This window comes from Jiangella muralis, assembly GCF_001270745.1.
Taxonomy (GTDB): Bacteria; Actinomycetota; Actinomycetes; order Jiangellales; family Jiangellaceae; genus Jiangella; species Jiangella muralis.
Genome location: NZ_LFXL01000042.1, coordinates 1 through 54,221, shown reverse-complemented (window position 1 = coordinate 54,221; position 54,221 = coordinate 1). Strand labels below are relative to the sequence as shown.

At 73.7% G+C, this 54,221-nt stretch carries 58 protein-coding genes and 2 pseudogenes; 33 read left to right on the top strand and 27 right to left on the bottom strand.

Annotation, left to right across the window (positions count from 1 at the left end; genetic code table 11):
* Nucleotides 1-254: 254 nt before the first annotated feature.
* Nucleotides 255-434 (top strand): annotated as a pseudogene (locus tag ACW62_RS36650) (CGNR zinc finger domain-containing protein); the annotation flags it as partial.
* On the opposite strand, the gene ACW62_RS28710 reads toward ACW62_RS36650, so the two are convergent.
* The 4 genes from ACW62_RS28710 to ACW62_RS28695 form a co-directional block, all read right to left on the bottom strand.
* Entirely contained in the window at nucleotides 404-1,135 is a 732-nt protein-coding gene (locus tag ACW62_RS28710) for an SRPBCC family protein (RefSeq protein ID WP_053207552.1), read from the bottom strand. The pseudogene ACW62_RS36650 and the gene ACW62_RS28710 overlap by 31 nt on opposite strands.
* Nucleotides 1,132-1,710, bottom strand: coding sequence for a helix-turn-helix domain-containing protein (locus ACW62_RS28705; RefSeq protein ID WP_053207551.1), 579 nt, complete (start codon nucleotides 1,708-1,710; stop codon nucleotides 1,132-1,134). The genes ACW62_RS28710 and ACW62_RS28705 overlap by 4 nt, the downstream gene beginning before the upstream one ends.
* 138 nt (nucleotides 1,711-1,848) lie before the next feature.
* The gene (locus ACW62_RS28700) at nucleotides 1,849-2,388 is read right to left on the bottom strand and encodes a hypothetical protein (protein ID WP_053207550.1); all 540 of its coding nucleotides are present in this window, start codon (nucleotides 2,386-2,388) and stop codon (nucleotides 1,849-1,851) included.
* Nucleotides 2,389-2,622: 234 nt separating this feature from the next.
* The gene (locus ACW62_RS28695; protein ID WP_053207549.1) at nucleotides 2,623-2,976 is read right to left on the bottom strand and encodes a VOC family protein; all 354 of its coding nucleotides are present in this window, start codon (nucleotides 2,974-2,976) and stop codon (nucleotides 2,623-2,625) included.
* Nucleotides 2,977-3,160: 184 nt separating this feature from the next.
* Between ACW62_RS28695 and ACW62_RS28690 the strand changes: the two genes are divergently transcribed.
* Nucleotides 3,161-3,520: a YciI family protein gene (locus ACW62_RS28690; protein WP_053207548.1), complete on the top strand. Its 360-nt coding sequence runs from the start codon at nucleotides 3,161-3,163 to the stop codon at nucleotides 3,518-3,520.
* 3 nt (nucleotides 3,521-3,523) lie between these two features.
* Here the strand turns inward: ACW62_RS28690 and ACW62_RS28685 are convergent, their stop codons facing one another.
* Nucleotides 3,524-4,300 carry an SDR family NAD(P)-dependent oxidoreductase gene (locus ACW62_RS28685; protein ID WP_053207547.1) on the bottom strand — a complete coding sequence of 259 codons (777 nt, stop codon included), beginning with the start codon at nucleotides 4,298-4,300 and terminating at the stop codon, nucleotides 3,524-3,526.
* Between the two features lie 69 nt (nucleotides 4,301-4,369).
* Entirely contained in the window at nucleotides 4,370-4,948 is a 579-nt protein-coding gene (locus ACW62_RS28680; RefSeq protein WP_053207546.1) for a TetR/AcrR family transcriptional regulator, read from the bottom strand.
* Between the two features lie 43 nt (nucleotides 4,949-4,991).
* On the opposite strand from ACW62_RS28680, the gene ACW62_RS28675 reads away from it, so the two are divergent.
* Entirely contained in the window at nucleotides 4,992-6,425 is a 1,434-nt protein-coding gene (locus ACW62_RS28675; protein ID WP_053207545.1) for an MFS transporter, read from the top strand.
* On the opposite strand, the gene ACW62_RS28670 is transcribed toward ACW62_RS28675, so the two are convergent.
* The gene (locus ACW62_RS28670) at nucleotides 6,365-6,790 is read right to left on the bottom strand and encodes a nitroreductase family deazaflavin-dependent oxidoreductase (protein WP_053207544.1); all 426 of its coding nucleotides are present in this window, start codon (nucleotides 6,788-6,790) and stop codon (nucleotides 6,365-6,367) included. The genes ACW62_RS28675 and ACW62_RS28670 overlap by 61 nt on opposite strands.
* 8 nt (nucleotides 6,791-6,798) lie before the next feature.
* Nucleotides 6,799-8,031 carry an NAD(P)/FAD-dependent oxidoreductase gene (locus ACW62_RS28665; protein WP_053207543.1) on the bottom strand — a complete coding sequence of 411 codons (1,233 nt, stop codon included), beginning with the start codon at nucleotides 8,029-8,031 and terminating at the stop codon, nucleotides 6,799-6,801.
* Between the two features lie 172 nt (nucleotides 8,032-8,203).
* Between ACW62_RS28665 and ACW62_RS28660 the strand changes: the two genes are divergently transcribed.
* The gene (locus ACW62_RS28660; RefSeq protein ID WP_053207542.1) at nucleotides 8,204-9,031 is read left to right on the top strand and encodes an isocitrate lyase/PEP mutase family protein; all 828 of its coding nucleotides are present in this window, start codon (nucleotides 8,204-8,206) and stop codon (nucleotides 9,029-9,031) included.
* A 418-nt stretch (nucleotides 9,032-9,449) separates the two neighbouring features.
* Here the strand turns inward: ACW62_RS28660 and ACW62_RS28655 are convergent, their stop codons facing one another.
* Nucleotides 9,450-10,262: a phytanoyl-CoA dioxygenase family protein gene (locus ACW62_RS28655; RefSeq protein ID WP_053207541.1), complete on the bottom strand. Its 813-nt coding sequence runs from the start codon at nucleotides 10,260-10,262 to the stop codon at nucleotides 9,450-9,452.
* A 161-nt stretch (nucleotides 10,263-10,423) separates the two neighbouring features.
* On the opposite strand from ACW62_RS28655, the gene ACW62_RS28650 reads away from it, so the two are divergent.
* Nucleotides 10,424-11,260 (top strand): AraC family transcriptional regulator, encoded by an 837-nt coding sequence (locus ACW62_RS28650; RefSeq protein ID WP_053207540.1) that lies wholly within the window; start codon nucleotides 10,424-10,426, stop codon nucleotides 11,258-11,260.
* 81 nt (nucleotides 11,261-11,341) lie between these two features.
* Entirely contained in the window at nucleotides 11,342-12,091 is a 750-nt protein-coding gene (locus tag ACW62_RS28645; protein ID WP_053207539.1) for a helix-turn-helix domain-containing protein, read from the top strand.
* On the opposite strand, the gene ACW62_RS28640 is transcribed toward ACW62_RS28645, so the two are convergent.
* Nucleotides 12,072-12,485, bottom strand: a complete 414-nt coding sequence (locus ACW62_RS28640) for a VOC family protein (RefSeq protein WP_083460273.1) — start codon at nucleotides 12,483-12,485, stop codon at nucleotides 12,072-12,074. The two genes, ACW62_RS28645 and ACW62_RS28640, sit on opposite strands and share 20 nt — an antisense overlap.
* A gap of 66 nt (nucleotides 12,486-12,551) precedes the next feature.
* Between ACW62_RS28640 and ACW62_RS28635 the strand changes: the two genes are divergently transcribed.
* From ACW62_RS28635 to ACW62_RS28625, 3 genes are read left to right on the top strand one after another with little or no spacing between them, the layout of a single operon-like run.
* Complete coding sequence (locus ACW62_RS28635) at nucleotides 12,552-12,929, top strand: MmcQ/YjbR family DNA-binding protein (protein WP_205629669.1); 378 nt, start codon at nucleotides 12,552-12,554, stop codon at nucleotides 12,927-12,929.
* Between the two features lie 32 nt (nucleotides 12,930-12,961).
* Nucleotides 12,962-13,456 (top strand): cation:proton antiporter regulatory subunit, encoded by a 495-nt coding sequence (locus ACW62_RS28630; RefSeq protein ID WP_053207537.1) that lies wholly within the window; start codon nucleotides 12,962-12,964, stop codon nucleotides 13,454-13,456.
* A gap of 12 nt (nucleotides 13,457-13,468) precedes the next feature.
* Nucleotides 13,469-14,671, top strand: a complete 1,203-nt coding sequence (locus ACW62_RS28625) for a cation:proton antiporter (RefSeq protein WP_053207536.1) — start codon at nucleotides 13,469-13,471, stop codon at nucleotides 14,669-14,671.
* On the opposite strand, the gene ACW62_RS28620 is transcribed toward ACW62_RS28625, so the two are convergent.
* The 4 genes from ACW62_RS28620 to ACW62_RS28605 all read right to left on the bottom strand — a co-directional run bounded on the left by ACW62_RS28620 (nucleotide 14,634) and on the right by ACW62_RS28605 (nucleotide 21,216).
* Nucleotides 14,634-15,638 (bottom strand): zinc-binding alcohol dehydrogenase family protein, encoded by a 1,005-nt coding sequence (locus tag ACW62_RS28620; protein WP_053207535.1) that lies wholly within the window; start codon nucleotides 15,636-15,638, stop codon nucleotides 14,634-14,636. The genes ACW62_RS28625 and ACW62_RS28620 overlap by 38 nt on opposite strands.
* A gap of 3 nt (nucleotides 15,639-15,641) precedes the next feature.
* Nucleotides 15,642-16,214 carry a Uma2 family endonuclease gene (locus tag ACW62_RS28615; RefSeq protein ID WP_053207534.1) on the bottom strand — a complete coding sequence of 191 codons (573 nt, stop codon included), beginning with the start codon at nucleotides 16,212-16,214 and terminating at the stop codon, nucleotides 15,642-15,644.
* A 112-nt stretch (nucleotides 16,215-16,326) separates the two neighbouring features.
* Nucleotides 16,327-17,127: an endonuclease/exonuclease/phosphatase family protein gene (locus ACW62_RS28610; protein WP_205629668.1), complete on the bottom strand. Its 801-nt coding sequence runs from the start codon at nucleotides 17,125-17,127 to the stop codon at nucleotides 16,327-16,329.
* 135 nt (nucleotides 17,128-17,262) lie between these two features.
* A complete protein-coding gene (locus tag ACW62_RS28605) occupies nucleotides 17,263-21,216 on the bottom strand; it encodes an AAA domain-containing protein (RefSeq protein ID WP_157575048.1) in 3,954 nt (1,317 codons plus the stop codon).
* Between the two features lie 373 nt (nucleotides 21,217-21,589).
* On the opposite strand from ACW62_RS28605, the gene ACW62_RS28600 reads away from it, so the two are divergent.
* Nucleotides 21,590-25,447 carry a S8 family peptidase gene (locus ACW62_RS28600; protein ID WP_157575047.1) on the top strand — a complete coding sequence of 1,286 codons (3,858 nt, stop codon included), beginning with the start codon at nucleotides 21,590-21,592 and terminating at the stop codon, nucleotides 25,445-25,447.
* Between the two features lie 11 nt (nucleotides 25,448-25,458).
* On the opposite strand, the gene ggh is transcribed toward ACW62_RS28600, so the two are convergent.
* Nucleotides 25,459-26,778 (bottom strand): glucosylglycerate hydrolase, encoded by a 1,320-nt coding sequence (ggh, locus tag ACW62_RS28595; RefSeq protein ID WP_053207530.1) that lies wholly within the window; start codon nucleotides 26,776-26,778, stop codon nucleotides 25,459-25,461.
* Between the two features lie 92 nt (nucleotides 26,779-26,870).
* Here ggh and ACW62_RS28590 point away from each other — a divergent pair, with 92 nt between their 5' ends.
* Complete coding sequence (locus tag ACW62_RS28590; protein WP_053207529.1) at nucleotides 26,871-27,992, top strand: ROK family transcriptional regulator; 1,122 nt, start codon at nucleotides 26,871-26,873, stop codon at nucleotides 27,990-27,992.
* On the opposite strand, the gene ACW62_RS28585 is transcribed toward ACW62_RS28590, so the two are convergent.
* Entirely contained in the window at nucleotides 27,993-28,568 is a 576-nt protein-coding gene (locus ACW62_RS28585) for a helix-turn-helix transcriptional regulator (protein WP_053207528.1), read from the bottom strand.
* A 202-nt stretch (nucleotides 28,569-28,770) separates the two neighbouring features.
* Here ACW62_RS28585 and ACW62_RS28580 point away from each other — a divergent pair, with 202 nt between their 5' ends.
* Nucleotides 28,771-29,829, top strand: coding sequence for a M23 family metallopeptidase (locus ACW62_RS28580; RefSeq protein WP_053207527.1), 1,059 nt, complete (start codon nucleotides 28,771-28,773; stop codon nucleotides 29,827-29,829).
* 4 nt (nucleotides 29,830-29,833) lie between these two features.
* Here ACW62_RS28580 and ACW62_RS28575 read toward each other — a convergent pair whose 3' ends face one another.
* The gene (locus ACW62_RS28575) at nucleotides 29,834-31,198 is read right to left on the bottom strand and encodes a dihydrolipoyl dehydrogenase family protein (protein WP_053207526.1); all 1,365 of its coding nucleotides are present in this window, start codon (nucleotides 31,196-31,198) and stop codon (nucleotides 29,834-29,836) included.
* A gap of 96 nt (nucleotides 31,199-31,294) precedes the next feature.
* Here ACW62_RS28575 and ACW62_RS36645 point away from each other — a divergent pair.
* Both ACW62_RS36645 and ACW62_RS28570 read left to right on the top strand, forming a co-directional pair.
* Nucleotides 31,295-31,528 (top strand): annotated as a pseudogene (locus ACW62_RS36645) (YciI family protein); the annotation flags it as partial.
* A gap of 100 nt (nucleotides 31,529-31,628) precedes the next feature.
* Nucleotides 31,629-32,888 carry an RNA polymerase sigma factor gene (locus ACW62_RS28570; RefSeq protein WP_083460270.1) on the top strand — a complete coding sequence of 420 codons (1,260 nt, stop codon included), beginning with the start codon at nucleotides 31,629-31,631 and terminating at the stop codon, nucleotides 32,886-32,888.
* Nucleotides 32,889-33,334: 446 nt separating this feature from the next.
* Here ACW62_RS28570 and ACW62_RS28565 read toward each other — a convergent pair whose 3' ends face one another.
* Nucleotides 33,335-33,580, bottom strand: coding sequence for a type B 50S ribosomal protein L31 (locus ACW62_RS28565; protein ID WP_053207525.1), 246 nt, complete (start codon nucleotides 33,578-33,580; stop codon nucleotides 33,335-33,337).
* An 88-nt stretch (nucleotides 33,581-33,668) separates the two neighbouring features.
* Between ACW62_RS28565 and ACW62_RS28560 the strand changes: the two genes are divergently transcribed.
* The 3 genes from ACW62_RS28560 (at nucleotide 33,669) to ACW62_RS28550 (ending at nucleotide 35,583) form a co-directional block, all read left to right on the top strand.
* A complete protein-coding gene (locus tag ACW62_RS28560) occupies nucleotides 33,669-33,881 on the top strand; it encodes an FmdB family zinc ribbon protein (RefSeq protein WP_053207524.1) in 213 nt (70 codons plus the stop codon).
* A 50-nt stretch (nucleotides 33,882-33,931) separates the two neighbouring features.
* Nucleotides 33,932-34,819, top strand: coding sequence for a methyltransferase (locus tag ACW62_RS28555; RefSeq protein WP_053207523.1), 888 nt, complete (start codon nucleotides 33,932-33,934; stop codon nucleotides 34,817-34,819).
* 338 nt (nucleotides 34,820-35,157) lie between these two features.
* A complete protein-coding gene (locus tag ACW62_RS28550; protein ID WP_053207522.1) occupies nucleotides 35,158-35,583 on the top strand; it encodes an Hsp20/alpha crystallin family protein in 426 nt (141 codons plus the stop codon).
* Nucleotides 35,584-35,676: 93 nt separating this feature from the next.
* Here ACW62_RS28550 and ACW62_RS28545 read toward each other — a convergent pair whose 3' ends face one another.
* Nucleotides 35,677-36,156, bottom strand: a complete 480-nt coding sequence (locus ACW62_RS28545; protein ID WP_053207521.1) for a hypothetical protein — start codon at nucleotides 36,154-36,156, stop codon at nucleotides 35,677-35,679.
* 72 nt (nucleotides 36,157-36,228) lie between these two features.
* On the opposite strand from ACW62_RS28545, the gene ACW62_RS28540 reads away from it, so the two are divergent.
* The 4 genes from ACW62_RS28540 (at nucleotide 36,229) to ACW62_RS28525 (ending at nucleotide 38,185) form a co-directional block, all read left to right on the top strand.
* Nucleotides 36,229-36,768 carry a GNAT family N-acetyltransferase gene (locus ACW62_RS28540; protein WP_157575046.1) on the top strand — a complete coding sequence of 180 codons (540 nt, stop codon included), beginning with the start codon at nucleotides 36,229-36,231 and terminating at the stop codon, nucleotides 36,766-36,768.
* Nucleotides 36,769-36,848: 80 nt separating this feature from the next.
* A complete protein-coding gene (locus ACW62_RS28535) occupies nucleotides 36,849-37,313 on the top strand; it encodes an SRPBCC family protein (protein WP_053207520.1) in 465 nt (154 codons plus the stop codon).
* A complete protein-coding gene (locus ACW62_RS28530) occupies nucleotides 37,310-37,648 on the top strand; it encodes an ArsR/SmtB family transcription factor (protein ID WP_053207519.1) in 339 nt (112 codons plus the stop codon). The genes ACW62_RS28535 and ACW62_RS28530 overlap by 4 nt, the downstream gene beginning before the upstream one ends.
* Nucleotides 37,649-37,738: 90 nt before the next feature.
* Nucleotides 37,739-38,185: an SRPBCC family protein gene (locus ACW62_RS28525; protein ID WP_053207518.1), complete on the top strand. Its 447-nt coding sequence runs from the start codon at nucleotides 37,739-37,741 to the stop codon at nucleotides 38,183-38,185.
* A gap of 4 nt (nucleotides 38,186-38,189) precedes the next feature.
* Here ACW62_RS28525 and ACW62_RS28520 read toward each other — a convergent pair whose 3' ends face one another.
* From ACW62_RS28520 to ACW62_RS28500, 5 genes are all read right to left on the bottom strand, one after another.
* Nucleotides 38,190-38,753, bottom strand: a complete 564-nt coding sequence (locus tag ACW62_RS28520; protein WP_053207517.1) for a dihydrofolate reductase family protein — start codon at nucleotides 38,751-38,753, stop codon at nucleotides 38,190-38,192.
* Nucleotide 38,754: 1 nt separating this feature from the next.
* Entirely contained in the window at nucleotides 38,755-39,573 is an 819-nt protein-coding gene (locus ACW62_RS28515; protein WP_053207516.1) for an alpha/beta fold hydrolase, read from the bottom strand.
* Between the two features lie 55 nt (nucleotides 39,574-39,628).
* Nucleotides 39,629-40,351, bottom strand: coding sequence for a helix-turn-helix transcriptional regulator (locus ACW62_RS28510; protein ID WP_053207515.1), 723 nt, complete (start codon nucleotides 40,349-40,351; stop codon nucleotides 39,629-39,631).
* A 16-nt stretch (nucleotides 40,352-40,367) separates the two neighbouring features.
* The gene (locus tag ACW62_RS28505; protein ID WP_053207514.1) at nucleotides 40,368-41,669 is read right to left on the bottom strand and encodes an erythromycin esterase family protein; all 1,302 of its coding nucleotides are present in this window, start codon (nucleotides 41,667-41,669) and stop codon (nucleotides 40,368-40,370) included.
* A 114-nt stretch (nucleotides 41,670-41,783) separates the two neighbouring features.
* Nucleotides 41,784-42,260: a VOC family protein gene (locus ACW62_RS28500; protein ID WP_053207513.1), complete on the bottom strand. Its 477-nt coding sequence runs from the start codon at nucleotides 42,258-42,260 to the stop codon at nucleotides 41,784-41,786.
* Nucleotides 42,261-42,299: 39 nt separating this feature from the next.
* Between ACW62_RS28500 and ACW62_RS28495 the strand changes: the two genes are divergently transcribed.
* The 3 genes from ACW62_RS28495 (at nucleotide 42,300) to ACW62_RS28485 (ending at nucleotide 44,148) form a co-directional block, all read left to right on the top strand.
* Nucleotides 42,300-42,782 carry a MarR family winged helix-turn-helix transcriptional regulator gene (locus ACW62_RS28495; protein ID WP_083460268.1) on the top strand — a complete coding sequence of 161 codons (483 nt, stop codon included), beginning with the start codon at nucleotides 42,300-42,302 and terminating at the stop codon, nucleotides 42,780-42,782.
* Between the two features lie 79 nt (nucleotides 42,783-42,861).
* Nucleotides 42,862-43,806 carry a ribose-phosphate diphosphokinase gene (locus ACW62_RS28490; RefSeq protein WP_053207512.1) on the top strand — a complete coding sequence of 315 codons (945 nt, stop codon included), beginning with the start codon at nucleotides 42,862-42,864 and terminating at the stop codon, nucleotides 43,804-43,806.
* An 81-nt stretch (nucleotides 43,807-43,887) separates the two neighbouring features.
* Nucleotides 43,888-44,148, top strand: a complete 261-nt coding sequence (locus tag ACW62_RS28485; protein ID WP_157575045.1) for a hypothetical protein — start codon at nucleotides 43,888-43,890, stop codon at nucleotides 44,146-44,148.
* A gap of 63 nt (nucleotides 44,149-44,211) precedes the next feature.
* On the opposite strand, the gene ACW62_RS28480 is transcribed toward ACW62_RS28485, so the two are convergent.
* Together ACW62_RS28480 and ACW62_RS28475 are read right to left on the bottom strand one after the other, a co-directional pair.
* A complete protein-coding gene (locus tag ACW62_RS28480) occupies nucleotides 44,212-44,535 on the bottom strand; it encodes a rhodanese-like domain-containing protein (protein ID WP_205629667.1) in 324 nt (107 codons plus the stop codon).
* A complete protein-coding gene (locus tag ACW62_RS28475; RefSeq protein WP_053207510.1) occupies nucleotides 44,532-45,215 on the bottom strand; it encodes an iron-dependent transcriptional repressor DtxR in 684 nt (227 codons plus the stop codon). Before ACW62_RS28475 ends, ACW62_RS28480 begins: the two co-directional genes overlap by 4 nt.
* 199 nt (nucleotides 45,216-45,414) lie before the next feature.
* Between ACW62_RS28475 and ACW62_RS28470 the strand changes: the two genes are divergently transcribed.
* The 9 genes from ACW62_RS28470 to ACW62_RS28435 all read left to right on the top strand — a co-directional run bounded on the left by ACW62_RS28470 (nucleotide 45,415) and on the right by ACW62_RS28435 (nucleotide 52,922).
* Nucleotides 45,415-46,206: a ParA family protein gene (locus ACW62_RS28470; RefSeq protein ID WP_205629666.1), complete on the top strand. Its 792-nt coding sequence runs from the start codon at nucleotides 45,415-45,417 to the stop codon at nucleotides 46,204-46,206.
* The gene (locus tag ACW62_RS34890) at nucleotides 46,203-46,490 is read left to right on the top strand and encodes a hypothetical protein (RefSeq protein ID WP_169792142.1); all 288 of its coding nucleotides are present in this window, start codon (nucleotides 46,203-46,205) and stop codon (nucleotides 46,488-46,490) included. The genes ACW62_RS28470 and ACW62_RS34890 overlap by 4 nt, the downstream gene beginning before the upstream one ends.
* 2 nt (nucleotides 46,491-46,492) lie before the next feature.
* Entirely contained in the window at nucleotides 46,493-47,041 is a 549-nt protein-coding gene (locus ACW62_RS28465; RefSeq protein WP_205629665.1) for a 2'-5' RNA ligase family protein, read from the top strand.
* Nucleotides 47,042-47,051: 10 nt separating this feature from the next.
* The gene (locus ACW62_RS28460; RefSeq protein WP_053207508.1) at nucleotides 47,052-47,753 is read left to right on the top strand and encodes a response regulator transcription factor; all 702 of its coding nucleotides are present in this window, start codon (nucleotides 47,052-47,054) and stop codon (nucleotides 47,751-47,753) included.
* 20 nt (nucleotides 47,754-47,773) lie between these two features.
* Nucleotides 47,774-49,180: a HAMP domain-containing sensor histidine kinase gene (locus tag ACW62_RS28455; protein WP_053207507.1), complete on the top strand. Its 1,407-nt coding sequence runs from the start codon at nucleotides 47,774-47,776 to the stop codon at nucleotides 49,178-49,180.
* A gap of 122 nt (nucleotides 49,181-49,302) precedes the next feature.
* Nucleotides 49,303-49,893: a hypothetical protein gene (locus tag ACW62_RS28450; RefSeq protein ID WP_053207506.1), complete on the top strand. Its 591-nt coding sequence runs from the start codon at nucleotides 49,303-49,305 to the stop codon at nucleotides 49,891-49,893.
* A 1-nt stretch (nucleotide 49,894) separates the two neighbouring features.
* Nucleotides 49,895-51,016 (top strand): peptidoglycan-binding protein, encoded by a 1,122-nt coding sequence (locus ACW62_RS28445; RefSeq protein ID WP_053207505.1) that lies wholly within the window; start codon nucleotides 49,895-49,897, stop codon nucleotides 51,014-51,016.
* Complete coding sequence (locus tag ACW62_RS28440) at nucleotides 51,013-51,738, top strand: ABC transporter ATP-binding protein (RefSeq protein WP_083460266.1); 726 nt, start codon at nucleotides 51,013-51,015, stop codon at nucleotides 51,736-51,738. The genes ACW62_RS28445 and ACW62_RS28440 overlap by 4 nt, the downstream gene beginning before the upstream one ends.
* Entirely contained in the window at nucleotides 51,735-52,922 is a 1,188-nt protein-coding gene (locus ACW62_RS28435; protein ID WP_053207504.1) for an ABC transporter permease, read from the top strand. The genes ACW62_RS28440 and ACW62_RS28435 overlap by 4 nt, the downstream gene beginning before the upstream one ends.
* Here the strand turns inward: ACW62_RS28435 and nagA are convergent.
* Nucleotides 52,919-54,049, bottom strand: coding sequence for an N-acetylglucosamine-6-phosphate deacetylase (nagA, locus tag ACW62_RS28430; protein ID WP_053207503.1), 1,131 nt, complete (start codon nucleotides 54,047-54,049; stop codon nucleotides 52,919-52,921). The genes ACW62_RS28435 and nagA overlap by 4 nt on opposite strands.
* Nucleotides 54,050-54,221 lie beyond the last annotated feature (172 nt).

Genomic DNA, 54,221 nt, shown 5'->3' with positions numbered 1-54,221 from the left:
CCGACGACCGCTTCGACCGCTGGGCCGCCGCGCACGCCGTCCCGCCCGCCGACCACGCCGGCGTCCGCTGGCTGCGCGACGACCTCCGCGCGGCCGTCGAGGGGACGGCCGGCGCCGACGCCGTCGTCAACGCGTGGATCGAGCGGACCGGCGTCCGGCCGCGGGTCGGCGGCGGGGCGCTGGAGTTCCGGCACGACGGCGGCACCGCCGGCGACCTGCTGGTCACCGTCGTGGCCGCGATCGGCGACGGGACGTGGCGGCGACTCAAGACCTGCCCGGACTGCCGTTGGGCCTTCTACGACCACACCCGCAACGGCAGCAAGCGCTGGTGCCTGATGACGGCCGGCGGCCCGGACGGCCGGTCGTGCGGCAGCATCGCCAAGGTTCGCGCGTACCGCGCCCGTCAGGCCTCGGCGCCGGACGCCGCCGAGTAGCGCTCGCCCCACCACGCCGCCCACCGGTCGTTCAACTCGGCGTACGCGGCGTCGTCGAGGCCGAACGTGCTGAGCACGGCCATCGCGGAACCGCCCGGCTTCTCCACGCCAGGCGGGACGAACGCGACCACCAGCAGCCCCTCGCCCCACCCGTCGACGGTCAGCCCGAGCTGGTGCGCCGACCGGAACCACACCGCGCCGCCGACGTCCTGGCCGGCCAGCGTCGCGCGGTACGCCGACCCGGGCGGCGCCCCGGCGACGTCGTCGAGGCCGAGCTCGCCGAACAGCTCCGGCGCGCCCGCCGTCGTCCCGGCGAAGAACGCGGTGCGCCGCGACCCGCTGGGCTGCCGCTCCAGGTAGAAGCGCAGCTGCTGCAGGAACGTCGTCCAGCCCTCGGTGATGTCGTCGTAGTAGGCGTCCCACTCGGGGCTGACGCCGCGCGGCGCCCTGGTCAGCGTGACGCGCGTGCCGTCGCCGTCGGGCTCGACGACGATCTGGTCGCCCTCCTGCACGCCGAGCGTGCGCGCCGGCACGTCCTCGGTGAAGCTCTGGAAGTAGATGAAGTCGATCTCGTCGTCCAGGCCCGGCGAGTCCCAGCCGTGCCAGTGCCTGATGCGGTCCTTCTCGCGCAGCGCGCGCCACACCTCGCCGACGGGCGCGGCGATGGTCACCTGGATGACGGGACGGTCCTGGTCGGTCATGATCGGTCTCCTCGTGGGGCCGGGTAGCCGCCGGCGACCAGCCGGTACGGGCGGCCGTCGCCGGTGTCGAACCGGGCGACGGTGCGGCGGACCGCCTCGGTCAGCTCGTCGGTGAAGGCGTGGACGTCGCCGGGCTCGGCGAACCGGACCTCCGCCTCGATGGTGAACGTGAGCAGCCGCCGGCCGGACTCGTCGGCCCGCGCCTGCATGCGCGCGACGTCGCGGACGGTGTCGGCCGCGGTTGCGACCAGGTGCTCGGCGGCGTACTGGTCGCGCAACCGGGCCGGCTCGTCGTCGGCGGACATGACGGTGGGGTCGACGACGACGGCGCCCGGCGTGGCCCGCAGGATGCGCTCGACGCAGCCGCGTCGCCTGCGCTCCTCGACCAGCTCGACCAGCCCGGCCGCCTCGAGCACCCGCAGGTGGTAGTTGACCCGCTGCCGCGGCAGGCCGAGCGCGCCGGCCAGCTGGGTGGCCGACGCCGGCTCGCGCAGCCGGCTCAGCAGCTCGCGCCGCGGCGGGGCGAGCGCGACCCGCACCGCACCGGGCTCGTCGAGGTAGGTGATCGCGGCCATGACACCATCGTCGAATTGACAACCAAATTTGTCAATACACCCAAGCCACGTTGATCTTGGAGCAACCGTCGGGTTCATGGGTGAAATGCCGGGTTGATTCCGCCGCTACTCCAAGATCAACGTGGCTTGGGGGCGGGGTCAGCCGGACAGGACGGCGCGGTCGGGGACGACCCGGCCGAGGCCGTGCAGCCACTCGTCCGGCGGGTCCGGCCACCAGCGGCCGGACCGCAGCGCACCGATGGTGTCGCGGACGGTCGCGACGTCGGCGGCGGCCGGCACGACGCGGTTCGGCGAGACGCCCGCGAGCACGCCGAACCACCAGTGCCGCCGAGTCTCCGGCAGCGCGTCGGGGTCGAGGACGACGTAGTAGTCGGGCAGCGCGGCGGCCTCGGTGCGCAGCGACCGCAGCGTCGCCTCGACGGCGACCTCCAGCGTGCCGACCGGCGCCGTCCGGTCGAAGAAGCCGGTCCAGGCCGCGCCCACCTCGGCGAGCGGGTCGACGTCGTGCACGACGTAGGCGGCGTGCGACTGGGCGACGGCCGCGCGGACCCGCTGCTCGGCGTCGTCGCCGGACGGCCGCGGGACGGCCCGGACGTTCGCCAGCCCGTCCAGCCCGGCCACCACCCGGGCGGAGTCGTCGCCGGCGATCACCACCACCGTGCTGTTCGGCCGCGCCACGCGATCCAGTCTAGGAACCCTATGCCGCCCCTCGTGAAGTACATGGTGCTCGTGTAGCGCAAATGCGCGCTGAGCTGGGGCCTTCTCATGGTGGGTTCCCTCCCTGGGGCACATCGGGGGCACTTACGCGGCCTGGTCGCCGAAGAACTGGTCCGAGGGAGGGGCAGCGGCTGGGGCAGCTGCGGGTGGGCCAAGCCGTCCGGCACCTCCGCCTGAACGGCTGCCCGGCCCCGCTCAGCTCTTCCGCTCACCCAGGACACAGAATTCGTTGCCCTCCGGGTCGAGGAGGGTCACCCAGTGCTGCTCGTCCTGCACGGTGTCGGCGCGCCGGGCACCGAGGGAGAGCAGCCGGGCGACCTCGGCCTCCTGGTCGTCGGGGCGGAAGTCGGGGTGGAGCCGGTTCTTCGACGTCTTGCCCTCGGGGACAGGCACGAAGAGCAGCCCCGGCAGCTGGTCCGGCTCAGGCCGGATCTCGATGATCTCCTCGGATTCGTCGACCACTACCCAGCCGAGAGCCTCGGCCCACCAGCGCCCGAGGGCGATGGGGTCGGAGGAGTCGACGATGATCTGTTCCCATTCGAGTGCCATGGGGCGTGAGCATAAACAGGGTCGGCTGGCTGCCAGGGCTGGCTGGGGGTGACTGCCGCCACCCCACAGGGCATATCCAGGGCATATGAAGCCGGAAGACGCTGCAAGCTGACGCGAGGCTCTGACAGGTGAACCAGCAGGTCAACCAGTCGATGAGCGCCATCGCCGCAGTAGGCTGCCGCCCATGAAGTACATGATGCTCATCTACGGGACCGACGAGACCTGGCAGCGCGTCTACGCCGGCGACCAGGTGGGCGACGACCTCATGCGCGCCCACCGCGAACTGACCGACCGGCTGGTCGCGTCCGGCGAGTATGTCGCGTCGTCCGGGCTCACCGTCGAGGCGGCGCGGACGGTGCGGGTGCGCGACGGCGTGCCGGCGGTCACCGACGGCCCGTTCACCGAGGCCAAGGAGGTGCTGGCCGGCTACTACCTGGTCGACTGCGCGAGCGTGGAGCGGGCGACGGAGATCGCGGCGCAGATCCCGGAGGCCGCGTTCGACCTCGTCGAGGTGCGCCGGGTGATGGACCCCGCCGACATGTAGCGGCTACGCGGGGGCCTCCGGATCGAGGCCCAGGGCCGCGCGCCCGCCGTCGACCGGCACGGTGGCGCCGGTCACGAACGAGGCGTCCTCGGAGAGCAGGTGCGCGATGACGGCGGCGACCTCGTCCGTCCGCCCCACCCGCCCCACGGGGTGCAGCTGACGCAGCTGCGCCTCGACCTCGGCGGCCGCCGCGGGCGAGAGCCCGGCGAGGAAGGCGTCGTAGCGCTCGGTGGCGATGGACCCCAGCGCGACGGCGTTGACGCGGATGCCGCGCCCGCCGTACTCGACCGCGAGCGCCCTGGTCAGGCCCTCGACCGCCGCCTTCGCCGTGGCGTACGGCAGCGAGCCGGGCACCGCGCGCTGCGCCTGGTGCGACGACACGTTGACGATGGCGCCGCCCTGCCCGTGCGCGAGGAAGCGGCGCACCGCCGTGGTGCAGCCGACGACGACGGGGTCGAGGTTGAGCGCGATGAGCCGCGACGTCTCGGCCGCGTCCGTCGTGTGCACGGACGCGTCGCGGAACACCGCCGCGTTGTTCACCCAGCCGGCCAGCGGCGCCGCCGACTCGGCGAGGTCGGCGGCGTGCCAGGCGACGCCGTCGTCGGACGCGCTGCCGGCGACCGCCAGCGCCCGGGTGCCGGCCGGGTGGTCGCGCAGCCAGCCGAGCGCCGTCGGGTCGAGATCGAGCGCCACGACCGTGCCGCCAGTGCCGAGCAGCCGTTCCACGACGGCCCGGCCCACGCCGCGGCCGCCGCCGGTCACCACGTACGAGCGGTCCATGCGTTCTACCCTGCCACGAGGGTCCGACGAACTCCGGTCACTCGCCGCACGGAGCCGCGCGGCCCGAACTCACCGCCAGCCGGCCAGTACCGCGTTCACATCGGCGTCCAACCGGTCGATGAGCGACCCGTCCGGCCGCATCGCCCAGTCGACCTGCGCGCCGTGCACCAGCGCGGCCAGCACCCGGGCGATCACCTCGGCCGACGGCGCGCCGGGCAGCTCGCCCGCGGCTACGGCATCCGCCGCCAGCTCCGCGAGCACACCCTGCACCAGGTCGCGCTGGGCCGCGAAGCCGGCCCGCAGCACCGGGTCGGCCAGATCCGCACCGAACTGAGCCAGGTGGTTCACGGCGGTCGCGGCGGCGGACACGTCCTCGGCGCCGACCAGTGCGGCCGTCCGTAGCGCCTCGACCGGCCCACCCGCGCCCGCCACCGCCGCCCACATCCGGTCGGCCAGGCCGGCGTTCTCCGCGGTCAGCATCGTCTCGAGCAGCGCCTGCTTGGACCCGAACCGCTCGGCGACCGTGGCCGTGGCGACGCCTGCTTCCTGCGCGACCTGGGCGAGCGTGAACCGCGGACCGTACTGCCCGATGGCGCGACCGCAGGCGGCCATCAGCTGCTCGTCGGTGACTTTGCGCGGCCTGCCCACACCGTTATTGAATCACAATTCGGAAACGAGCTAGTATCCGAATATGAATTCGGAAACGAGGCGGAACGCCACCCTCCTCGCCGTGCTCTGTGCGGCGCAGTTCGTGCTGATCATCGACGTCGTGATCGTCAACGTCGCGGTCCCGGCCATCCAGGCCGACCTCGGCATCGCCCCGAGGTCCCTGCAGCTGACCGGCGTCGCGTACACCGTGACGTTCGGCAGCCTGCTGATCCTGGCCGGCCGGCTCGGCGACCTGTACGGACGGCGCCCGCTGCTGGTCCTCGGGCTGGCCCTGTTCATGGCCGCGTCGCTGGGCTGCGCGCTGGCTGAGACCGGCTGGCAGCTGTTCGCCGCCCGGGCCGCGCAGGGCGTGGGCGCCGCGCTGGTGTCGCCGAATGCGCTGGCCCTGCTGGTCGGCAGCTACCGCGACGACCGCGAGCGCAACTGGGCGCTCGGCATCTGGGCGGCAGTCGCCTCGGCCGGTGCGGTCGCCGGACAACTGCTCGGCGGCGTGCTCACCGAGACGGTCGGCTGGCGCGGGATCTTCCTGGTCAACCTGCCGATCGGGGTCGTGGCGATCGCCCTGCTGCTGCGGGTGGTGCCGGCGGCCGCGGGCACGACGGCTGCGGCGCCGGACGGGGTCCGGGGCGGCCGCCTCGACGTCGCCGGGGCGGCGCTGCTGACGGCGCTGCTCGCCGGTGTGAGCCTGCTGCTCGCCGACCCCTTCGACCTGCCCGCGGCCGGGCTCACCGCTGTCGCGGTCGGGCTCGCCGCCGTCACCGTCGCGTTGGTCCGCACCGAACGACGCCACTCTGACCCCGTCGTTCCCGGGTTCCTGCTGCGCACCCGGCCGGTGCTGGTGGCCAATGCGTCGCTGCTGCTCAGCGCCGGCGCGTTGGGCGCCACGCTGTACGTCGCGACGCTGGTGATGCAGACGTCGATGGGCTACGGGCCGCTGCAAACCGGGCTCGGATTCGCGCCGATCACCGTGATCGTCCTGCTGGTCTCACCGCGGGCCGGGGCGCTGATCGAGCGGTTCGGCGCGCCGTGGCTGCTCGTCGCCGGCGCGGCACTCGGGGTTGCCGGGACCGCACTGCTGGCGGCGACCGCGAGCGTGGCGGACGACTACTGGACCGGCGTGTTCCCCGGGCTGGCGCTGCTGGCCATCGGCAGCGGGCTGTCGTACGCGCCGACGTTCGCGCTGGCCACGACCGTGCCGGCGGAGCAGCAGGGTCGGGCGTCCGGCTTGATCAACACCGCACAGGAGATCGGGGCGGCGGCCGGCCTGGCGACGCTCGGCGCGCTGGCGGCGGCCACGGCGACCGGCGGAGCGCTGGTCGACCCCGTCATCGGGTACGGCGCCGCCGCGGCTCTGCTGGCGGTGGCCGGTCTGTTCGCACTGACCCTACTCAGCCGTCACGGCGCGGGCGGCTCCAGGAACACGACGGGGATGACGCGGTCGGTGTTGGACTCGTAGAGGCGGTAGCCCTTGTATGTGGCCAGGACGCGCGGCCACCAGACCGCCCGCTCCTCCGGCGACGCCGTCCGGGCCCGGGCCGGCCAGCGGCGGCCGCGCACCTGCACGGTGACGTCCGGGTGCGCGACGAGGTTCGTGTACCACTGCGGATGCCGCGGCCGGCCGCCCCACGACGCGATGACCACCAGGTGCTCGTCGTCGCGCAGGCAGAGCAGCGGCACGGTGTGCCGGCGTCCGGTCCGCGAGCCCGTGGTGGTGAGCAGCAGCATGTCGTTGCGTACGAGCCGCCGCCCCAGCACCCCGCGCGTCGCCCGATAGAGCGCGATGTGCAGGCGGGACAGCCGGCGGGCGGTGGCGTCGCGCACGACCGCGCTCAGCCTCCCGCGATCTCCTCGAGCGGCACCGCGGTGTCGGTGAGCCGCGCGACGTCGACCTGCGCACCGGAGCGGATCAGCGCCTTGATCGGCCCGTCGACGTCCCAGACGTTGACGTTCATGCCGGCGACGACCCGGCCCTCGCGCAGCCAGAACGCGATGAACTCGCGCGCCGCGACGTCGCCGCGGTACCCGACCTCGTCGTAGTTGTCCGGCGTGACCAGGCCGTGGAACTCCATGCCGAGGTCGTACTGGTCGGTGTAGAAGTACGGCAGCTCGTCGTAGACGGCGTCGCCGCCGAGCATCGTCGACGCCGCCACCGCCGGCTGGTTGAGCGCGTTGGCCCAGTGCTCGACCCGGATGCCCGGCCCCAGCAGCGGGTGATCGGCCTCGGCGATGTCGCCGGCCACGACGATGTCGGGATCGCTGCTCTGCAGCCTCGCGTCGGTGACGACGCCCGAGTGCACGCGCAGCCCGGCCGCCGCGGCCAGCTGCAGGTTCGGCGCCGCACCCACCCCGACGACGACCGCGTCGGCCTCGATGCGGCTGCCGTCGGCGAGAACCGCGCCGCTCACGCGCTCGCCGTCGACGGTGAACCGCTCGATGCCGACGCCCGTGCGCAGCGTGACGCCGTGCTCGACGTGGAGGTCGGCGAAGACGCGGGCCAGCTCCGGGCCGAGCGGGCCGAGCAGCGGCAGTTCCTGCGCCTCGACGATGGTGACCTCGACGCCCGCGGCGCGTGCGGCCGAGGTGACCTCGAGGCCGATCCAGCCGCCGCCCACGACCAGCAGCCGGCGCACCGACGCGAGGGTCGTCTTGATCGCGTCGGAGTCGGGCAGCCGGCGCAGGTAGTGCACGCCCGCGGCGTCGGCGCCGGGGATGCTCAGACGGCGCGGGCTGGAGCCGGTGGCCAGTAGCAGCTTCGCGTAGCGGACGGTGCCGCCGTCGTCCTGGACGACGGTGCGCGTGCGGGGGTCGATCTCGACCACCGTCGTGCCCAGCCGCAGATCGACGTCGTGGTCGGCGTACCAGCCGGCGTCGTGGACGAACGCACTGTCGCGTTCGTCGTTGCCGAGGAGGTAGCCCTTGGACAGCGGCGGACGCTCGTACGGGCGGTCGGGCTCGTCGCCGATGAGCACCAGCGGGCCGTCGTACCCCTGGTCGCGGAGCGCCTCGGCGCCCTTGGCTCCGGCGAGTCCGCCGCCGACGATGACGAATGGCTGCTCGGTCACCCCGCCACGCTATCGGTCGGCCGCACCGCCACGACGGCGGTGCCCAAGATCGGGTGCCCAGGAGCCGTCGTCCCCGGTGCCGCGGCTGGCCCTGGCTGCGCCCGGGCGGGGCGGCGGCAGCGTCGGCGGAAAGCCGCCGGACCTTGTCGGACCCGGCTGATTGACTTCATTCATGACGACTCTTCGCGACACCGCCGAGCGGTTCGGCGCGCTGCATCGGCCCGGGTCTCCGCTGCTGCTGCCGAACGCCTGGGATCCGCTGAGCGCCCGGCTGGTCGAGGCCGCCGGCGCCGCGGCGGTGGCCACTACCAGCGCCGGGGTGGCGTGGGCGCTCGGCACGGCCGACGGCGACCGCATCGACCGCGACAGCGTGCTGGCCCTCACCCGCCGCGTCGTGGCGGCGGTCGGCGTCCCCGTCACCGCCGACGTCGAGAGCGGGTTCGGCGCCACGCCCGCCGAGGTCGCCGTCACCATCGAGGGCGTGCTCGCGGCGGGCGCCGTCGGGGCCAACCTCGAGGACGTCCACCCCCACGATCCCAGCGCGCTGCGCGACCCCGTCGAGCAGGCCGAGCGCCTGGCCGCGGCCCGCTCCGCCGCCGCCGCCGCGGGCGTGCCGTTCTACCTCAACGCCCGGATCGACACCTACCTCCGTGGCGTCGGCGACCCCGACACCCGCCTCGCCGACACCGTGGCCCGAGCGCGGGCCTACCTCGCGGCCGGCGCCTCCGGCGTCTTCGTCCCCGGTGTTGTCGACGTGCCCACCGTCACTCGCCTGGCCGCCGAGATCGACGGGCCGGTCAACATCCTCGCCGGCCCGACGGCTCCGCCGGTGCGCGAGTTGGCCGCCGCCGGAGCCGCCCGCATCAGCCTCGGCTCGTCCGTCGCCGCGGCTGCCTATGCCGTGGCCCAGCGGGCGGCGCGCGAACTGTTCGAGGACGGCACGTACACCGCGTTGGAGGGAGGGCTCGCCTACGGAGTGTTGAACACGCTGATGTCCTGAGTCCGCGCCGCCGCGATCCCGATCGCCAGCACAGCGGCGCGGTGCCGTGTTGACGGACGTCACCACCGAGGTCGGTCCGGCCCTTCGTCGCGCCGATCCGCGGCTGGTCACGCTATCCGCACGGGTTACCCGACCGCCCAACGGGAGCCGCACACCGACGGTCGCGTGGCGCACAGCTGCACTCGCCCGATGGTGTCCGTGCGTCCGCGCTCCAGCCGGGCGACCGGGTGGCGCATCGCCGTGACCACCTACAGCCGCACTGCCGCGACGGCGTGACGGCCCAGGGCAACGACCGCGACCACGACCACGACCACGACGATCAGCGGGCCGGACGTGCGTGTGGGCGCGCCCGCCGGCCCGCCACCTCGGCAAGACCGGGCGAGCACGCCCACCTGAACCGCTACCGACCGGCGAGTCCTCAGCGCCGGTAGAGCACCGGGTTGTTCGGGCTGGCCGCCAGCTCGCCCGGCTTGATCCCCGGGAGGGAGGCCGCGAGGTCGCCGACCTGGTGGTCGTTGACCGGCTCGGCCACCACCATGTCCGCGTCGATGTAGATGACGGTCATGACGCGGCGAGGGTCGACGCCGACGTTGGGGCCGGCGTGGTGGAAGGTCCAGCCGAGGTGGTAGCTGGCGTCGCCGAGGGCGAACGGCTCGGTGACGACGGGCAGGTTCTGCTCGGCGAGCGCCGCCTGCAGCGCCGTCTCGGACTCGTCGCTGATGGGCAGGTCGCGGCCGAACTCGAACCGGTGGCTGCCTGCGGCGAACGACAGCGGCCCCATCTCCAGCGGCGTCTCCTGCAGCGGCAGCCAGATCGTGCAGCTCCGGTCGCTCGAGAACGGCCAGTAGTACTGGTCGGCGTGCCAGGGGGTGATGCCGCCGGCGGGCTCCTTGTACAGCGCCTGGTCGTGGTAGAGCCGCACGCCCTCGACGCCGAGGAGGTCGGCGGCGATCTTGGCCAGCCGCTGCGAGAACACCAGCTCCTTCACCAGCTCGCTGTGCTGCCACAGGTTCCCGACCTGCAGGAACGCCTTGTTGTACGTCGAGCGCTCCTCCATCGGCAGATGCATGGTGTTCAGCTCGATCACCTTCTCGGTGATCTCCGGCTCGTAGTGCCGGACGACGTCCGGGTCGAGCACGCCGGACAGGCGGACGAAGCCGTCGCGATCGAACGCGGCGATCTGGTCCGCCGCGAGGTCGTAGGGCGTGTCGAGAGCGGTCGACGTGGTCATCGGGTCCTCCAGGAAGGAAAGGGTCTCGGGTGTGGCGCCTAGGTCAATGCTCCTGGGCCTCCGCCTCGCAGCACCACGCCGACGATGACGGTTTCCGATACTCTCGCGGCCGTTTCGGGCCGCACAGCGGGCAAATGGCGCGCGCACCGTATCGTCGAGGCATGCGCCCGGCCCTCGAACACATCGGCACCACGGGCGGCCTGTCCTGGAAGCGCTACCTGTATCGCAGCGCCGAGTTCGCGTTCAGCTGGCATTTCCACCCGGAGATCGAGCTGACGCTGATCACGGCGGGCACCGGCACCCGGTACGCGGGCGACGGGATCGAGCCGTACGACCCGGGCCAGCTGACGCTGCTCGGGGCGGGCGTGCCGCACGCGTTCGTGTCGGCGGCGCCGGGCGACAACGAGGCGGTCGTCATCCACTTCCGGGCCGACTTCCTCGGCCCCGGGCTGTTCGACGTGCCGGAGTTCGCGGCGGTGGGCGGGCTGCTGGACGCGGCCGGGCGGGGCCTGGAACTACCGGCGCCGGACGACCTCGTGCGGCGGATCGTCGCGCTGACGGAGCAGCCCGGTGCCGGCGGCACGCTCGGCCTGCTGGACGTTCTGGTCCGGCTGGCCGACGGCGCGCCCGGACGTCCGCTGGCCAGCGCCGGCTACCGCTCTCCGGACCGGCCCGACAGCCGGCACCGGATGGACGTCGTCTTCGGGTATCTGCATGAGCGGTACGGCGAGCCGATCGCCCTCGACGACGTCGCCGCCGTCGCGCACCTGTCGCCGGCCGCGTTCAGCCGGTTCTTCCGCCGCGCGACCGGCCGCACGTTCACCGCCTACCTGACCGAGCTGCGCGTCGGCGCCGCGTGCCGGCTGCTGTCCGAGAGCGACCGCGCCGTCGCCGACATCGCCGCGTCCTGCGGGTTCGGCAACCTCTCGAACTTCAACCGGCGCTTCCGCGAGCTCAAGGCGATGACGCCGCGCGAGTACCGCGCCGCCTTCGCCTGACGGCGAGTGCCCGCCCGATGGCGAGGCGCCGGCCGAACGGCGAGGCGCAGGGCTGTCGGCGCCGAGTGGCACAGTGAGGGTATGTACCGCGAGCGTCCGTCCACCATCGCGCACGCGGTGGTCTGGTCGTCGACGGTCACGGCGGACCAGGCGCACCGGGTGCTGCCCGACGGCTGCCTCGACCTGCTGTGGTCCGGCGGCCGGCTGATGGTGGCCGGGCCCGACACCGTCGCGCACCTCGCGTCGTGGCGGGCGGGCACGCCGTTCGTCGGGCTGCGGCTCGGCTCCGGGGTCGGGCCGCGGGTGCTCGGACTGCCGGCTCACGAACTGCGCGACCAGCGGGTGCCTCTCGACGCGCTATGGCCCGGCGCCGAGGTGCGCCGGCTGGCCGACCGACTGGCCGAAGCGGTCGAAACAGCGGAGAGAGCAGCGTCGGACGGGTTGGTCGGGTTCGCCGGAGCGGCGACCACGACCGCCGACCCCGGCGCGCTGCTGGAGGCCGTCGCCGCGCACCGGCTGGACGGGGCGCCGCCGGCCGATCCCGTCGTCGAACGGGTGGCGTGGCGGCTGGGGCAGGGCGCCACCGTCGGCGCCGTCGCCCGCGAGGTCGGCCTGAGCGCCCGTCAGCTGCACCGGCGCAGCCTCGACGCGTTCGGGTACGGGCCGAAGACGCTCGCGCGCATCCTGCGGTTGAACCGCGCACTCGAGCTGGGCCGGTCCGGCACGCCGGCCGCGGACGCCGCCTACGCGGCCGGGTACGCCGACCAGGCGCACCTGTCTCGCGAGGCGCGCTCACTGGCCGGCGTCACGCTCACGACCCTGGTGGCGTAGCGCCCGGCAGCGCGGCATAGAAGTCGACGCCGTTGCCATCCGGGTCCTGCACCACGGCGTAGCGCTGACCCCAGAACGCGTCCCACGGCGCGAGGTGGCTCGCGGCGCCGGCGGCGATCATCCGCTCGTACGCCGCGTCGACGCCGGCCGGGTCGCCGCAGTCGAAGGCGAGGCTGGCGTGGCCGCCGGTCTCCGGGGTGAAGCCGGGATCGAACCCGGCGATCGACGCGTGCGTATCGAGCAGCAGCTTCACGCCCGGCGCGAGCGGGATCTCGGCGTGCGGCGCGACTTCCGCGCCGTCGGGGACGTCGAGGCCGAGCGCCCGGTAGAACTCCAGCGAGCGGGCCATGTCGGCGACCGCGAAGCCGATGGCGTTGAAACGTGGCTGTGTCATGCCGACGACGCTACGGCCCGGCTCGCGAGGGCGTCTTGAAGGAATCGGACGCCGTACGCTGACCGGGTGGCGCACCCGCGGATGTACACCGACGACGAGCCATACCTCGCCGAGTTGCGCGCCGCCTGCCTCCGCTTCCCCGAGGCGGTCGAGGTCGAGGCGTGGGGCCGGCCGACCTTCCGCGCGGCGAAGAAGATCTTCGCCGTCTTCACGGGCAGCGACGACCACCCGTTCGCGGTGACCTTCAAGCCCGACCCGGCCGACCGGCCGGCGCTGCTGCAGGACCCGCGCGTCTACGTGCCCCCCTACTTCGGCCCCAGCGGCTGGCTGGCTCTCGACTTCACCGCCGCCGACGTCGACTGGACGGAGGTCGGCGAGCTGCTGGACGGCTCGTACCGGCAGGTCGCGCTGCAGCGCATGCTCAAGGCGCTGGACGCCCGCTGAGCCGCCGGCGCGCCCGGAGGTAGTGTCGAGGCGTGGCGGTGCGCATCGAACAGGTCGACCTGCCGGGCATCGGAGTGCGACACGACGTGTTGACGCAGTCCGGCCGACGGGTCAGCGTCCTGGCGCAACGTTCCGGCGAGCGCACGCTGGCCGTCTTCGACATCGACGACCCCGACTCCTGCCGCGACCCCATCACGCTCACCGACGACGAAGCCGAGACGCTGGCCGGGCTGCTCGGCGCGTCCGTCGTGCTCGGCCAGCTGGCCGCGCTGCGCGACCACGCCGCCGGGCTGTACACCGAGCAGATCGCCGTCACCGCCGGGTCGCCGTTCGCGGGCCGCGCGCTCGGCGACACCCGGGCGCGCACCCGCACCGGCGCGTCCATCGTCGCGCTGCTCCGCGACGGCGCCGTGCAGCCGTCGCCGGGGCCGGAAGCGCCGCTGCGGGCCGGCGACCTCCTGGTCGCGGTCGGCACCCGCGAGGGCCTCGACGCGCTGACCCGGCTCATCGCCGACGGCGCGAACTGATCCGCTGCCCCGATGCCGGAGACCACCACCCTCCTGATCGAGATCGGTGCGCTCCTGCTGGGGATGGGGCTGCTGGGCCGGCTGGCCGGCCGCGCCGGGGTGTCGCCGATCCCGTTCTACCTGCTGGCCGGGCTGGCGTTCGGGCAGGGCGGGCTGCTGCCGCTGTCGGCCAGCGAGGAGTTCTTCGAGGTCGGCTCCGAGGTCGGCGTCATCCTGCTGCTGCTCATGCTGGGGCTGGAGTACTCGGCCGGCGAGCTGGTCGCGAGCATCCGCCGCTCGGCGCTGTCCGGACTGTACGACGCGCTGCTCAACGCGCTGCCGGGTGCGGCGTTCGCGCTGCTGATGGGCTGGGGCCCGGTCGCCGCCGTCGCGCTGGCCGGGGTGACCTGGGTGTCGTCGTCGGGTGTCATCGCGAAAGTGCTGCGCGACCTCGGCCGGCTGAACAACCGCGAGACCCCGGTGGTGCTGTCGGTCCTGGTCATCGAGGACCTCGCGATGGCGTTCTACCTGCCGGTGCTGTCGACGCTGGTGGTCGGCGCCGGGCTGGCCGAGGGCGCGCGGACGCTGGCGATCGCCGTCACCGCGGCCGTGGTGATCCTCTACCTGGCCCTGCGGCACGGCAACGCGATCTCGACGCTGTTCTCGCCGCGGCAGCGGGAGGCGCTGCTGCTGGGCGTGCTCGGGCTGACGATGGTGGTGGCGGGTGTCGCGGAGCAGGTGAACGTGTCGGCCGCCGTCGGGGCGTTCCTAGTCGGCATCGCGATCTCCGGCCCGGTCGCCGAGCACGCGTCGGAGCTGCTGACACCGTTGCGGGACGTGTTCGCGGCGGTGTTCTTCATCTTCTTCGGGCTGACCACCGACCCCGCCGACATCGGGCCGGTACTGCTGCCGGCGCTGGCGCTGACCGTCGTCACGACCGCGACGAAGGTGCTCACCGGCTGGCTGGCGGCCCGGCGCGCCGGCATCGCCGAGCCGGGACGGTGGCGGGCTGGGTTGGCGCTGGTGCCGCGGGGCGAGTTCTCCGTCGTGATCGCCGGGCTGGCGGTCGGCGCCGGCATCGAGCCGACGCTGGCGCCGCTGGTGACGACGTACGTGCTGCTGACGGTGGTGCTCGGGCCGCTGCTGGCGCGGCTGCCGGACCTGCCCTGGTTCCGTGACGTGGTGCGGCGGCGGGTGCTCAACCGAGGGCGGGGACGAGTACTGCGGCGCCGCTGACGGCGTCGGCGGCGAGGTCGCTCAGCGCGGCATCGGCGCGGCCGAGCGGATACGGCGTCGTGGTGACGAGCAGCCGGTGCTCCCCGGCGAAACGGAGGAACGCCCGGGCGTCGTCGCGGGTGTTGGCGGTGACGCTGCGCAGTTGCCGTTCCTGGAACAGGTGCCGCTGATAGTTCAGCGGCGGCACGTCGGTGAGATGGATACCGGCGACGGCGAGCGTGCCGCCACGGTCCAGCGCGGCCAGCGCCGGCGGGACGAGGTCGCCGACCGGCGCGAACAGGATCGCGGCGTCGAGCGGCTCCGGCGGCGGGTCGGCAGCGCCGCCGGCCGAGGCCGCGCCCAGCTGGAGCGCCAGCCGTTGCGCCGCCGGGCTGCGGGTCAGGACGTGGACGGTGGCCCCCTGGGCCAGCGCGACCTGGGCCGCGAGGTGGGCGCTGGCGCCGAATCCGTAGATCCCCAGCCGGCCGCCGGGTGGCAGCTCGGCGCGGAGCAGCGCGCGGTAGCCGATGATGCCGGCGCACAGCAGCGGCGCCAGCTCGATGTCGTCGTAACCGGACGGCAGCGCCAGCGCGTAGGCGGCCGGGACGGTCGCGTACTCGGCGTATCCGCCGTCGGCGTCCCAGCCGGTGTAGACCGAGGCCGGGCACAGGTTCTCGGCGCCGCGACGACAGTACGCGCAGGTCCCATCGGTGCCGCGCAGCCAGGCGATGCCGACGCGGTCGCCGACGGCGAAACCTCCGGCGCCGCCGTCGCTCTCCACTTCGCCGACCACCTCGTGGCCGGGCACGACCCGCGGGCGGTGCACCGGCAGGTCGCCCTCGGCGACGTGCAGGTCGGTGCGGCAGACGCCGCAGGCCAGCACCCGGACCAGCAGCTCGCCGGGGCCGGGCTCGGGCACCGGCTCATCGACGCGCGTCAGCGGCCGGCTCGCCATCGGGCCGGGCGTGGTGACTCGCCAGGCGCGCATGCCTCAGTCGAACGTCAGCAGCTCGTCGACGTCGATGGACACCGGGAACGGCCGCTCGAGCGAGATCACCCCGGAACCACCGGCGACCTCCTTGTACGCGCCGCCGACCAGCTCGTACGCCACGAACCTGGCTTCGTCGTCGGCCGCCGGGTCGATGATCCAGTACGCCGGAATGCCGGCGTACTGATAGTCGGCGACCTTCGCGATGCGGTCGGTGCGCCGCGATCCGGGCGAGACGATCTCGACGACCAGCCGCACGTCGGCCGGGTCGAGCCGCGACACGCTCAGTCGCGCCTGCGCCCGCGGGAACACGACGATGTCCGGGCCACGCTCCGTCGGCGGGAACTGCGCCTCGATGATCACGCCCATGTGCTGAAGCGCGACCAGGCCGTCGGGTAGCTGCGCACCCAACTGGGTGACCAGTTCCTGCGCAACCAGCTGATGTCCGCCCGACGGGAACGAGTTCATGACGATCGTTCCGTCGACGAGCTCCCAGTACCGGTTGGCGTCGGTCTCCTCGAGTGCATCCCAGTCCTCGATGGTCAGGAGCTCGTTGGGCACCGTGACCGTCATCATCGGGACCTCCTTCGCTCGATCATGTTCTGACCTTCGAGTCATACCGTCACGATACGCAGTTCCGCACCCTCACGCGTTTGCCCGAATCCGTCTCAGAAACTTGCCCTACTCATCAATTCCCCAGGCCAACACGGGAACCGGGCAGCAGGACCTCCGCCTTGGCCGGCAGGTGGTCCGACGCGTCGGTGGAGACGACGGCAGCGGTGCGGACGATGACGTCGCCGGACGTGAGGACGTAGTCGATGCGGGCGTTCGGGTCCTCGGCCGGGTAGGTGTTGCCGTCGCCGACTCCGGCGGCCTCCCAGGTGTCGACGAGGTCGTCGACGAGTTCGCGGATCTCCGGCGACGACGGGACGGCGTTGAGGTCGCCGAGCAGGACCACCGACTCGTCCGGCTGCCCCATCAGCGCCTCGATCGCCGCGACCTGTTCGAGCCGCTCGTTGGCGTCGTTGTGCTGCAGGTGGGTGTTGTAGACGCTCACCCAGACGCCGCGCACGTTGATGCGGGCGCGCAGCAGGCCGCGCTGCTCGTGCCCCTCGTACTTGGGCAGAAAGGTGTTGTCCCATGCGCGGATCGGCCGCTCGCTCAGGATCGCGGTGCCGTACTGCCGCCGCGGCTCCCCCGGCTGCGCCGGGTCGAGATCGAGGTTGGCGCCGTAGACGACGTGCATGTCCAGCTCATCGGCGAGCCAGGCGGCCTGGTCGGCGAAGTCGCTGCGCTCGCCCCAGTGCCGGTCGACCTCCTGCAGGCCGACGACGTCGACGCCTTCGGTCTTGATGACGTCGGCGGCCCGCTGCAGGTTCAGCAGGCCGTCGACGCCGACGCCGTGGTGGATGTTGAAGCTCATGACGGTGAGCGGCCGGTCGCGGGGCGACGGATCGGCCGACAAAGCGGGCTGAGTGGTCCCGGCCATCAGTCCCAAGACTGCCAGAACCGCGGGGGCGGCGGTGCGGAGCAGGCGCATGGTGGGGTCCTTTCGACGTCACGGCGCACGTGCCGTCGAGCCTTCCCACTCCGGATGACTTGTAGACAAACCTCCCGCAAACGGTCAGTCGAGAAGTCCGTCGATCGGCTCTCCGGCGCGCACCTGCCACGTCGCCACCCGCAGGACCCGCGTCACCGGCGGCAGCCCCGAGTCCGGCACCAGCCCGGTCAGCAGCCGGCGCCGGCGCAGCAGCAGCCGCAGGTGGCGGGCGGCGTCCTCGCCCGGCCAGCCGCGGTCCAGCAGGACGGCGGTGCTGCCGGACGGCGTGCGCACCAGCACGTCGACGCGGTAGCCGTCGACGACGGCGTTCGGCTCGACCGCGCCGACCCCGGCGCCGGCCGCCTCGAGCCGCGCGCACAGCGCCTCGACCAGCGGGTCGGTGAAGACGGCCGACTCCAGTGGCGCCGGCGGGTTGGGCCGGACGTGGAAGGACCGGACGGACGACATCCGGGCCAGCAGCGCCGGCAGCCCGGCCTGCCGCGACCAGAACCCGTGCTGCCCGACGGTGACGACGTGCGCCCGCGCCCGGGCCAGCGAGCCGCTCCACAGCGCCGTCTGCCCCTGCGCCCAACGCAGCGTCTGCTCCGGCATCCCGTCGCCGGCGACCAGCGACAGCACGACCGCGTCGCAGTCGACGGCGTCGCCGTCGGCCACGCAGGCCACCGGCACCGGCTCGAACCGGAACAGCGACCGCAGCTCCTCGGCCTGGGCCCGGAACGGGGTGGCGACGGCGATCGTGGCGTCGGCGGGCAGCTGCTCGCGCAGTTCCTTGACCGCCCACACGACGCGGTCGATCTCGGCCTGGTTGCGCCAGGAGCCGCCGTTGGCGCCGCGTTCGGGCGTGCCGGTGACGTCCTCCCAGAGCAGCAGCGTCGCGTCGCCGGTCTCGGCGTCGTGTGCCCTGGGCAGCGCGCCGACATCGGTGACGACGGTCAGCCGGCCCCCGTAGAAGTGCTCGTCGACGATGCGGGCGATGCCCGGGTGGGCGCCGTCGTGCTCGTCGAGCAGCATCGGCTCCTCGACGTTGGGCAGCGCGGCGTCGTAGACGGAGTCGCCGCGGAAGGACAGCCGCCGCTCGGCCAGGAAACCGGCGCTCAGGCCGGCGGCGCGGCGGGCGCGGCGCAGCCGGTGGTCGCTGAGGCCGGGCGCGCGCAGCCGCTGCCGCGGGTCGCCGACGACGAGGGCGCGGCGGGCGCGGAACAGCAGCGGCAGTGCGGCGGACACCGGGCAGTGGTGCGCGTCGTCGATGACGACCAGGTCGAACATGCCCGGCTCCAGCGCCAGCTGCCCGGCGTCGCGCGGCGTGACCGCCCAGCCGCCGAGGTGACTGAGCAGCTCGCGGTGGCTGGTCCGGCGGTTCCGGCCGCCCGGCTCCAGCGCGATGCGGCGCGCCTCCAGCCGCTCCCGGGCGGTGCCGGCCTGCTCCGCGACGACGACGGTGAGCAGCTCCGCGGAGAGCTCGGCGACCCGCGCGGACAGCTCGCGGCCCTCGAGGTCGAGCGCGTCGTCGCTGACGGCGAGCGCCTCGCGCCGGTCCTCGCGCAGCCGGTCCTCGGCCCGCGCGAACAGCAGCAGCGCGTCGAACGCGGCGGGGTCCAGCAGCAGCTCGCGCACGGCGCCGGAGTCGGCACCGGCGTCGGCGATGGCGCGGACGAACGCGAGCACCAGGTTGCGGCGGCGCAGTCCGCCCATGAGGTGCGTCTCGGTGAGCGTGCGCGCGCGGTCGACCCAGTCGGCCAGCCCGGCGTCGTCGCCGCGCCACGCGGCGGCCAGCAGGTCGGACGGCACGCCCAGCCGCTCGGCCGCGGCGGACCGGGCGGCGGTGGTCTTACGCAGCAGCGCCTCGAGGTCGTTCCGCTCGGCCAGGCGGTCGCGCCAGGCCTTGACCTGCACCTGGGCGGCGGCCAGCTCGGCGGCGACGGAACCGCGGCTGCGGCTGCGCGACGCGTCCTTGGTGGAGCGCAGCAGCTCGCGGACGACCTGCTTCTCCTCGGCCCGGCCCTGTGCGTCGCCGGTCTTGATCAGCAGGCCGGTGACGAGCGTGCCGCACCGGTCGGCCAGCCGCTGCAGCGCGGCGTCGTCGGCGGAGGCGACCAGCACCTTCTGCCCCGCGGCGACCGCCGTGGCGACGACGTCGACGATGAGCTCGTCCTTGCCGGTGCCGGGCGGCGCGGCGACGACGGTGAGCGGCCGCGACATGGCCGCCGTCAGCACCGCCTGCTGGCTCTCGTTCAGCTCGGCCGGCAGCACCGGCGCGACGACGGCGCGGGTGGTGGTGCGCAGCCCGACCGGCTTGCCCAGGAACTCCAGCGCGGTGCCGGGCACGTCGGCCAGCCGCTCCCCCAGCTCGGCCAGCTCGGCGGCGACGGCCTGCTGGGCGGCCCGCTCGGACTCGACGTACAGCACGCAGGCGGTGTTGTGCACGCCGGTGCGGTTGGCGGACTTCTGGTCGACGGCGTCCAGCGCGGCGGGGTCGAGCCGGCTCAGCTCGTCCAGGTCCAGCCGCTTCAGCAGCTGCCGGATCGCCACCAGCAGCTGGTCGCGGTCGCCCGGCTTCCAGCTCTGCCGCCAGGCCGCCAGCACGCTGGCCGCCTCCTGGTCGTCCAAGCACGCCTGCAGGATGCCGGCGTGCGGCAGCACCGGTCCGACGGGGCGCAGTGCGGCGGCGCCGCGGGCGTCGACGGTGACCTCGGCGCGGCGGACCAGCAGCGGTGCGACGGTGGACGGCGCGAGCGGGTCGCCCGAGTTCCGGCGGCCGGCGCCGGCCAGCGTGACCAGCGGGTACCCGTACCAGACGTCGCGTTCCTTCCAGTCGAACGTGTCGACGCCGGCCGGGGCGAGCGTCGTCGGCTCGGTGCCGCTGAGCAGGGCCTCGGCGCCGTCGGTCATCGGGAACCAGTCGGCGGACTCGGCGCCGCGCACCGGCAGCGCCGCGGGCGACGGCGCCTCGGCCAGGCAGGACCGGTAGTAGTCGATGACCTCGCGCCAGCCCGGGTCGGCGACCTGGTCGCCGTGGTCGCCGCCGGCCGCCCCCGCGCCGCCTGCCGCGCCGTCCGTCCCGGCAGGCGGGACGGCGACGGTGCCGCCGGCGCCGGTGGACGTGCCGCGGACGTCGCGCCCGCCGTTGCCGTCGAGCAGGCTGAGCGCCCGCACCGCCGACCGAGCGATGACGTGGTTGCCGGTGACGGCGAGCGTGGACGTGGCCGGCAACTGCTCGGCCGGCACGCCCTGCGCGGCGAGCTTGGTGGTGAGGTAGCGGGCGAGGTCCTCGGCGGTGACCCACGGGCCCAGGCCGTCCTTGACCCGGCCGGTGCGCAGCCCTTCGACGATCTCGCCGGTGAACCGCGACGTGCCCAGTTGCGGCACCGGCTCGGCCATGACGGACGCGGGCAGCGGGGCCGGCGACGCCGAGATGACGTAGACGCCGGCCGGCTCGAGCATGACCTGGCGGCGCTGGACGGCGAACCGGTCGGTCTCCGGGCCGGGCAGGCAGGCGTCGAGCAGCACGACCTTGCTGGCCGCCCGGCACTCCTGCAGCTGGTCGCGGAGGAAGTCGGCCGGGACGGCGGTGCGCTCGAGGTCGGCGGGGTCGGTGTCGGCGGCGGCGAGGTAGAGCCGTCCGTCGGCGCCGGACACCTGCGCGTAGCCGGTGAGGTACACCAGCACGGTGTCGGCCAGCGCCCGATCGTCGAGGAACGTCTCGACCGCCCGCATGATCTCGCCGCGGCTGCCGTCGGCGACCACCTGGCAGGTGTCGACCATGCCGACGTCGGCGCGCTCCAGGACCTGCCGCAACTGGCGCAGCCCGGCCGCCGCGGCGGGCAGCAGCGGGTAGCCGGTGTGGTCGTGGACGGCCGTGCCGACGAGCAGCGCGGCGCGGTCGCCGGCGGGCAGCCGGCGGGCGCCCGGGACGGCCGGAGCGGCGGTGGACTCCACGGCGGACGGGAATCGCAGCGACGCCTCGGGCGTACGTCGTGGCGGCGCCGGAAGCGTGACCGTGGCCGGACGGACGGCCACGAACCGATCCCGGACAGGTTCGGTCCGCACATGCATCGACGGCTCGTTCATCAGGCTCCCTCGCGTGTGGCCTGCCACCGGTGAACACCCCGTTCACCTGCGGTTCCCTCGCAGACTAGGTACGCATCGCGACGTATGTCGGATCTTGGAGCAATATGGTCCGAACACCCGATGGAGTACTCGGACGAGAGGATCGTGGTGATCTAGAAAACAATCACGTATAAGCCGGCGCACTCATTCGATCATGGGAATTCCGCGTTTCTCCGCGTTGGCGAGATGGCGCCATGGCGGGCATTCGCCAGCGCCGGGCCCTGGCGCCGTCATCACACCGGCTCGAACACTGATGGGCACCCCAGCGAAGGAGCCCGCGGTGATGAGCGGTCGGTCGGACAGATCCAGGCGTCTCCTCGCGATTCTCGTCGCCGGGTCGTTGCTCGCCACCCTCGGCGCGGCGCCGGGGCAGGCCGGCGAGGCGGCCGGCACGGGTGACGCGGTGACGGCGTTCGGCGCGGAGCCGGAGACCACGACCGTCACCCTCGTCACCGGCGACCGCGTGCACGTCCAGCGCGGCGCCGACGGCCGCGAGGGCATCGCCGTCGATCCCGCGCCGCGGCCCGGCGGCGTCGTCCCGCAGTTCCACGCCAGTTCCCGCGACGGCGTCACGCGGGTGGTGCCGTCGGACGTCGCCGCGCTGGTGCCGGACCGCCTCGACCCCGCGCTGTTCGACGTGACGGCGCTGGCCGCGCAGGATGCCGGCGCGACGCTGCCGCTGATCCTCGACTACGCCGACGACGCCGTGCGGCCCTTGGACGCCACGCCGGTGCCCGGTACGACCGCCACCCTGCAGCTGAACAGCGTCAACGCCGTCGCGGTCGACGCAGACCCGACGGAGTTCGGCGCGGCCGTGCTGGCCCTGGCCGGGGCACGGCCGCTGGCCGGGGGCGACCCGCTGGGCGCCGTGGAGAAGGTCTGGCTGGACGCCCGCACGGAGGCCCGGCTGGACCGCAGCACCGGCCAGATCTCCGCGCCGGCCGCCTGGGACGCGGGCGTCGACGGCGACGGCGTCACGGTCGCCGTGCTGGACTCCGGCATCGACGACACCCACCCCGACCTCGCCGGGCGGGTCGACGCCGCGGTCAACTTCACCGAGGACCCCGACGCCACCGACGGCGCCGGGCACGGCACGCACGTCGCCTCGATCGTCGCCGGGACGGGTGCGGCGTCGGACGGGGACCGCCGCGGCGTCGCGCCGGGCGCCCGGCTGCTCAGCGGCAAGGTGCTGGACTACGGGGGCGGCGGCTTCGTCTCCTGGGCGATCGCCGGCATGGAGTGGGCCGCCGCCGAGGGCGCGCGGATCGTCAACATGAGCCTGACGCTCGGCCCGGGCAGCCTGGACGCGCCACTGCTGACCGGCGCGGTCGAACGGCTCTCCGCCGAGCACGGCACGCTGTTCGTCATCGCCGCCGGCAACGACGGGTGCGACGCGTGCATCGGCAGCCCGGGCGACGCCCCGTCGGCGCTCACCGTCGGCGCCGTCGGCCGCGACGACCAGCTGGCCGACTTCTCCAGCCGCGGCCCGACGCACGGCGGCCACCGGCTCAAGCCCGAGGTCACCGCGCCGGGCGTGGAGATCGCCGCCGCACGGGCCGGTGGCGGCGACCCGTACGTCGCCTACTCCGGCACGTCCATGGCCGCGCCGCACGTCGCGGGCGCCGCCGCGCTGCTGGCCCAGGCCCGGCCGGACCTCACCGGGCCGGAGCTGCGGGCCGCGCTGACCTCGACCGCCGTGCCCGCCGACGGCGTCGCCGTCACCGCGCAGGGCAGTGGCCGGATCGACGTCGGCCGGGTGCTGGCCAGCCCGGTGCTGGCGTCCGGCGGCGACCTGAGCTTCGGCCTGGTGCCGTTCCCCGGCGACGAACCGGCGCCGCCGCTGCGGCGCACCGTCGAGTACCGCAACACGACCACCGCGCCGGTCACCGTCGACCTCGCCGCGGACGTGCCCGGCGCCGCCGCCGGCGACCTGACGGTGACGCCGTCCACGCTGACGCTCGCGCCCGGCGCCGCAGGCAGCGCCGAGGTGGTGCTCGACGTCGCCGGCGGCCGGCCGGGCGACTACGCCGGCTACCTGCTCGCGACGCCTGCCGGCGAGCCGGACCCGCTGCGGCTGCCGCTCGGCTACACCGTCGAGGCGGAGCACTTCGAGGTCATGGTCACGGCGATCGCCGCGGACGGCCGGCCGGCGCTGGCCCTGACCACCGGCTACGCCAACCCTGTCATCGACGTCCGGACCGGCGAGGCGCCGCCGCACGGGCCGTGCTCGGACGGGCCGGAGCTGTCCTGGTGCGTGCGGGTACCGGCCGGAACCTACTCCGTCATGACGTGGGTCGTGACCAAGCCGGCCTGGGCCGACAGCGACGGCGACCCCTACACGGCGACACCGCTGTACTCCGCGCTGGTCGGCGACCCGGAGGTGACGATCACCGGCGACACCACGCTGGTCATGGACGCGCGGGAGGCGGTCGAGGTCGAGGTGGCGACGCCGGACCACGAGACGCGGGCGAACCTCGGCGGCTCGGTCGGATTCGGCTGGGCGCGGACCCCGGCCGACGGCCCGGCGACCGTCGACTTCCTACTGAGTCCGCCCGGCGCACAGTTGGAGGAGCGGGCGTTCCTGCAGCCCACCGAGGACGTGACCATCGGCTCGTTCAGCGCCTCGTCCCGGTTCCGCCTGACCGCGCCGGACATCACGCTCGACGTCGATGGCGTCGCACTGGCGCCGTCGTACTATCCGCCGAGCCGGCTCAGCGACGTGATCTCGCAGTTCCCCATGCTCGACGGCGAGCTGACGCTGCCCGTCGCCGACGCCGGTGACGGCACCGCCGCGGACGTCGCCGCCACGGACCTGGACGGCGCGCTGGCGCTGATCCGCCGCTCCGACGCGGTCTCGGTCGCCGTGCAGGCGAACCGGGCCGCCGCGGCCGGCGCCGCGCTGGTCGCCGTCTACAACGACGTGCCCGGGTCGAACGACCAGGTCGGCCCGGAGGTCGCCCAGCTGGAGGTGCCCACCGTGCGGCTGTCGCACGAGGAGGGCCAGGCGCTGCTGGACCGGCTGGCCGACGGCGCCGTCACCGCGACCGCGACCGGGACCCCGTCCAGCCCGTACGTGTACGACCTCGTGCACCTCGAACGCGGCCGGATCCCGGCGGAGCTGAGCTACGTGGACCGCGCCGCGGACCTCACCGCCGTCCAGCACGACTACGGCGTCCAGCTGAGCGGGTCGCTGACGGAAGTGGCCTACCCCTTCGACGCCGAGCACGACTTCTCCGCGTCGGTCTGGGTGCCGGTGCCGGAGGCGCCGGTGAGCCGCACCGACTACTACCTCGACGACCCGGGCATGCTCTGGCAGCACGCCGTGCAGACCCCGGCGGTGCCGTACGGCGGGCACTGGCCCGCCCCTACCGTCGTCGACCTCACCCTTCTAGGCCCGCTCCAGCCCGTGGCCGACGGTGAGCGCTCGTGGCTGCGGCAGCCGCTCGTCCCCGGTTTCGACGACCAGCAGCCGATGACCCGCCACGGCGACCAGTTGATCATCCCCACCGCCGGCTTCGTCGACGCCGCGGGCAACTTCGGCGAGGCGTGGGCGGGCGGCCACGACGGCGCCGGCTACCGCTCGCTGTTCCAGGTCTGGCACGGCGACGAGCTGCTCGGCGAGGCGAGCGGCATCCTGCTGCCGTCCGGCACCATCGCGTTGCCGCCCGGCGAGGAGACGTACCGGATCGACTACTCACTCGAGAACCGGACGCCGTGGGCGGTGCTCTCGACCCGCACCCGCACGTCCTGGACGTTCGTCTCCGACACGACGCCGGCCGGAGACGAGCCGGCCGTGGTGCCGCTGCTCACCCTCGGCCACGACCTCGGCGCCGACCTCACCAACCGGCTGCCCGCGCCGCGGGACCGGCGCGGGCCGAACGAGATCTCCGTCGAGGTCGGCCACCTGGCCGGTGCGGACCCGCGGGTCACCGGAGTCACCGTCGAGGCCTCCTACGACGACGGCGCCAGCTGGCGGCCGCTGCGGGTGCGCCGCTCCGGCGACACGTTCAAGGCACACCTGCCGAACCGTCCGCCGCGCGGCCACACCGGATTCCTGTCGCTGCGCTTCAGCGCCGCCGACGCCGCCGGCAACCGGATCGACCAGGAGATCATCCGGGCGGCGGCGCTGCCGCCGGACTGACGCGGGCGGACTCAGCGGGCCAGCCAGTCGAGCGCCACGGCGGCGGTCCAGGACTGGTGCAGGCTGCCCAGCGGCTCGCCGGTGAACGGCTCGTAATACTCGCCGAAGTCGCCGCCGGCCAGCTGCCGCAGCGACGCCGCCCGCAGCCGCCGGGCGCCGTCGTCGTCGCCCTGACGCTCGAAGGCCCAGCTGAACAGCCACGACACGATCGGCCAGACCGGGCCGCGCCAGTAGGTGCGCGGCCGCAGGCCGGGGTCGGACGGCGAGACCGACGGCGGCAGCGGGTGCGCCAGCGCGGGGTGGCCGCACCAGCGCTCGCCCCAGAACAGCGCCCGCTGCGACCCGTCGTCGACGCCGCAGAACAGCGGCGCGAAGCCGGCGACCGTCTCCGTCTCGATCCAGCGGCCGGACCGGCGGTCGAGGTCGCGGGCCAGCCCCGTCGACGGCGACACTGTCGACCGGACTCCGGCGCGGAACCGGGCGGCCAGCTCGCGCAGCTCGGCCGCGTCGTCGTCGAAGCCGAACTCGTCGCCGAGGCCGGCCAGCTCGTCGCTGGCGACGGCGAGGATGGCGGACATGAACACGTCGGCCACCCGGAACCCGACGACCTCGCGGGCGGCGGCGTCGTCGTAGCGGACCCGGCGCAGCTGCTCGACGATCCACAGGTACCGGCCGTACTCGGCGTCGGTGGGGCGTTCATGCACGTCGCCGACGTGGTCGACGTCGGTGCGGACGAACCCGGGCAGGTCGTCGCCGGGGACGACGGCGGCGTAGGGCTGGTCCCAGCGCGGCGAGTTGTCCATGCCGCTCTCCCAGCCGTGGTGGATCTCGACCAGCCCGCGGCGGTCCGGGTCGCGCGCGGTGGCCAGCCAGCGATGCCAGGCCAGCCAGGCGCCGAAGGTGTCGCGGACGAACGCCTCGGCCTCCGCGCGGTCCTCGCCTCCGGCCGACCGCCCGGCGTCGAGGATGCGGCGCACCGCGAGCGCGTGCACGGGTGGCTGGCAGATGCCGGACGTGCGGACGGCCCGGGGCGCGGCCGCCGCCGACTCCGTCCCCCACCGTTCCGGGCCGGGGAAGTAGCCGTCGCCCGCCGAGAACACGATGTGCGGGATCATGCCGGTCGCCCACTGGGCGCGCAGCAGCGTGCGCAGCTCGGTGATGGCACGCGGCACCGACAGCCGGGCCAGCCCGACGGCGATCAGCCCGGAGTCCCAGCTCCACATGTGCGGATAGAGCCGCGGCGCCGCCGCCGTCATGGAGCCGAGGTCGTTGCCGCGCAGCACGTCGGCCGCGCGGTCGCCGAGCCCCACGTCGCTGACCGGGACCCGCACTCGCGTCTCCTTCGCCCTCCGACGGGTAGTCGTCCCGACCAGGTTTCGATATCGTCCTGGTTTTGTCAAATCACTGGACGTAAGGGGCTACCGTGGCTGGGACCTCGCCCGGATGGCTGCTGCAGCTGATCCGGTCCGGCGACGGCTGGACCCGGCGGCAGCTGCTGGCCGAGACCGGGCTGTCGCGGATGACGCTGTTCGAGCGGCTGGACGCGCTGTTCCGGGCCGGACTGGTGTACGAGGCAGGCCCGGCCGGGCCGACCGGCGGGCGCCCGGCGGCGCTGATCCGGTTCGCCGACCGCGGCCGGGTCGTGCTGGTCCTCGACCTCGACCATCACACCGGACGGGTCGCCGTCACCGACCTCACCGGGCACAGCCTGCGCGAACGCGAACTGCCACTGGACATCGCCGGACCGCCGGACGCGGTGCTGGCGGCGGTCTGCGACGCGGGCGCCGCGCTGCTGGCGGCCGGCGCGGACGAGACGCTGGTCGGGGTCGGGGTGGCGCTGCCCGGCCCGGTGTCGCCTGCGACCGGGCTGCTGCGCCCGGCGACCGTCATGCCCGGCTGGGACGGCTTCCCGATCGCCGCGTTCGTCGGGGCGCGCTGGCCGGTCCCCGTCCTGCTGGAGAACGACGCCCGCGCGCACGCGCTCGGCGAGGCGGCCGAGCGGCCCGGCACGACGCCGCTGCTGGCCGTGAAGTACGCGCACGGGATCGGCGCCGGCCTGGTCATGGACGGCGCACTGCTGCGCGGGTTCGATGGCGCGGCCGGCGACATCGGGCACATCCGGGTGTCCGACGATGCGGACGCGCCGGTCTGCCGGTGCGGGCGGACGGGCTGCCTCGCGGCGTTCGCGTCCGGATACGCGCTGCTGCGCCGCCGTGGCGTGACGCCGTCCTCGTCGGACGACCTGGCGGCGCGGCTGGCGTCGTCACCGGAGCTGACAGCGGCCGCGCGGCGGCTCGGCCGGACGCTGGCCGGGCTGGTCGCGCTGGTGAACCCGCAGACCATCGTGCTCGGCGGCACCCTGGGCCGGCTGCCGGTCGTGGTGGACGAGGTGGCGGCTGCCGTGCGGGCCGACGCACTGGACCGGCTGACCAGCGACCTGGAGATCGTGCCCAGCACCGCCCACCATCCCGCCGCCGTCGGCATGGCCGCCCTCGTCACCGGCCACGTCTACGCTCCCGGCGCCGTCGACGCGCTCGTCCCATGATCATGGGGCGATCGGGCGGCGGCGCCGGGTCTGGCGGGCGGCCCAGTGGTCGATGACGGGCCTGGTCCACAGCGGCACCCGCTGGTTCAGCGTCGCGACGGGCGGCGGCATCTGCTGCCGCGCGTGGTAGGCGTTGACCGTGCTTCTCGTCACACCGAGCAGGCGGGCGATCGCCGACGCCGTCAGGAGGGCCGCCGGGTCGAGCTCGGGCGCCCACAGGCCCACCACGACCGCGGACCGCGCCAGGATCTCGTCCACCGGCACCTCCACGGTCGCGGACGTGCCGCCGAGGGTGGCCAGCGGGATGCACCAGCGCAGCTCAGGACGTGCGTCAGGGCCTTCCAGCCAGTCGCGGTCGAGCAGGACGACCTCGCCGTCGTCGCGGCCGGCGCGCGGGGCGCCGGCGTAGCGCCGGCCGAACGTGACGTCCTCGGCGCCCGGGACCGGCCGGCGCGAGGCCGTGTAGACCCAGGTTCCGCCGGTCCGCAGATAGTTGCCGCCGCCGACCACCAGCTCGGCATCGGGCCAGGTCAGAGGGCGCAGAGCGGCCTCCAGCTCGGCTCCGGCGTCGAGCACGGTCGCCTCCTGCCACTACAGCCATTGGTTGTATATCGGGCAAAGCCCGCTTACAGTAGCCGCCGATGACCGCAGACAGGAAGGGCCCCGAGTGAGGAGACGATCTCTGGGGCCGATCATGGCCGCAGCTGTCACCGCCGGGTGCCTCGCCTGGGGAATGACGTCCTCGACGGCAGCGCCTGATCCCCGTGCAGCGTCCACCGTGCCCTCCGTCGAGGAGGCGCAGGCCGATCTCGAGTCCGCGCAGGCGGCGTTCACCGAGGCCCAGCAGACCGAGCAGGCCGCTCAGCAGCGTGCCGAGCAGGCCAGCCAGGCCGCCGCCGACGCACGGACGGCCGCCGACCAGGCGACCGCCCGGGCCGAGCGGGCCCGCGGCGAGAGCACCGACGCCGCCGCGACGGCCGACACCGCTCGCGAGACGCTGGGACGGCTGGCCGCGCACGCCTACATGACCAACTCCGAGCTCAGCGGGCTCATGCAGCTCGGCATCGCCGACCCCGAGGAGTTCCAGGCCCGGTCCACCGGCGTCTCGGAGCTGATGCGGGTCCAGGACAGCGTCCTCGCGGAGGCGGCGGAGGCGCGGGCCAACGCGACCGACGCCGCCAGCCGGGCCGACGGCCACGCGGCCGCCGCCGAGGTGTCCGCGGCCGCCGCCACGGACCTGTCCGAGCAGGCCACCGCCGCCCTCGCCGAGGCCTCGGCGGCCTCCACCGCTGCCAACGAGCAGCTGCAGAAGATGCGCGACATCCACGCCGCCGCCGAGCAGGCCGCGCGCGAGCGCGAAGAGGCCGAGAACCAGCCCGACCGCGGCGACCGCGACGACGGCGACGACGGCACCACCGACACGCCCCCGCCCAGCGGCGACGGCGTCTTCCAGCGCCCGTCCAGCGGCGGCATCACGTCGCCGTACGGCATGCGGGTGCACCCGCTGACCGGCGTCTACAAGCTGCACAGCGGCACCGACTTCGGCGCGGCCTGCGGCACCCCGGTGTACGCGGCCTACCCGGGCACGGTCGACTCCGCCGGCTACGCGGGCGCCTACGGCAACCGCATCGAGATCTCGCACGGCAACGTCAACGGCATGGACGTCACCACGACGTACAACCACCTGTCGGCGTTCAGCTCCAGCCCGGGTCAGTCCGTGGCGGCCGGCGACCTCATCGGCCGAGTCGGCACCACCGGGTCGTCGACGGGCTGCCACCTGCACTTCGAGGTGCTGGTGAACGGCAACTTCACCGACCCGATGGCCTGGCTGCAGTAACCCGTCAACGCAGGTCGAGGTCGCGCAGCGCGTCCTGGATGCCGCGGTGGATGGTCGGGTAGGCGTAGATCATGTGCCGCAACTGCTCGACCGGCACCCGGCCGTGCACCGCGACCGACAGCGCGCCGAGCACCTCGCCGCCGGTCGGGCCGGCCGACGTGGCGCCGACCAGCACGCCCTGCCCGGCGTCGGCGACCAGCTTGATGAAGCCGTCGTTGCCGGCCTTGTGGATCCAGCCGCGCGACGTCGACGGCACCTGCGTGCTGCCGGTGCGGACGTCCAGCCCCTGGTCGCGCGCCTGCGCCTCGGTGAGGCCGACGGCGCCGATCTCGGGGTCCATGAACGTCACCCGGGGCAGCGCGCGGTAGTCGGCCGGCGGGCCGTCCTGGCCGAGCACGTCGCGGGTGACGATGTCAGCCTGGTAGGTGGCCATGTGGGTGAACGCGCCGTGCCCCGTGACGTCGCCGACGCCCCAGAGCCGCTCGCCGGCCCGCAGCCGGTCGTCGACCTCGAGGAACCGGGCGGACGGGTCGAGGCCGACGGTGTCGACGCCGACGGCCGCGAGGTCGGTGCGCCGGCCCACGGCCACCAGCAGCTTCTCGGCGCTCAGCTCGGCGCCGCCGCCGAGCGTGACGGTGAACGACTCGCCGTCGTGCCGGACGGCCTCGGCGCCGGCTCCGACGCGCACCTCGACACCCTCGGCCGTCAGCACCCGCGCGGCCAGCTCGGACGACTCGGGCTCCTCGACGCCGAGCAGCCGGTCGGCCGCCTCGACGACGGTGACCCGCACACCGAACCGGCCCAGCGCCTGCGCCAGCTCCAGCCCGATGGCGCCGCCGCCGAGCACCAGCAGCGACTCGGGCAGCTCCTTGGCCCGGACGGCGTCCTGATTGGTCCAGTACGGGGTGCCCGCCAGGCCGGCGATCGGCGGCACGAACGGCGCCGTCCCGGTGCCGACGACCACCGCGCGGCTCGCCTCGTACACCGTCCCGCCGGCCTCGACCAGGCCCGGACCGGCCAGGCGGCCCCAGCCGCGGACGAACCGCACGCCCTTGCCGACGAGGCGGTCGACGGCGACCTGGTCGTTCCAGTCGTCGGTGGCCTCGTCGCGAATGCGCGCGGCGACCGGCGCCCAGTCGGGCGTGACGTCCACATGGCCGGCCATGCCGTCGACGCGGCGCCCCTCGGCGAGCAGATCGGCCGCCCGGATGATCATCTTGGTGGGCACGCAGCCGTAGTACGGGCATTCGCCGCCGACCAGCCGGCCCTCGATGCCGACCACGTTCAGACCCGCCTCGGCCAGCGATCCGGCGACCTGCTCGCCACCGACACCGAGCCCCAGCACGACCACGTCGACCTGCTCGCTCATCGCACCTCCCATGTTGCCGCCGAGCCTATGTCGATTCCGTCGCACCTCGTTCGTCAACGGTGATAGACAGCCACCGAGACGGAAGGACGAGACGTCATGAAGTACATGCTCATGCTGTTCGAGCGGGACACCGACTGGGACGCGGTGCCGGAGGCCGAGCGCGCAGCGGCGCTGGACGAGCACGGGGCCTTCATCGCCTACCTCCAGGAGCGCGGCATCGAGTTCTCCGGCGAAGCGCTGCGGCCGTCCACGACGGCGACCACGCTGCGCCCGGCCGGCCCGGACCAGGACCTGCTGGTGACGGACGGGCCGTACGTCGAGCTGAAGGAGAACCTCGCCGGCTTCTACATCGTCGAGGCCGCCGACCTCGACGACGCCGTCGAGATCGCCGGCACTGCCCGACCGGTACCGGGACGGAGATCCGGCCGCTGTGGGACGCCGGGATCTGACCGACGCGGTCGCCGATGCGCACCGCCGCGGCTGGGCCCGGGTCCTGGCCACGGTGGTGCGCGTCACCCGCGACCTCGGCGCCGCGGAGGACGCCGTCCAGGAGGCGTTCGCCGCAGCCGTCGAGCTGTGGCCGCGTCAGGGCGTGCCGGACGACACCACCGCCTGGCTGACCACCGTGGCCCGCAACCGCGCCCTGGACGCCAAGCGGCGGGAGCAGACGCTGGCCCGCAAGCTGCCGCTGCTCATCGTGCCCGGCGACGACGCGCCGGCCGACCGCGAGGCGGTCGAGGACGAGCGCCTGCGGCTGGTGTTCACCTGCTGCCATCCGGCGCTGTCGCTGCCGAGCCGGGTCGCGCTGACGCTGCGGCTGGTCTGCGGCGTGCCCACGCCGGACGTCGCGCGGCTGTTCCTGGTGTCGCAGCCGACGATGGCGGCGCGGCTGACCCGGGCGAAGAAGAAGATCCAGGCCGCCGGCATCCCGTACAAGGTGCCGGCGGAGCACGAGCTGCCGGACCGGCTGCCCGCCGCGCTGGCGGTGGTGTCGCTGCTGCTCACCGAGGGCCACACGGCGTCGCGGGGCACCGGGCTGGGCCGGCCGGAACTCGTCCGGACCGCGACCGAACTGGCCGAGGTCCTGGCCGAGCTGATGCCGGACGAGGCCGAGGTGCTGGGCCTGCTGGCGACTGTGCGGCTGGCCGCGGCCCGGCGGCCGGGCCGCCTCGACGACGACGGCGGGCTGGTGCTGCTGTCGTCGCAGGACCGGTCCCGCTGGGACCGTTCGCTGATCGAGGACGGGTGCGCGCTGGCGGCGCGGGCCATGCGGCGCGCGGTGCCGGGACGGGCCGGGCCGTACGCGCTGCAGGCGGCGCTCGCGGCGGTGCACTCGGAGGCCGCGACGTACGAGGCGACCGACTGGCCCCAGGTCGTCGCGCTGTACGACCTGCTGCTGGCCGTGGCCCCGTCACCGGTGACTGCGCTGGCCCGGGTGGCGGCATGGTCACACGTGGCCGGGCCGGCGGCGGCGCTCTCCGAGCTGGCCGCACTGGCCGCCGATGCGCGACTGGGCGGGTACTACGGGGTGCCGGCCGTCCGGGCCGACCTGCTGCGGCGGCTCGGCCGGACCGCGGAAGCGGCGGCGTTCTACGAGGAGGCGGCCGCCTTGACCGCCAACGAGGTGGAGCGGTCCTACCTGCTGGCCCAAGCCGCCGAACTGCGCGCCGCGGGACGTCGGCAGGGGTAGGCGCGGCCGCCCGGACTTCAGCGGCAGCGGACGGGCGAGGCTGACGGTCGCCGAGACGGCGAGCCTGTCGGTGCCCGCGCGCAGATAGTGAGTCCGAATGATCAGCTGGTCGCTGTGGCCGGTGACAATGCCGCGAGGCTGGTCCCGCGCTGATGAGAACCGCGTCCATGGCGCTCTTGTTGCTGCCCTGGCGACACAAACAGCGCCATGGACACGGTTCTCATCAGTGGGCGCCTCGACAGACCCGGCGCCGCTAGCTGTCCCACGGTGGTGGGGTGAGTCCACACCGAGCGAGGGACCAGTCGGCGCCGGCGGCGAGCTTGTCGGTGCTCGCGCGTAGGTTGGACCCACCCGGTCCGGGCGGGACGTGCCCGGCGCGCAACGCCGCTCAGTGCGCGCACGCCGGTTACCCTCACGCTCACGGCGCACCCGGCGCGCGCCGCCGCTCAGCTCGCGCGGTAGCGCCGGCGGAACTTCTCCACCTGGCCGGCGGAGTCCAGGATCCGCGTCCGGCCGGTGTAGAACGGGTGGCTCGCGGCCGACACCTCGACGTCGACGACGGGGTAGGTGTTGCCGTCGTCCCATACGAGGGTCTGCTCGGTGCTGGCGGTCGAGCGGGTCAGGAACGTGAGACCCGCGTCGGCGTCGCGGTAGATCACCGGACGGTAGTGGGGGTGGATGTGCTTCTTCACGACAGCCTCCTTCTGATTGTCGTTCTCAACAACATGTCCCGGCCGCCGGACATTCCCGCGAGCGCCGCGGCCCGGTATCCTCGACGACGTGCCGACCTACGAGTTCCGCTGCCGCTCTTGCGGCTCGACCTTCGACGTCGTCAGGCCCATGGCCGACGCGAGCGCCGCGGCCCTCTGCCCGGCCGGCCACGACGACACCGTGAAGCTGCTGACCACCGTGGGCCTGGCCGGCCGATCCGACGCCCAAGCCGGCCCGGCAAGCGGCGGCGGCTGCTGCGGCGGTGCCTGCGGCTGCGGCTGACCGCACGACAGGTCCAGGCCGGCAACGGAGCCGGCCGAGGGGGGACCGCCATGAACGTCCACCACCACGCCATCGTCATCAACTGGGCCGACGAGGCCGAGCGGCTGTGCGCCGCCGTCGCCGACGACGCCGCCTGGTACTCGTCCGTCGCCCGTGAGCTGGCCCGGCCCGGCGACCAGCTGGCCGTCGACATCGGCTGCGGCGGCGCCGGCATGGCGGTCGCGCTGGGCGCCGCGCTGCCGCCGTCCGCGTTCGTCGTCGGGGTCGACGGCGACGGCGACGTGCTCGACGCGGCGCGCCGGCGCATCGTCGAGACCGGCGTCGACGACGGCCACATCCGGCTGCTGCGCGCCGACCTCGACACCGACCTCGCCGTACTGCCCCTGGTGGCGCGCGGCGCGGACATCATCTGGGCGTCGTCGTCGATCCATCATCTCGCCGACCAGCAGGCGGCCATCGACGCGCTGGCGGCGCTGCTCGCGCCCGGCGGCCGGCTCGCGCTGGCCGAGGGCGGACTGCCCGCACAGCACCTGCCGTGGGACGTCGGCGTCGGCGAACCCGGGCTCGAGGTGCGACTGGCCGCCGCCGAGGACCGCTGGTTCGCGCGCATGCGGGCCGGCGTCCCGGGCAGCGTCGCGATGCCCTACGGCTGGTGCACCGCACTGCGCCGGGCCGACCTCGTCGAGGTCACGACGAAGACGTTCACCTTCGAGCGGCCGGTGCCGCTGTGCGCCGAGGACCTGGACTCGGTACTGCTGAGCCTGCGGCACCGCGTCGGCCGTGCCATCGCCGACGGCGAGCTGCGCCCCGACGACCAGGCGGCCTGGGCCCGGCTGCTCGACCCCGGCGACGACGCCTGGCTCGGCCACCGCGACGACGTGTGCTCGCTCAGCGCCCGCAGCGTCCACGTCGGCCACCGCGCCACCCCCTATGAATGAGTCCCCTTGATCTACGCAACTTGGGTGGGCTGATCGCCGCGGGTGCCTTGGCACTGCTGACCATGCTGGATACCGGGATGAACCGGACGTACGAGCGGCGGTCGGCCTAGCCAAGGTGATGGCCGGTGCTGCCGACCGGCCCGGTCGACTCGGTCGGCCCGGGGTCCGCACGGCGGCGAACGGCAGCAAAGCGGCCAACGCGGCGAAACGATCAACCGGACTCACCCATCCAGCAGCGGCGCATCGCCCACGGCGAACGGCGGAATTGAGCGTGGTCGACTCAAGTTGTAGCGGTCAGACCTGGTGATCCCAGGTACTCTGACCACGAAGGAGACGCCATGAGCACCACCCTCGCACCGTTCGCCGACGTCGACCGCCTGTTCCGCACGTTCTGGGACGCGCCCGTCGCCGCCGGCTCCACCAAGGGCTTCGCCCCCGCCGCCGACCTCGCCCGCGAGGGCGACGACCTGGTGGCCCGCTTCGACCTCCCGGGCCTCGACCCGGAGAACGACGTCACCGTCGAGGTCGAGGGGCGCCGGCTGGTCGTGCGCGGCGAGCGCAAGGACGTCCGCGACGAGAACGGCGCCGGCCGCCGGGTCCGTGAGGTCCGCTACGGCAGCTTCCGCCGCACCGTCGCGCTCCCCGTCGCGGCCGACCCGGGCGCCGTCAGCGCGAGCTACGACGCCGGCGTCCTCACCGTGACGGTGTCCGGCGTCTACGCGGGCACCTCGCCTACCCGTATCGAGGTGCAGCGCGCCGCCTGACGCGGGCAGCGAACACCAACGGCCGGGGCGGTCCGAGAACGGGCCGCCCCGGCCGTTTCGCGTCCCCCGGGTCCCGTGGGGGTCGCGGCGGTGTCAGGGCTCGATGCCGGTCACGGAGTCGACCCGCAGCGGCGTGCCCTGCTGGCACGTGGTCAGGACGTCGGTCTGCACCTCGCCGGTGATCTGCACCTCGCGGCCGGACGCGATCAACTCCTGGTCGCCGCCCATCAGCAGGTAGCCGTCGAGCAGCCAGCAGCCGGCCTCGACGCCGGGTGTCGGGAAGCCGATCAGCTCGACGGGGCCCTCGGGCACTGTGGTGGGCTGCGGGACCGGGGTGTCCGACGGCAGCGGCGTGGTGCCGGGGACGGTCGGCAGCGGCGTCGGGTCGCCGGTCGGAACCTCGGTGGGCGGCCCCGTGGGCGGCAACGGCTCGTCGGTGGGCACCGACGGCGTGCCACTGGGCTCACCGGACGACGTGGACGTCGCCGTCGGGTCGTCACCGCCCGTCGCCGGCACGTCGTCGCCACACCCCGCCAGCAGCAGGATCGTCGCCGCCGCGACAGCCGTCAGCACCCCGTTCAGCCTCACGATGATCAGACGTCCGGCGCCCCGCGGTGGTTCCGGGACATCGCCTAGGGTGAACTCGTGATCTGGACCGTCGCCACCGCAACCGGGCCCCTCACCGTCCGCGAGCAGCTGGAGCCCGACGACGAGCCCGGGCTGCTGGAGCTCTTCGCCGCCTGCGACGACTGGTTCGAGGCCGTCAACGGCACGCCGTCCGGTCCGGGCGACGTGCAGAGCCTCTTCTACGCCCTGCCCGAGGGCGCGTCGTTCGAGGACAAGCGGCTGTTCACGATCCGTGACGGCGAGAAGATCGTCGGGCTGATCGACGCCGTGCTCGGGTTCCCGCACCGCACCGCCGTCGCCGTCGGGCTGTTCCTCGTCGCGCCGTCGCACCGCGGCCGTGGCGTCGGCGCCGCCGTCGCGCGGGTCCTGCTCGCCGAGGCCCGCGACAGCGGCCTCGACACCGTCACCGCGTCGGCACCCGACGCCTGGCCGCCGGCGCAGGCGTTCCTGCGCACTCTCGGCTTCACCATCGGGCCGCCGGCCGAGCCGTCCGGCAACCGCGCCAGCGGTCCCGGCGAGGCGCCGGCCCGGCGCGCCACGCTCGCCCTCCAGCCGTAACGCAACCAAGGGTTGCACATTGAGGCCGGCCGCCCTACAGTCATACGCAACCAATAGTTGCGAGAAGACGGGACGGCGCCATGGAGTACGGCAGCATCGAGCGGGAGCTCCACATCGAGGCCGCTCCCGAGATCGTCTACGAGGTCCTCAGCACGCCCGAGCACCTGCGCGAGTGGTGGCCCGACGACGCCGAGCTGGCCGCCCGGGTCCCCGGCGCCACGGGCACCATCACCTTCGGTGACCCGGCCGGGCCGGACGCCAAGGTCGAGGCGATCACCGTCGTCGAGGCCGACCCGCCGCGACGGTTCGCGTTCCGCTGGATCTACGACGGCGACGAGGCGACGGCGGGCAACTCGCTGGTGGTGACGTTCGACCTCGAGCCGTCCGGCACCGGCACGCTGGTGCGGTTCCGCGAGACCGGCTTCCGCGAGCGCGGCTGGGAGGCGGCCGTGCTCGAGGAGATGTACCGCGGCAACGTCGCCGGCTGGGACCACTACCTGCCGCGCCTGGTCGAGTACGTCGACCGCCTGGTCTCGACACCATGACCGGCCCGATCGACGACGAGCTCTGGTCGGCGGTCGGCGACCCGACCCGGCGGCGCATTCTCGACCTGCTGCTGGCCGGCGGCGGGGGCACCGCGACGACGCTGAGCGAACGGCTGCCGGTGTCGCGGCAGGCGGTCGCCAAGCACCTCGGCGTCCTCGACCGCGTCGGGCTCGTGCACGGCACGCCGTCCGGCCGCGAGCGCCGCTACGACGTCGACGAGACCCAGCTGGCCCGCGCGGTCGCCCAGCTGACCTCCGTCGGCGCCACGTGGGACGCCCGGCTGGGCCGCATCAAGCGGATCTCCGAGGAGATCCAGCGCCGACGTCAGAGCTGACCTCGGCACCCGACCCCCACCCGCCGTCACGACCGTGGCGGCGCCACCGAAGCGCGCCCGAAACCCGAGCGCCACCAGGAAGGACACACCATGGCCGAGATCCTGCACCGCATCGGCGCAACCACGTCGCCCGACACCGTCTACGCGGCCCTGACCACGATCGACGGGCTGGCCGGCTGGTGGACCGTGAAGACCACCGACGTCGGCGACGACGTCATCCGGTTCCGCTTCGACGCACCGCACGGCGAGGACGGCTTCGACATGAAGGTCCTGGAGACCGTCCCCGCCGAGCTGGTGCGCTGGGAGGTCGTCGACGGCCCCGCGGAGTGGGTCGGAACCCAGATCCGCTTCGACCTGAAGCAGGAGGACGACTTCACCATCGTGCTGTTCCGGCATGAGGGCTGGCGGGAGCCGGTCGAGTTCATGTACCACTGCAGCACGAAGTGGGCCACGTTCCTCATGAGCCTCAAGGAGTTCACCGAGACCGGCTCCGGCCGGCCCGCCCCCGACGACGTCCAGGTCAGCAACTGGCACTAGGCGTCTAGCGCCTGCGCTGGTAGATGGTGACGAGCACACCGTCGCCGTAGGTCGTGGCCTCGGACAGCTTCCACACGAGCTTGTCCGGGGTCGCGGTCCACAGCTTGCGGCCGTGGCCCAGGACGACGGGGAACGTCATGAGGTGCACCTCGTCGACCAGGTCGTGGGCCAGCAGCCCCTGGGCCAGCCGGATGCTGCCGGCCACCGAGATCTCGCCGTCGACGTCGCGCTTGAGCCGGGACACCTCCTCGACGAGATCGCCGGACAGCACCGTGGTGTTGGGCCACGTCGGGTCGGTGAGCGTGCTGGAGACGACGTACTTGGGCATGCTGTTGTACTTGTCGGCGAGTTCGCCCTCGTACTTCGGCCAGGCCTCGGAGAACCCGTCGTAGGTGGCGCGTCCCAGCAGCAGCGCGGTGGCGCCGAGCGCCTCGGTCTCCTTGAACCGCTCGCCGTCGACACCGCGGTCGAACTCGAAGCTCCAGTCCTGGTACTTGAAGTCCTCCCCGCCGGGCGCCTCGACGACACCGTCGAGCGAGATGAACTCGGTCAGCACGATCGTTCCCATGTCAGGCCCCCTTGGCGAACGCGCGGAGCTCGGCGGCCAGCACCTCGGGCGTGGTGCTGTGGTCCTCACCCGGCACCACCCGGTGGGTCGCGGTGGGCAGGTGCTCGGCAATCGCCTGCGCCGCCGTGGCGAGGAACGGCCAGGTGTCCTTGCCGTTCATGACGAGCACCGGCACGTCGACGCGGTCCCACAGGTCGGTCCGCAGCGGCTTGCCCGACATCGCGTCGCCGACGTTGCGGCCGTCGTAGGCGATGGTGGGGGCGACGGCCTCGAGCACGGGCCACTCCGCGGGGTCCTGACGCAGCTCGGCGACCATCTCGTCCGGGACGAGGACCGCCGCGGTCAGGAACAGGGCGACGGCGTCGCCGGGCCGGCCCGCGGCGATGGCGGCCTCGATCTGCTCGACGTAGTCGGCCGGCAGCGGCGGACGGGTGTCGTCGACGACGGCGTTCGGCTCGAACAACGCGATGCGGGCGATGGGGACGCCGGCCTGCGCCGCGTTGAGGGCGAGATTGCCGCCGGAGGACCAGCCGAACACCGTCGCCGGACGCCCGCCGCCGGCCTGGCCGATGATCGCGGCGAGGTCGTCGATCTCGCGGTCGACGGCGTAGGGCAGGGTGTCGCCGCTCTCGCCGCGGCCGCGGCGGTCGTAGTTGATCACGAGGAACTCGTCGGCCAGCAGTTCGGCCGTCGGCGCGTTCTCGGGGGTCGTGGCGCGATACGCGGTCACGCCGTCGATGATGACGATCGGGTCGCCGGCGCCCCATGCCGTGTAGGCGATGCGGGTGCCGTCGGCCGAGGTGATCGTGCCGTGGTGCATGGTCGTCGGGCCCTTCGTCCGGTACTGCGGTGTCCGTCACCGCTCACGACCGACGCTAGGGACCGGCCGCGTCCTCGGGCTTGTACAGGAGCGACAGGACGTCGTCGGTGGCGTCGCCGTGCCGCAGCTGGGTCGCGGTGCGGCCGATGAACCGCTGCAGCGACCGCGCCAGATGCGGCTGGTCGTAGTAGCCGCACCGGTGCACGACGTCGAGCGGGTCCGCCCCCTCGGCGAGCAGCATCGCGGCCTGGCGGGCGCGTTCGATCTGCCGGATCGCACCCTGGGTGAGGCCGGTGGCGGCGGCCACCCGCCGCTGCACCGACCGGACGCCCACCCGGGCGATGCCGCCCCACACGATCTCGTCCACCATCGGGTCGCGGACGATCACCCCGGCGCGCACGAGCCGCTGGATCAGCAGTTCGGCGTCGTCCGTGCCGGGGATCTCCCATTCGTCTCCGCGCAGATCGAACGTCCGGCCGGTGACCCGCGGCATCTCCAGCTCACCGTCGACGAGCCCGGCGATCGGCAGGTGCGGCATCGACGTGCCGTGCGCGAACGCGATCCCGAACGCCTCCGAGTCGCCGGTGATCTCCGCGGTGGACGCGGTCGTCTCCGGGCCGCGGACGCCGGCGTGCACGACCCCGCCGTCGGTCCAGAACACCAGCTCCCACGTCGACGTCGCGACCGAGGTCATCCGCCCGGCGCCGGACGTGCGACCCCACCAGACCCGCGCCACGTACGGCGAGTCCGAAGCGCGATGACCGCTCTCGATCGGCATGCCCGGGTACCCGTGGTCAGAGCGGGTGGGCCGGGGTGACCGCCTGGGTGTGGACGACGACGTCGAACCACTCGTCCAGGGTGCCGCCGTACGCGATCGACGCGGTGCCGTACTCGGGCCGGCCGCGCGTCACGAGCGGGGCGTCGAGCCAGTCGCGCACCGCGGGCGGGCCGGCCCGGTCGATCCGGAGCACGAACCGCTCCGCCTCGACGTCACCGAGCGGCCGCTCGAACCAGCCGTCCAGCGCCGGCGGCAGCTCGATCGTGGCGCCGTCGCCGGTCCGGTAGCTTCCGTGGTCGAAGGTGAACCCGATCGGCACGTAGCCGCGCCCGTACCAGTCCTCGAGGTACGACCCGGCGCTGGCGGCGACGGTGTCCGGCTCACCCGGCTCGGTGAGCGTCAGCCGCGGCGCGTCGGCGACGTGCGCCGAGGCCGCCCAGTAGACGGTGCGTCCGCCCGTGTGCCGCTGCCACCAGCGCACGTTCTCGGCCGCCTTCGCGTCCCGGTAGGCCGGGATGTCGCCCCACTCCTGGCTGAAGCCCTCGTACCAGAACCGGATCTGCCGCGCGTGGTGCGCGACGACCTCGTGCCCTGCCCCCGGGTCGATGGACGCGACGATGCGTTCGACCTCGTACGCGGCCTGGACGTACGGCGCCTTGTCCGGGACCGCCATGTAGGCGCCCAGGTGCGCGCCGATGTCGTCGTTCTCGGGTTCCACCCACTCATACTGCGCCTCCAGGTCGGCCATCCGGTCCGGCGCGTTCGCCGCGACGTAGGCGGCGACGGCGTCGTAGGCGGCCGGCCCGGTCGCGAAGTACTCCGACCCGGCGACCTCGACGTCGTCGGCATGCGTGTCGTTGTACCGGCGCAGCCACTGGAACAGGTCGCGGATCTCGGTGGTCTGCCAGATGTCCTCGGACGTGCCCAGCACGGCCTCGAGGTCGTCGCGGCGGCCGAGCACGTAGTCGCTCAGCGGCAGCGCGACCGTCCAGTCCATCTCGAACGCGACCGCGCGGACGCCTCCGTACGTGACGAGGTGCCGCAGGTAGCGCGCCTGCAGCTCGGTGACCTCGCCGATCTGGTGCCCTGGCTCGCCGAGTCCGATCACCCGTGCGCCGGCGGTGGCGCGGGACACCGTCACGAGGTCGAGTCCGGGCCGGGCCGGATCGTCGGGGACGGGGACGGCGTGCCGCTCGGCCCACCGGGTGACCGGCGAGACGGGCTCGGGCGGCGCGGCCTGCGTGGGGGCGGCCGTCGCCAGCAGGGCGAACGCGGCCGCACCGGCGGCGAGTCCGAGCAGAGTACTGCGGGTTCTCACGGATACCTCCTGAGCGGGATGTGTGGAACCCCACGCTCGCGTGCCCGGAGATCGCGCGCATCCGTCCGGGCGCGACATCTCGCCTACGTCAGGTGACGTACGGCGCCGCCCACCTCACAGCTGCAGGGCGCGGGGCGGCGAGGCCAGCAGATCCGCATCCTCCCAGTCCATGCCGGGCACGTCCACGTACAGCTCGATCTCGTTGCCGTCCGGGTCGGCGATGTAGAGGCTGTGCGTCACCACGTGGTCGGTCGCGCCGAGCACCGTCGCGCCGGCCTCCTGCAGCGTCCGCAGCGCCGCCCGCAGCTCGTCGTCGGACGTGCCGATCTTCAGGCCGAAGTGGTACAGCCCGACCCGGCGCCCGGCCGGCAACGCCGCCGCGTCCGGTCCGACCTCGATCAGCAGCAGCTCGTGGTGGGTGCGGCCGGACGGCGCGTTGAACATCGCGAACGGCATGGGCAGCGGGCCGGAGCCGTCGCCGTCCGGCTTCGGCAGCACCTGCCGCCAGCCGAGCACGTCGCGGTAGAACGCCACCGACCGCTGGATGTCGCGTACGTAGAGCACGAGGTGCCCCAGCTCCTTGACCTCCACAACCCCTCCTCAGAAAGTTGAACCTTCAACCATCATCGTATGCTGGGCGACGTGAAGTCGACGCCGTGGCTCAGTGCCGACGAACAGAAGGTGTGGCGGACCTACCTGCTGGCGAACCAGCTGCTGTGGGCTGCCCTGGACCGGCAGTTGCAACGCGACGCCGGCATGCCGCACGCGTATTACATGATCCTCGCCATGCTCTCCGAGGCGCCGAACCGCGAGCTGACGATGTCGCACCTGGCCCGCCTGGTCGGCTCGTCACCGAGCCGGTTGTCGCACGCCGTGTCCCGGCTGGAACAGGCCGGCTGGGTGCGCCGCCGCAAGCACCCCACCGACGGCCGCACCACGGTCGCTTCGCTTACCGACGACGGCTTCGCGGTGCTGGCCGAGGCCGCGCCGGGCCACGTCGGGGAGGTCCGCGGCATCCTGTTCGACCCGCTCACGCCGGAACAGGTCGACCAACTCGGCGAGATCGTCGCGGCGATCGTCGCGCCGCATGACGGACGCGCTCCGCACGTGTGAGATGCTGCCCGCGACGGCAGCCGCAGGCCGGCCGACACTACCTCGACCACGCCGACTCGACGCGAGAGAGGCAGCGACCATGCGAGACATCGCCGTCTTCAGCGGCAGCGCCCACCCGGAACTGGCCGCCGAGATCTGCGCCCAGCTGGGCGCAGCCCTCAACCCGGTCCGCATCCAGCGCTTCGCCAACGACTGCCTCGAAGTGCAGCTGCAGGCGAACTGCCGCGAGCACGACGTGTTCCTGATCCAGCCGATCGTCCCGCCGGTCCAGGAGCATCTGGTCGAGCTGTTCCTCATGCTCGACGCCGCCCGGGGCGCCTCGGCCGCGCGCACCACAGTCGTCATGCCGCACTACGCCTACGCCCGGTCGGACAAGAAGGACGCCCCGCGCATCTCCATCGGCGGCCGGCTGATGGCCGACCTGCTCACCACGGCCGGCGCCAACCGCGTCCTGGCGATGACGCTGCACTCGCCGCAGGTGCACGGCTTCTTCAGCGTGCCGGTCGACCAGCTGCACGCGCTGCGCGAGCTGGCGGCGCACTTCCAGGGACGCGACCTCTCCAACACCGTCGTCGTGTCACCCGACCTCGGCAACGCCAAGCCGGCGTCGGCGTTCGCCCGCATGCTCGGCGTGCCCGTCGCGGCCGGCGCCAAGCAGCGCTTCGCCGACGACAAGGTCACGATCACCGCCATCATCGGTGCGGTCGAAGGCCGCGACATCATCGTGCTCGACGACGAGATCGCGAAGGGCAGCACGCTGATCGAGCTGATGGAGCGGCTGCGCGAGCGCGACGCCCGATCCATCAGCATCGCCTGCACGCACGGCCTGTTCGCCGACGACGCGCTGCGCCGCCTCGGCGACCAGCCGGACGTCGAAGAGATCGTCTGCACCAACACCGTGCCGCTGGCCAACGGAACCACGCATCCGAAGCTGACGGTGCTCTCCGTGGCGCCGCTGCTCGCCGAGGCGATCCGCCGCATCCACAACGGCGAGTCGGTGAGCGCACTCTTCCACGACGCGTGAGAGGCAGCTCACCCGCATCACTGGGACCAATACGGGCATTTCCCAGACGGCGCCCGAACCCGCCATCCATACTCAGTGCCCATGACGAGGAGTCAGTTCGAGACCATGACGGACTTCGCCGACCCGCTCACCGCTGTCACCCGACGAGGCAGGCTCGTGCTTGCCCAGCGTGAGGGGTTCATCGAGCTCGACGCCGCCGGCGAGCGGTTCGAGTTGCTCGGCCCGTTCGACAACGCCGCCGAACTGGGCGACGACGTCGAGATCACCGGCGTCGTGGCGCCGCAGGGCCGTGGGGCCCGCGACACCCCGGCGATGCTGGTGCGGCACGTCCGCCGGATCTGATCAGTCCCTGACAACAGCAAGCGGGCAGCCGTCAGGCCGCCCGCTTGCTCGATCGTCTCCTGGTTACTCGGGCAGGCCGGTCTCGACCGGGTGCCCGGCGCGGACCCACGCGTTGGTGCCGCCGGCGACGTTGCGGACGTCGTAGCCTTGCGCGTCGAGGTAGTCGGCCACCTGTCCGCTGCGCCCGCCGACCGCGCACACGAGGTAGACGGTGCGGTCGCGCGGAATGTCGTCGATCTGCTCGATGACCGACCCCATGGGGATCAGCTGGACGCCCGGGATGTGCGCCTCGACGTACTCGCCCGGCTCGCGGACGTCGACGATGGCGGCGCCGCCGTCCTTCCACACCGCCATCAGCTCGTCGACGGTGACCTCGGCGGCGCTCACGGGACGCTCACGAAGATGTGCGAGGCGTCGGCGGAGGACAGCTCGACGGTCTCGGTGCTGCGCACCTGCACGCCGTTGTCGGTGGTGGTGGCGCGCACGGTGCGGCCGGGGACGATCTCGGCCTCGCGCAGGCTGGCCAGCAGCTTCTCGTCGACCTGCAGCGGCTCGCCGATGTGCCGGACGACCACTTCGGCGCCGTCGCTGGTGCCGGCCTGGCGCAGCTGCCGGACGCCGGAGCGGAACTCCTCGACCTCGGTGGAGCTGCCGAGTTCGGCCAGGCCCGGGATCGGGTTGCCGTAGGGGTCGGCGGCCGGCTCGTGCAGGAGGTCGACCAGGCGGCGCTCGACCGCCTCGGAGACCACGTGCTCCCAGCGGCAGGCCTCGTTGTGCACCAGCTCCCAGTCGAGCCCGATGACGTCCACCAGCAGCCGCTCGACCAGGCGGTGCTTGCGCATGACCCGCATGGCCAGCAGCCGGCCCTTCTCGGACAGCTCGAGGTGACGGTCTTCGTCGACGTGCAGTAGGCCGTCGCGCTCCATGCGGGCGACGGTCTGGCTGACGGTGGGACCGGACTGGTGCAGCCGCTCGGCAATACGCGCGCGGAGCGGGACGATGCCTTCCTCTTCGAGCTCGAAGATCGTCTTGAGGTACATCTCTGTCGTATCGATGAGGTCGCTCACCCGACGGCTCTCCTCGCATCACTCAGATTTCCATGGCGCTGCGGCTGGTAGTGCCGTCGTTCGCCGATCGACCCGCCGGGGTCTCGGGTCGATACGTCGAGCTTATCGCGACCGCGTCTCGTTTCCGGTTTCGATCGCTCACCGGCCTCGGACCGAGACGCCGGGGCGTACCTCGTGACAGACTCACGGAGTGCCGGTGGTGAGCGTCCTGAGCCTCAAGGGCGGCGTCGGGAAGACGTCGGTCACGCTTGGGCTGGCCGGCGCGGCAGCCGCACAGAAGCTGCGCTGCGTCGTCGTCGACCTCGACCCGCAGGGCAACGCCACCACGGTGCTGGCGCCCGACGGCGTGCGGTTCACCGCCAACGACGTCCTCACCGGCGACCGCCCGGTGGCCATCGGCGACGCGCTCGCCGTCAGCGGCTGGGGCGAGCCGGTCCGCGTCCTCGCCGGCGAGCCCGCGCTCGAGCGGCGCAACAACCCGGCCGACGGCCCACCCGGACGGCACCACGTGCGCGCCGCGCTGGCCGGCCTGCGCGACGCCGACCTCGTGCTGATCGACTGCCCGCCCAGCCTGGCCGAGCTGACCCGCAACGCGCTGGCGGCCAGCGACACCGCGCTCGTCGTCACCGAGCCGACGGCGTTCGCGCTGGCCGGCGCCCAGCAGGCGCTCGACGCCGTCGACGCCGTCCGCAGCGCCCACAACCTGCGGCTACGGCCGGCCGGCATCGTCGTCAACCGGTTCCGGGCCGGCGCCGCCGAGCACCGGTACCGGCTCGACGAGCTGATCGCCGCCTACCGCGACCTCGTCATCGACCCCGTGCTGCCGGAACGCTCGGCCATCTCCCGCGCCCAGGGCGCCGGGGTGCCGGTGCAGCGCTGGCCGTCGCCGGGCGCCCGCGAGGTCGGCCGCATCTTCGCCGGCTATCTCACGCTGCTGCTGAGCGCGTCCCGGGCCGGTGCCGGACCGTTCTCGAAGGGGGTCTCCCGATGAGCTCGTCGCTGCCGCCGCCGCGGCCCGCACTCGTCCGCCGCCCCGACGGCACCGTCCGCTCCGCCGCGCCGCACCTCTCCTCGCTCTCCGTCGACGAGGACGCCGTCGCCAAGGCGGCCAAGAAACACAAGAAGAAGAAGGTCCGCCCCGGCGACGACGACGCGGACCTCGTGGTCACGCTCTCCAAGCGCGACCGGAAGCGGCTGCGGCGCAAGGCCGACGGCTACGGCTGGACGGCGGAGGAAGCGGCCGCGCACGTGCTGCGCGCCTGGGCCGACGAATAGCGGTGTCGGGCTTCACGGTCCTGCAGATTCCGGTGCCGGCCGTGGAGTCGTTCGTCCGGGGCCGGTTCGAGCACTACGACCGCGCGTACCTCTCGTCCGATCCCGCTTTCACACACGCGCACATCACGGTGCTGGCGCCGTTCCTGCCCTCGCCGGACGCGGCGGCGCTCGGGGCGGTGCGGTCGATCATCGCGGCCGCGGCGCCGATCACGTTCACCCTCGAACGGCTGGAGACGTTCCCGAACGGGATCGTCTACCTCGCGCCGGAGCCGGCCGCCCCGTTCCGCGCCCTCACCGAGGCGCTCGTCGCGGCGTTCCCGCAGTGCCCGCCCTACGGCGGCGAGTTCCCCGACGTCGTGCCGCACCTCACCCTCGACCAGCTCTCGGCGGACGTCTCGGTGGCGTCGACCCGCGACGCGCTGGGCGACACCGTCCCCGTCACGTGCGTCGCCGACCGCGTCGACCTCGCGTGGTACCAGCCGCACCGCACCCGTGTGCTGCGGCACTGGTCGCTGGGCTCGCCGACGCCCGCCGCCTCACGAGGTGCGTGACAATGCCTGCATGCGTGTCTTGGTGGTGGACGACGAGATCGGGCTGCGGGAGTCGCTGACCCGCTCGCTCCGATTCGAGGGCTACGAGGTCGTCACGGCGGCCGACGGCCCGCAGGCGCTGTCCGTGGTCGCGACGAGCCAACCGGATGCCGTCATTCTCGATGTCGTCATGCCCGGCCTCGACGGGGTCGAGACGTGTCGCCGGCTGCGGGCGTCGGGCCAGGACGTCCCGGTGCTGCTCCTCACCGCCCGCGGCATGGTGACCGACCGCATCCGCGGCTTGGACTCCGGCGCCGACGACTATCTGACGAAGCCGTTCGCTCCGGAGGAGTTGCTGGCGCGGTTGCGCGCGATGCTGCGGCGCCGTCGCTTCGTCTCCGCTGACGGCGCGACGGCGGCAGGCGGGCTCGCGGTCGACACCCGCTCCTGGACCGCGAGCCTGGACGGCGCCGCGCTCAGCCTGACCCGCACCGAGTTCCGGCTGCTGACGGCCTTGGCCCGGGCGGCAGGCGAGGTGCTCAGCCGCGGCCAGCTCTACCGGGACGTGTGGGGCGACGACGAGCTCGAGGACAGCTCGAAGACTCTCGACGCCCACATCGGCTGCCTCCGGCGGAAACTGGAGGCAGGCGGTCGCCCGCGCATGGTGCACACCGTCCGCGGCGTCGGCTTCAAGCTGCTCGCGCCGCCGCCGAACGGCGGCGGCGCCTCGTGACCCTGCGGACGAGGCTCACCGTGATCGCCGCCACCGCGGTGGCGGCCGCGGTGGTCGCGGCGGCGGTGGCGGCCTGGCTGTTCGCACGGTCGACGCTGATGAGCGAGGTGGACCAGCAGCTCATCGACCAGGTCGACGACGGCGACGTGCTCGGCAGCGCCATCGGCATCGGCGGAGAGCCCGACCCGACGCTGCCGTCCGCACCGGTGGAGGAGCTCGCCGAGACGCGTGAGGTCGATCTGATCCCGATCGGCGGGCAGCTGGTCGACGCCGACGGCGAGGTCATGCGGCTGTTCTCGTCCACGGCGCCGGAGATACCGGTGAGCGACGTCGAGCGCCGGCTGATCGCGGGTGAGATCGACGGCCCGGTCCTGCGCACCGAGGAGCTCGACGGCGAGCAGTTCCGGATCGTCAGCGCGGTACTGGCCGACGGTGCGCTCGTCGTCCAGATGAGCCGGTCGCTGACCGACGTCGAAGGGTCCTTGGACCGGCTCGCCTGGTTGCTGACCGGTCTGGCGCTGGCCGGCGTCGTGGTCGCGGCCGGTGTCGGCTGGGCGGTCGCACGGACCGGGCTGCGGCCGGTCGACCGGCTCAGCGCCGCGACGGAACGGGTCGCCCTGACCAAGGACCTGGCGCACCGCATCCCGGTCGCGGGCGACGACGAGATCGGACGGCTGAGCCGGTCCTTCAACGAGATGCTGGAGGCGCTGGACGGCGCTCGCGCCCAGCAGCGCCGGCTGGTCGACGACGCCGGGCACGAACTGGCCACGCCGCTGGCCACGCTGCGCAACGATCTCGACCTGCTGTTGCGGGCCGAAGACCATCCGGAGCGGACCCTCAGTGCCACCGATCGGCGCGAGCTGCTGGCGAACCTCACCCGGCAGTCGGCGTCGCTGTCCCATCTGATGGGCGAGGTCCTCGATCTCGCCCGCGGCGAGGCCGAGGCGGAGGTCGCCGGACCGGCCGATCTGCGCGCGATCGTCGCCGCCGCCGCCGAGCTGACCGCCCGGGTCGCACCGGACGTGCGGATCGAGGTGAGCGGCGCACCGGTCCGCGCCGTGGTCCGCCGCGGCGCCGTGGAGCGGGCCGTGGCCAACCTCGTCCGCAACGCCGTCCAGGTCAGCCGCGCCGGCGACGTCGTCGAGGTCGCCGTCGAGCGCAGCGGCAGCCAGGCCGGTATCCGGGTCGCCGACCGCGGCCCCGGCCTCCCCGACGGCGACCACGAGCGCGTCTTCGACCGCTTCTACCGAGGTGAGAGCGGCCGCGGGTACCCGGGGTCGGGGCTCGGGCTGTCCATCGTCGCGCAGGTGGCGGCGCAGCACGGCGGCTCCGTGACCGCCGCCGGCCGCCCCGGCGGAGGGACGGAGTTCGTGCTCTCCCTCCCCCTCGACCGCGGTGCCGGAGCAGAGATTCTCAGCTTGCCTTAGAACACGGTTTCAGGATCGCTCAGTCGCGACTGCGACGGTGGTGACGGCGGCTCCCGGAGCGTCCCCCACGGGGAGGTTCCGGTGAGCCGCCGCCACCAGCTCACCGCGACCGAAGGACCCTGATGACCACGACCATCCGCCAGCGGCGCCCGTCCGGGCGCCGGCGCACCCTGCTGCTGCCCGCGGCGCTGACCGCCCTCCTCGCCCTCGCCGTCGCCGGCTGCGGCGACGACTCCTCCGACGGCGTCAGCAGCCTGGAGACCGAGGCCGCCCAGACCGAGGCGGCGTCCGACCCGACGTCCGGCGGCGGGGGCGGCGGCGGTGCGGCCGAGGACGAGCTCGAGCAGGCGCAGGCCTTTGCCGAGTGCATGCGGGAGAACGGCTTCGACATGCCCGACCCGGAGATCGGCCCCGACGGCTCCATGACCATGCAGGGGCTGCCGATGGGCGACCCCGTCGCCGAGGCGGCACTCGACGCCTGTGCTGACCTCATGCCGGCATCCCAGTCCGGCGGCGACGTCGACGAGGGCGCTCTCCAGGACGCGTTGCTGGCCTACGCCCAGTGCATGCGGGAGAACGGCTACGACATGCCCGATCCGGACTTCTCCGGCGGCGCCATCCCGCTCCCCTCCGTTCCGCAGGAGGGCGATGACCCGGCGCTGCTGAATGCGCATGCGGCCTGCGAAGACATCCTGGCGTCGGTGGGGTCGTGACATGTCCGGCACGCCACCACGCCGACGGCGCCGCCGCACGGTCCTGTGGGTCGCGGTGACGGTGGTCGTCGCCGGGGCCACGACGGCGGCCGTCGCCGTCACCCGTGAGGACGACGCGGAGGCGACGGCCGAGACCGAGACGCCGTCCACCACCCCGGTCACCGTGCGGGATCTGGTGGAGCGGTCCCGGGCCGACGGCAGCCTCGACTACTCCAGCGGGAGACAGCTGAAGGCCGGCCGCACCGGCGTCCTGACCTGGCTTCCGGCCGAGGGCGACGTCATCGGCCGCGGCGGCGCGGTCGCCCGCATCGACGACGTCCCCGTCCCGCTCCTCTTCGGGGAGCTGCCGTTCTACCGCGAGCTGAGGATCGGCGTCGACGATGGGCCGGACGTCCTGCAACTCGAGCAGAACCTCGAAGCGCTCGGTGTCACGCCGGACGAGATGGAGATCGACGACCACTTCACCAGGGCGACCGCCAGGGCGCTGAAGGAGCTGCAGGAGGACTGGGGGATGGAGGAGACCGGTGTGCTGCTGCCGGGCGACGTCGCCGTGGCCTCCGGCGAGATCCGCGTCGGCGCCCAGTCGCCCGACGAGGGCGGCGCGGACGACGCCGACGGACCCGCGGGCGCGGCGGTCGGTGACACGGTTGCCGCCGACACGCCGCTGCTGACCACGACGTCCACGCAGCTGCAGGTCGAGGCCGAGGTCTCGATCGGCGACGCCGACATCGCCGGGGTGGGGACCGCGGCCGTGGTCACCCTGCCCGACGGCAGCACGGTCGATGCCTCCGTCGTCTCCACGGGGACACCGGAGAAGGACGACGAGGACAAGCTCGTGGTGCCGATCGTGCTCGCCCTCGGCGACGCCGCCGTCGCCGCGCCGCCCGGCTCGCCGGTCAGCGTCGAGCTGGTCGCTCAGACCGCGGCGGACGCCCTCGCCGTCCCCGTCACGGCGCTCGTCGCCCTCGCCGAGGGCGGCTTCGCCGTCCAGGTCGTGACGGCCGGCGCCGACGGCGAGCAGGTCGAACTGGTGCCGGTCGAGCCCGGGATGTACGCCGACGGCTTCGTGCAGGTCACCGGCGACGGCATCGGCGAGGGCACCGAAGTGGTGGTCCCCGAGTGACGATCACAGGCACCCACGCGAAGCCGGTGCTCACGCTCCGGAGCGTCCGCAAGTCCTACGGCGACCTGGAGATCCTGCACGGCATCGACATCGACATCCGGCAGGGCGAGTTCGTCGCGGTCGTCGGCCCGTCCGGTTCCGGGAAGTCCACGCTGCTCAACGTCATGGGAACGCTGGACCGGCCCACGTCGGGCGACGTGATCATCGACGGCGTGCCGACCGCGGCACTCTCCGACAACGAGCTGGCCGCCGTCCGCGGCCAGCGGATCGGGTTCATCTTCCAGTCGTTCCACCTGCTCAACGGCATGACAGCGGTCGACAACGTCGCCACCGGCCTGCTCTACGCCGGCGTGCCCCGCAGGGTCCGCCGGCACCGGGCGGCGGAGATGCTGGCCCGCCTCGGGCTCGAGCACCGGATCCACCACGTCCCGTCGAAGCTGTCCGGCGGCGAGCGGCAGCGCGTCGCCGTCGCGCGGGCGCTGCTCGCCGCGCCGGCGGTCGTGCTCGCCGACGAGCCGACCGGCAACCTCGACAGCGTGTCCAGCTCCGAGGTGCTCGACCTGCTGACCGAGCTGCACGCCACCGGGACCACCGTCGTCGTCATCACCCACGACCGCGAGCTCGGGCAGCGACTGCCGCGACGGATCGAGATCCGCGACGGCGCCGTCGACGCCGACCTCACGACGGGCGGGCTCGTGACCACCCGGGCGGGCCGGCCATGACGACCGGCAGCCGGCTGCGGGCCCGCGACCTCGGTGAGCTCGCGCTGTTCGGCGTCAGGGCCCGGCCGGTCCGGGCGGTGCTCTCGGCGATCGGCATCGCCATCGGCGTGGCCTCGATCGTCGCGGTGCTCGGCATCTCCACCTCGGCTCAGGCCGACCTGCTGGCCAAGCTCGACGCTCTGGGCACCAACCTGCTCCAGGCCCAGGCCAACACCAGCGTCGACGAGCAGGCGACCCTTCCGCCGACGGCGACCGACTCAGTACGCAACATCGGCCCGGTCGAGTCGGTGTCGTCCGTGGCCGACGTCGAGGCCGACGTGTACCGCAACGAGCTCGTGCCCAAGGACCAGAGCCAGGGGATCATGGTCAAGGCCGTGGACCCGGACCTGCTCGACGTCCTCAAGGGGGCCGTGGCCGACGGCGTCTTCATCGACGATGCCAACGGCGCCTATCCAGCCGTCGTCCTCGGAGCCGTCACCGCGCAGCGGCTCGGCATCGGCTCGGCCGACCTCGGCGCCGCGATCGTCATCGACGGCGTCAGGTTCGTCGTCGTCGGCATCCTGCAGCAGCTCGAGCTCAGCCCCGACCTCGACCGGTCCGCCCTGGTCGGCTACCCGGTCGCGGTGCAGAAGCTCGGCCTGTCCGGCGAGCCGACCACCGTCTACGTCCGCGCCGACCCGGACCATGTCGAGGCGGTGGCCGCGGTCCTGAACGATCAGATCAACCCCGCGGTCCCGGGCGATGTCACCGTCTCCCGGCCCTCGGACGCCCTCGTGGCCCGGGCCGCCACCGAGGAGGCGTTCACCGGCCTGCTGCTCGGGCTCGGCGCGGTCTCCCTCGTCGTCGGCGGGGTCGGCGTCGCCAACGTGATGGTCATGGGCGTGCTGGAGCGACGCGGCGAGATCGGGCTGCGGCGGGCCATCGGGGCGACCCGCGCCCACATTCGCCGCCAGTTCCTCACCGAGTCGGTCGTGCTCGCGGGGGTCGGCGGCGCTGCCGGTGTGCTCCTCGGCGGCCTCGTGACGGGTGCCTACGCCTTCAGCCGGGACCTCCCCGTCGCCGTCCCCGCGGTCGCGATCGCGGGCGGTACCGGGATAGCTCTCGCTCTCGGCGCCGTCGCCGGCCTCTACCCGGCGGTGAAGGCCGCCCGGCTCTCCCCCGTCGAGGCCCTCCGCGCCGGCTAGGGTGCCCACTCCCCACGGGCCATGACGGCGTCGACGACCAGGTCCGCGTCGAGCACGACGAGGTCGGCGTCGAGGCCGGGGGCGAGCGCGCCGGTGCGCCCGTCGAGACCGAGCAGCCGTGCGGGCGTGGCGGACGTCGCCCGCACGGCCTCCGGAACGCTGAACCCGGCCTGCTGGACGGCGAAGCGGAAGGCGTGGTCCATGGTGAGCGTGCTGCCGGCGATGGAGCCGCCCTCCACCAGCCGGGCCACCCCGTTCTCGACCCGCACCGCCATATCGCCGAGCACGTACTCGCCGTCGCCGATGTCCGTCGCGTCCATGGCGTCGGTGACCAGCGCGATGCGCTGCGGGCCGGCCGCGCTGCGCACGAGGCGGGCGATCGCGGCATGCAGGTGGACGCCGTCCAGGATCAGCTCGACGGTGACCCGCTCGTCCTCCAGCAGCGCGACGATCGGGCCCGGGTCGCGGTGATGCACCGGCGCCATCGCGTTGAACAGGTGCGTCGCGACCGTCGCCCCGGCATCGATGGCCTGCCTCGTCACGTCGTAGGTCGCGTCGGTGTGCCCGACGGCGGCGACGGCGCCCGCCGCGACGACCGCGCGGACCGCGTCCAGCCCGTGCTTGAGCTCCGGCGCGAGGGTGACCATGCGGACCGTGCCGTGGCCCGCCTTCAGCAGCCGGTCGACGGCGGCCGGCTCCGGCGCGCGGAGGGCGCGCTCGTCGTGGGCGCCCTTGCGGGCCGGCGAGATCCACGGCCCTTCCAGGTGCACGCCCGCGATCAGGCCCGCGTCGGTCAGCTCGGCCAGCACCCGCACGTCATGCTCGAGCGCGTCGTACTCGCCGGTGACCAGGCTCGCGACGATGGATGTGGTGCCGTGGCGACGGTGCGTGGCGACGAACGTGCGCACGGCCGCTTCGTCGGCGCCCACCACGCTGCCGCCGCCTCCGCCGTGCGTGTGCAGGTCGACGAACCCGGGCACCAGCCAGCGGCCGCCGAGGTCGCGGCCCGGGTTCGCCGGCGGCCGGCCGGACCCGAGCGCGGCGATGCGCCCGCCGTCGGTCTGCAGCCAGCCGTCCTCCACCACGCCGTCGGGCGTGACCATCTGCGCACCGGCGATCACCGTCATCCGCGTACCTCCTGGCTCTTTCGTCTCGGTCCGCACCGTATCGTTAGGGCGTGTCTCCCAAGTCTCGGCCGTCGCGCAGTAGGCCATGGACTTGGGAGACACGCCCTAACCTCGGGGTTTCACGTCTGCCGGGGTGGTGTGTGGCGTGTGATGCACGGAAGTGCCTGTTCAA

What these genes read in the sequence shown, in the direction of transcription:
- ACW62_RS28710 (WP_053207552.1), bottom strand. Translation starts at nt 1,135, where the DNA reads ATGACCGACCAGGACCGTCCCGTCATCCAGGTGACCATCGCCGCGCCC.
- ACW62_RS28705 (WP_053207551.1), bottom strand. Translation starts at nt 1,710, where the DNA reads ATGGCCGCGATCACCTACCTCGACGAGCCCGGTGCGGTGCGGGTCGCG.
- ACW62_RS28695 (WP_053207549.1), bottom strand. Translation starts at nt 2,976, where the DNA reads ATGGCACTCGAATGGGAACAGATCATCGTCGACTCCTCCGACCCCATC.
- ACW62_RS28690 (WP_053207548.1), top strand. Translation starts at nt 3,161, where the DNA reads ATGAAGTACATGATGCTCATCTACGGGACCGACGAGACCTGGCAGCGC.
- ACW62_RS28685 (WP_053207547.1), bottom strand. Translation starts at nt 4,300, where the DNA reads ATGGACCGCTCGTACGTGGTGACCGGCGGCGGCCGCGGCGTGGGCCGG.
- ACW62_RS28675 (WP_053207545.1), top strand. Translation starts at nt 4,992, where the DNA reads ATGAATTCGGAAACGAGGCGGAACGCCACCCTCCTCGCCGTGCTCTGT.
- ACW62_RS28660 (WP_053207542.1), top strand. Translation starts at nt 8,204, where the DNA reads ATGACGACTCTTCGCGACACCGCCGAGCGGTTCGGCGCGCTGCATCGG.
- ACW62_RS28655 (WP_053207541.1), bottom strand. Translation starts at nt 10,262, where the DNA reads ATGACCACGTCGACCGCTCTCGACACGCCCTACGACCTCGCGGCGGAC.
- ACW62_RS28650 (WP_053207540.1), top strand. Translation starts at nt 10,424, where the DNA reads ATGCGCCCGGCCCTCGAACACATCGGCACCACGGGCGGCCTGTCCTGG.
- ACW62_RS28645 (WP_053207539.1), top strand. Translation starts at nt 11,342, where the DNA reads ATGTACCGCGAGCGTCCGTCCACCATCGCGCACGCGGTGGTCTGGTCG.
- ACW62_RS28640 (WP_083460273.1), bottom strand. Translation starts at nt 12,485, where the DNA reads ATGACACAGCCACGTTTCAACGCCATCGGCTTCGCGGTCGCCGACATG.
- ACW62_RS28625 (WP_053207536.1), top strand. Translation starts at nt 13,469, where the DNA reads ATGCCGGAGACCACCACCCTCCTGATCGAGATCGGTGCGCTCCTGCTG.
- ACW62_RS28620 (WP_053207535.1), bottom strand. Translation starts at nt 15,638, where the DNA reads ATGCGCGCCTGGCGAGTCACCACGCCCGGCCCGATGGCGAGCCGGCCG.
- ACW62_RS28615 (WP_053207534.1), bottom strand. Translation starts at nt 16,214, where the DNA reads ATGATGACGGTCACGGTGCCCAACGAGCTCCTGACCATCGAGGACTGG.
- ACW62_RS28610 (WP_205629668.1), bottom strand. Translation starts at nt 17,127, where the DNA reads ATGGCCGGGACCACTCAGCCCGCTTTGTCGGCCGATCCGTCGCCCCGC.
- ACW62_RS28600 (WP_157575047.1), top strand. Translation starts at nt 21,590, where the DNA reads ATGAGCGGTCGGTCGGACAGATCCAGGCGTCTCCTCGCGATTCTCGTC.
- ACW62_RS28575 (WP_053207526.1), bottom strand. Translation starts at nt 31,198, where the DNA reads ATGAGCGAGCAGGTCGACGTGGTCGTGCTGGGGCTCGGTGTCGGTGGC.
- ACW62_RS28555 (WP_053207523.1), top strand. Translation starts at nt 33,932, where the DNA reads ATGAACGTCCACCACCACGCCATCGTCATCAACTGGGCCGACGAGGCC.
- ACW62_RS28550 (WP_053207522.1), top strand. Translation starts at nt 35,158, where the DNA reads ATGAGCACCACCCTCGCACCGTTCGCCGACGTCGACCGCCTGTTCCGC.
- ACW62_RS28535 (WP_053207520.1), top strand. Translation starts at nt 36,849, where the DNA reads ATGGAGTACGGCAGCATCGAGCGGGAGCTCCACATCGAGGCCGCTCCC.
- ACW62_RS28530 (WP_053207519.1), top strand. Translation starts at nt 37,310, where the DNA reads ATGACCGGCCCGATCGACGACGAGCTCTGGTCGGCGGTCGGCGACCCG.
- ACW62_RS28525 (WP_053207518.1), top strand. Translation starts at nt 37,739, where the DNA reads ATGGCCGAGATCCTGCACCGCATCGGCGCAACCACGTCGCCCGACACC.
- ACW62_RS28520 (WP_053207517.1), bottom strand. Translation starts at nt 38,753, where the DNA reads ATGGGAACGATCGTGCTGACCGAGTTCATCTCGCTCGACGGTGTCGTC.
- ACW62_RS28515 (WP_053207516.1), bottom strand. Translation starts at nt 39,573, where the DNA reads ATGCACCACGGCACGATCACCTCGGCCGACGGCACCCGCATCGCCTAC.
- ACW62_RS28510 (WP_053207515.1), bottom strand. Translation starts at nt 40,351, where the DNA reads ATGCCGATCGAGAGCGGTCATCGCGCTTCGGACTCGCCGTACGTGGCG.
- ACW62_RS28495 (WP_083460268.1), top strand. Translation starts at nt 42,300, where the DNA reads ATGCTGGGCGACGTGAAGTCGACGCCGTGGCTCAGTGCCGACGAACAG.
- ACW62_RS28490 (WP_053207512.1), top strand. Translation starts at nt 42,862, where the DNA reads ATGCGAGACATCGCCGTCTTCAGCGGCAGCGCCCACCCGGAACTGGCC.
- ACW62_RS28485 (WP_157575045.1), top strand. Translation starts at nt 43,888, where the DNA reads ATGACGAGGAGTCAGTTCGAGACCATGACGGACTTCGCCGACCCGCTC.
- ACW62_RS34890 (WP_169792142.1), top strand. Translation starts at nt 46,203, where the DNA reads ATGAGCTCGTCGCTGCCGCCGCCGCGGCCCGCACTCGTCCGCCGCCCC.
- ACW62_RS28460 (WP_053207508.1), top strand. Translation starts at nt 47,052, where the DNA reads ATGCGTGTCTTGGTGGTGGACGACGAGATCGGGCTGCGGGAGTCGCTG.
- ACW62_RS28450 (WP_053207506.1), top strand. Translation starts at nt 49,303, where the DNA reads ATGACCACGACCATCCGCCAGCGGCGCCCGTCCGGGCGCCGGCGCACC.
- ACW62_RS28445 (WP_053207505.1), top strand. Translation starts at nt 49,895, where the DNA reads ATGTCCGGCACGCCACCACGCCGACGGCGCCGCCGCACGGTCCTGTGG.
- ACW62_RS28435 (WP_053207504.1), top strand. Translation starts at nt 51,735, where the DNA reads ATGACGACCGGCAGCCGGCTGCGGGCCCGCGACCTCGGTGAGCTCGCG.
- nagA (WP_053207503.1), bottom strand. Translation starts at nt 54,049, where the DNA reads ATGACGGTGATCGCCGGTGCGCAGATGGTCACGCCCGACGGCGTGGTG.